General features: G+C 32.9%; 56 protein-coding genes and 1 riboswitch (2 of these 57 cut by a window edge). Of the genes, 34 read left to right on the forward strand and 22 right to left on the reverse strand.

What is annotated here, in order from left to right; all coding sequences use genetic code 11:
- Positions 1-913: the 5' portion of a tartrate dehydrogenase gene (locus LQ673_RS03740; protein ID WP_037587972.1), read on the reverse strand. The gene continues 182 nt to the left of window position 1, outside the view; the window shows 913 of its 1,095 coding nt (coding positions 1-913); its start codon is at positions 911-913; the stop codon falls past the left edge of the window.
- 176 nt (positions 914-1,089) lie between these two features.
- Between LQ673_RS03740 and LQ673_RS03745 the strand changes: the two genes are divergently transcribed.
- Both LQ673_RS03745 and LQ673_RS03750 read left to right on the forward strand, forming a co-directional pair.
- Entirely contained in the window at positions 1,090-2,361 is a 1,272-nt protein-coding gene (locus tag LQ673_RS03745; protein ID WP_037587973.1) for an SLC13 family permease, read from the forward strand.
- A gap of 72 nt (positions 2,362-2,433) precedes the next feature.
- Positions 2,434-3,570 (forward strand): glycerate kinase, encoded by a 1,137-nt coding sequence (locus LQ673_RS03750; protein WP_191835548.1) that lies wholly within the window; start codon positions 2,434-2,436, stop codon positions 3,568-3,570.
- A gap of 32 nt (positions 3,571-3,602) precedes the next feature.
- On the opposite strand, the gene LQ673_RS03755 is transcribed toward LQ673_RS03750, so the two are convergent.
- Complete coding sequence (locus LQ673_RS03755) at positions 3,603-5,117, reverse strand: Na+/H+ antiporter NhaC family protein (RefSeq protein WP_191835549.1); 1,515 nt, start codon at positions 5,115-5,117, stop codon at positions 3,603-3,605.
- 207 nt (positions 5,118-5,324) lie between these two features.
- On the opposite strand from LQ673_RS03755, the gene LQ673_RS03760 reads away from it, so the two are divergent.
- A complete protein-coding gene (locus LQ673_RS03760; protein WP_025905978.1) occupies positions 5,325-5,528 on the forward strand; it encodes a helix-turn-helix transcriptional regulator in 204 nt (67 codons plus the stop codon).
- Entirely contained in the window at positions 5,525-6,250 is a 726-nt protein-coding gene (locus LQ673_RS03765) for a DUF3169 family protein (RefSeq protein ID WP_204171107.1), read from the forward strand. Before LQ673_RS03760 ends, LQ673_RS03765 begins: the two co-directional genes overlap by 4 nt.
- Before the next feature lie 509 nt (positions 6,251-6,759).
- Here LQ673_RS03765 and LQ673_RS03770 read toward each other — a convergent pair.
- Positions 6,760-7,851 (reverse strand): prephenate dehydrogenase, encoded by a 1,092-nt coding sequence (locus LQ673_RS03770; protein ID WP_049318928.1) that lies wholly within the window; start codon positions 7,849-7,851, stop codon positions 6,760-6,762.
- Positions 7,852-7,964: 113 nt separating this feature from the next.
- Between LQ673_RS03770 and LQ673_RS03775 the strand changes: the two genes are divergently transcribed.
- The 11 genes from LQ673_RS03775 to LQ673_RS03825 all read left to right on the forward strand — a co-directional run bounded on the left by LQ673_RS03775 (position 7,965) and on the right by LQ673_RS03825 (position 19,259).
- Complete coding sequence (locus tag LQ673_RS03775; protein WP_191836573.1) at positions 7,965-9,011, forward strand: M42 family metallopeptidase; 1,047 nt, start codon at positions 7,965-7,967, stop codon at positions 9,009-9,011.
- Between the two features lie 506 nt (positions 9,012-9,517).
- Positions 9,518-10,921 carry an anthranilate synthase component I gene (locus LQ673_RS03780; RefSeq protein ID WP_159316275.1) on the forward strand — a complete coding sequence of 468 codons (1,404 nt, stop codon included), beginning with the start codon at positions 9,518-9,520 and terminating at the stop codon, positions 10,919-10,921.
- On the forward strand, positions 10,918-11,514 hold the full coding sequence (locus tag LQ673_RS03785) for an anthranilate synthase component II (RefSeq protein WP_191836574.1): 597 nt from the start codon (positions 10,918-10,920) through the stop codon (positions 11,512-11,514). The genes LQ673_RS03780 and LQ673_RS03785 overlap by 4 nt, the downstream gene beginning before the upstream one ends.
- On the forward strand, positions 11,480-12,496 hold the full coding sequence (trpD, locus tag LQ673_RS03790) for an anthranilate phosphoribosyltransferase (RefSeq protein ID WP_191836575.1): 1,017 nt from the start codon (positions 11,480-11,482) through the stop codon (positions 12,494-12,496). The genes LQ673_RS03785 and trpD overlap by 35 nt, the downstream gene beginning before the upstream one ends.
- A complete protein-coding gene (gene trpC, locus LQ673_RS03795) occupies positions 12,480-13,274 on the forward strand; it encodes an indole-3-glycerol phosphate synthase TrpC (protein ID WP_037587988.1) in 795 nt (264 codons plus the stop codon). The genes trpD and trpC overlap by 17 nt, the downstream gene beginning before the upstream one ends.
- Complete coding sequence (locus tag LQ673_RS03800; RefSeq protein WP_191836576.1) at positions 13,264-13,881, forward strand: phosphoribosylanthranilate isomerase; 618 nt, start codon at positions 13,264-13,266, stop codon at positions 13,879-13,881. Before trpC ends, LQ673_RS03800 begins: the two co-directional genes overlap by 11 nt.
- Positions 13,882-13,886: 5 nt before the next feature.
- Positions 13,887-15,104, forward strand: coding sequence for a tryptophan synthase subunit beta (gene trpB, locus LQ673_RS03805; RefSeq protein WP_103361024.1), 1,218 nt, complete (start codon positions 13,887-13,889; stop codon positions 15,102-15,104).
- Positions 15,097-15,828, forward strand: a complete 732-nt coding sequence (gene trpA, locus LQ673_RS03810) for a tryptophan synthase subunit alpha (RefSeq protein ID WP_126477877.1) — start codon at positions 15,097-15,099, stop codon at positions 15,826-15,828. The genes trpB and trpA overlap by 8 nt, the downstream gene beginning before the upstream one ends.
- Before the next feature lie 80 nt (positions 15,829-15,908).
- Positions 15,909-16,568, forward strand: coding sequence for a type 1 glutamine amidotransferase domain-containing protein (locus LQ673_RS03815; protein WP_037587994.1), 660 nt, complete (start codon positions 15,909-15,911; stop codon positions 16,566-16,568).
- 145 nt (positions 16,569-16,713) lie between these two features.
- The gene (locus tag LQ673_RS03820; protein ID WP_191836578.1) at positions 16,714-17,967 is read left to right on the forward strand and encodes an aminoacyltransferase; all 1,254 of its coding nucleotides are present in this window, start codon (positions 16,714-16,716) and stop codon (positions 17,965-17,967) included.
- Between the two features lie 32 nt (positions 17,968-17,999).
- Entirely contained in the window at positions 18,000-19,259 is a 1,260-nt protein-coding gene (locus LQ673_RS03825) for an aminoacyltransferase (RefSeq protein ID WP_049318918.1), read from the forward strand.
- 161 nt (positions 19,260-19,420) lie between these two features.
- Here the strand turns inward: LQ673_RS03825 and LQ673_RS03830 are convergent, their stop codons facing one another.
- Positions 19,421-19,939, reverse strand: a complete 519-nt coding sequence (locus LQ673_RS03830) for a histidine phosphatase family protein (protein ID WP_191836579.1) — start codon at positions 19,937-19,939, stop codon at positions 19,421-19,423.
- Positions 19,940-20,036: 97 nt separating this feature from the next.
- Positions 20,037-20,786, reverse strand: a complete 750-nt coding sequence (locus LQ673_RS03835; protein WP_037588003.1) for a MerR family transcriptional regulator — start codon at positions 20,784-20,786, stop codon at positions 20,037-20,039.
- Between the two features lie 137 nt (positions 20,787-20,923).
- Here LQ673_RS03835 and LQ673_RS03840 point away from each other — a divergent pair, with 137 nt between their 5' ends.
- On the forward strand, positions 20,924-21,502 hold the full coding sequence (locus tag LQ673_RS03840) for a GNAT family N-acetyltransferase (RefSeq protein ID WP_191836580.1): 579 nt from the start codon (positions 20,924-20,926) through the stop codon (positions 21,500-21,502).
- Between the two features lie 530 nt (positions 21,503-22,032).
- Here the strand turns inward: LQ673_RS03840 and LQ673_RS03845 are convergent.
- The gene (locus LQ673_RS03845; RefSeq protein ID WP_025906054.1) at positions 22,033-22,374 is read right to left on the reverse strand and encodes a hypothetical protein; all 342 of its coding nucleotides are present in this window, start codon (positions 22,372-22,374) and stop codon (positions 22,033-22,035) included.
- Between the two features lie 272 nt (positions 22,375-22,646).
- Here LQ673_RS03845 and pepF point away from each other — a divergent pair, with 272 nt between their 5' ends.
- From pepF to lacD, 6 genes are all read left to right on the forward strand, one after another.
- A complete protein-coding gene (gene pepF / locus LQ673_RS03850; protein ID WP_191836582.1) occupies positions 22,647-24,443 on the forward strand; it encodes an oligoendopeptidase F in 1,797 nt (598 codons plus the stop codon).
- 185 nt (positions 24,444-24,628) lie between these two features.
- Entirely contained in the window at positions 24,629-25,375 is a 747-nt protein-coding gene (locus LQ673_RS03855; protein WP_172965063.1) for a DeoR/GlpR family DNA-binding transcription regulator, read from the forward strand.
- A 141-nt stretch (positions 25,376-25,516) separates the two neighbouring features.
- A complete protein-coding gene (locus LQ673_RS03860; protein ID WP_191836583.1) occupies positions 25,517-25,948 on the forward strand; it encodes an RpiB/LacA/LacB family sugar-phosphate isomerase in 432 nt (143 codons plus the stop codon).
- A 12-nt stretch (positions 25,949-25,960) separates the two neighbouring features.
- Positions 25,961-26,488, forward strand: a complete 528-nt coding sequence (lacB, locus tag LQ673_RS03865; RefSeq protein ID WP_191836584.1) for a galactose-6-phosphate isomerase subunit LacB — start codon at positions 25,961-25,963, stop codon at positions 26,486-26,488.
- On the forward strand, positions 26,485-27,435 hold the full coding sequence (locus LQ673_RS03870) for a 1-phosphofructokinase family hexose kinase (protein ID WP_191836585.1): 951 nt from the start codon (positions 26,485-26,487) through the stop codon (positions 27,433-27,435). Before lacB ends, LQ673_RS03870 begins: the two co-directional genes overlap by 4 nt.
- The gene (gene lacD / locus LQ673_RS03875) at positions 27,436-28,374 is read left to right on the forward strand and encodes a tagatose-bisphosphate aldolase (RefSeq protein ID WP_239704617.1); all 939 of its coding nucleotides are present in this window, start codon (positions 27,436-27,438) and stop codon (positions 28,372-28,374) included.
- Positions 28,375-28,424: 50 nt separating this feature from the next.
- Here lacD and lacG read toward each other — a convergent pair whose 3' ends face one another.
- From lacG to LQ673_RS03900, 5 genes are all read right to left on the reverse strand, one after another.
- Positions 28,425-29,840, reverse strand: coding sequence for a 6-phospho-beta-galactosidase (lacG, locus tag LQ673_RS03880; protein WP_191836587.1), 1,416 nt, complete (start codon positions 29,838-29,840; stop codon positions 28,425-28,427).
- Between the two features lie 17 nt (positions 29,841-29,857).
- Positions 29,858-31,549, reverse strand: a complete 1,692-nt coding sequence (locus LQ673_RS03885; protein WP_204171105.1) for a lactose/cellobiose PTS transporter subunit IIB — start codon at positions 31,547-31,549, stop codon at positions 29,858-29,860.
- 5 nt (positions 31,550-31,554) lie between these two features.
- Positions 31,555-31,887, reverse strand: a complete 333-nt coding sequence (locus LQ673_RS03890) for a PTS lactose/cellobiose transporter subunit IIA (protein ID WP_037588016.1) — start codon at positions 31,885-31,887, stop codon at positions 31,555-31,557.
- Positions 31,880-32,749: a CAT RNA binding domain-containing protein gene (locus tag LQ673_RS03895; protein ID WP_191836588.1), complete on the reverse strand. Its 870-nt coding sequence runs from the start codon at positions 32,747-32,749 to the stop codon at positions 31,880-31,882. The genes LQ673_RS03890 and LQ673_RS03895 overlap by 8 nt, the downstream gene beginning before the upstream one ends.
- 258 nt (positions 32,750-33,007) lie before the next feature.
- A complete protein-coding gene (locus LQ673_RS03900; protein ID WP_037588020.1) occupies positions 33,008-33,910 on the reverse strand; it encodes a CvfB family protein in 903 nt (300 codons plus the stop codon).
- A 143-nt stretch (positions 33,911-34,053) separates the two neighbouring features.
- Between LQ673_RS03900 and LQ673_RS03905 the strand changes: the two genes are divergently transcribed.
- From LQ673_RS03905 to lysA, 9 genes are all read left to right on the forward strand, one after another.
- The gene (locus tag LQ673_RS03905) at positions 34,054-35,655 is read left to right on the forward strand and encodes an ABC-F family ATP-binding cassette domain-containing protein (protein ID WP_191836589.1); all 1,602 of its coding nucleotides are present in this window, start codon (positions 34,054-34,056) and stop codon (positions 35,653-35,655) included.
- Between the two features lie 790 nt (positions 35,656-36,445).
- Positions 36,446-36,622, forward strand: a riboswitch (Lysine riboswitch).
- A gap of 86 nt (positions 36,623-36,708) precedes the next feature.
- Positions 36,709-37,911: an aspartate kinase gene (locus LQ673_RS03910; protein ID WP_126477862.1), complete on the forward strand. Its 1,203-nt coding sequence runs from the start codon at positions 36,709-36,711 to the stop codon at positions 37,909-37,911.
- Between the two features lie 20 nt (positions 37,912-37,931).
- Positions 37,932-38,918, forward strand: coding sequence for an aspartate-semialdehyde dehydrogenase (locus LQ673_RS03915; protein ID WP_191836590.1), 987 nt, complete (start codon positions 37,932-37,934; stop codon positions 38,916-38,918).
- Between the two features lie 15 nt (positions 38,919-38,933).
- Entirely contained in the window at positions 38,934-39,824 is an 891-nt protein-coding gene (gene dapA, locus LQ673_RS03920; RefSeq protein WP_126477860.1) for a 4-hydroxy-tetrahydrodipicolinate synthase, read from the forward strand.
- On the forward strand, positions 39,821-40,558 hold the full coding sequence (dapB, locus tag LQ673_RS03925) for a 4-hydroxy-tetrahydrodipicolinate reductase (protein ID WP_126477859.1): 738 nt from the start codon (positions 39,821-39,823) through the stop codon (positions 40,556-40,558). Before dapA ends, dapB begins: the two co-directional genes overlap by 4 nt.
- A gap of 1 nt (position 40,559) precedes the next feature.
- Positions 40,560-41,279, forward strand: coding sequence for a 2,3,4,5-tetrahydropyridine-2,6-dicarboxylate N-acetyltransferase (gene dapD, locus LQ673_RS03930; RefSeq protein ID WP_037588029.1), 720 nt, complete (start codon positions 40,560-40,562; stop codon positions 41,277-41,279).
- A 98-nt stretch (positions 41,280-41,377) separates the two neighbouring features.
- Positions 41,378-42,526, forward strand: a complete 1,149-nt coding sequence (locus LQ673_RS03935) for a M20 metallopeptidase family protein (protein ID WP_191836591.1) — start codon at positions 41,378-41,380, stop codon at positions 42,524-42,526.
- Positions 42,526-43,596 carry an alanine racemase gene (alr, locus tag LQ673_RS03940; protein ID WP_191836592.1) on the forward strand — a complete coding sequence of 357 codons (1,071 nt, stop codon included), beginning with the start codon at positions 42,526-42,528 and terminating at the stop codon, positions 43,594-43,596. Before LQ673_RS03935 ends, alr begins: the two co-directional genes overlap by 1 nt.
- Positions 43,596-44,861: a diaminopimelate decarboxylase gene (gene lysA / locus LQ673_RS03945; RefSeq protein ID WP_191836593.1), complete on the forward strand. Its 1,266-nt coding sequence runs from the start codon at positions 43,596-43,598 to the stop codon at positions 44,859-44,861. The genes alr and lysA overlap by 1 nt, the downstream gene beginning before the upstream one ends.
- Positions 44,862-44,967: 106 nt before the next feature.
- On the opposite strand, the gene cspA is transcribed toward lysA, so the two are convergent.
- Both cspA and LQ673_RS03955 read right to left on the reverse strand, forming a co-directional pair.
- Positions 44,968-45,168 (reverse strand): cold shock protein CspA, encoded by a 201-nt coding sequence (gene cspA, locus LQ673_RS03950; RefSeq protein WP_016912585.1) that lies wholly within the window; start codon positions 45,166-45,168, stop codon positions 44,968-44,970.
- 168 nt (positions 45,169-45,336) lie between these two features.
- Complete coding sequence (locus tag LQ673_RS03955) at positions 45,337-45,639, reverse strand: DUF1033 family protein (RefSeq protein WP_037588036.1); 303 nt, start codon at positions 45,637-45,639, stop codon at positions 45,337-45,339.
- 147 nt (positions 45,640-45,786) lie between these two features.
- Between LQ673_RS03955 and LQ673_RS03960 the strand changes: the two genes are divergently transcribed.
- From LQ673_RS03960 to LQ673_RS03970, 3 genes are read left to right on the forward strand one after another with little or no spacing between them, the layout of a single operon-like run.
- On the forward strand, positions 45,787-46,056 hold the full coding sequence (locus tag LQ673_RS03960) for an acylphosphatase (protein ID WP_037588038.1): 270 nt from the start codon (positions 45,787-45,789) through the stop codon (positions 46,054-46,056).
- Positions 46,057-46,071: 15 nt separating this feature from the next.
- Entirely contained in the window at positions 46,072-46,785 is a 714-nt protein-coding gene (locus LQ673_RS03965; RefSeq protein ID WP_239704615.1) for a 5-bromo-4-chloroindolyl phosphate hydrolysis family protein, read from the forward strand.
- Positions 46,778-47,980: a toxic anion resistance protein gene (locus tag LQ673_RS03970; RefSeq protein WP_037588041.1), complete on the forward strand. Its 1,203-nt coding sequence runs from the start codon at positions 46,778-46,780 to the stop codon at positions 47,978-47,980. The genes LQ673_RS03965 and LQ673_RS03970 overlap by 8 nt, the downstream gene beginning before the upstream one ends.
- 477 nt (positions 47,981-48,457) lie before the next feature.
- Here LQ673_RS03970 and LQ673_RS03975 read toward each other — a convergent pair whose 3' ends face one another.
- From LQ673_RS03975 to LQ673_RS04015, 9 genes are all read right to left on the reverse strand, one after another.
- Entirely contained in the window at positions 48,458-49,660 is a 1,203-nt protein-coding gene (locus LQ673_RS03975) for a DUF819 family protein (RefSeq protein ID WP_191835554.1), read from the reverse strand.
- 87 nt (positions 49,661-49,747) lie between these two features.
- Positions 49,748-51,085, reverse strand: coding sequence for a branched-chain amino acid transport system II carrier protein (gene brnQ, locus LQ673_RS03980; protein WP_191835555.1), 1,338 nt, complete (start codon positions 51,083-51,085; stop codon positions 49,748-49,750).
- 115 nt (positions 51,086-51,200) lie between these two features.
- Positions 51,201-53,087, reverse strand: coding sequence for a vWA domain-containing protein (locus LQ673_RS03985; protein ID WP_191835556.1), 1,887 nt, complete (start codon positions 53,085-53,087; stop codon positions 51,201-51,203).
- Between the two features lie 10 nt (positions 53,088-53,097).
- Positions 53,098-53,895 (reverse strand): ATP-binding protein, encoded by a 798-nt coding sequence (locus tag LQ673_RS03990; protein ID WP_191835557.1) that lies wholly within the window; start codon positions 53,893-53,895, stop codon positions 53,098-53,100.
- A gap of 78 nt (positions 53,896-53,973) precedes the next feature.
- A complete protein-coding gene (locus LQ673_RS03995) occupies positions 53,974-54,177 on the reverse strand; it encodes a DUF6501 family protein (protein WP_025905040.1) in 204 nt (67 codons plus the stop codon).
- Between the two features lie 15 nt (positions 54,178-54,192).
- Positions 54,193-55,008: a VOC family protein gene (locus LQ673_RS04000; RefSeq protein ID WP_191835558.1), complete on the reverse strand. Its 816-nt coding sequence runs from the start codon at positions 55,006-55,008 to the stop codon at positions 54,193-54,195.
- A gap of 653 nt (positions 55,009-55,661) precedes the next feature.
- A complete protein-coding gene (locus tag LQ673_RS04005; RefSeq protein ID WP_191835559.1) occupies positions 55,662-55,844 on the reverse strand; it encodes a hypothetical protein in 183 nt (60 codons plus the stop codon).
- A 157-nt stretch (positions 55,845-56,001) separates the two neighbouring features.
- The gene (gene odhB / locus LQ673_RS04010; protein WP_037590502.1) at positions 56,002-57,246 is read right to left on the reverse strand and encodes a 2-oxoglutarate dehydrogenase complex dihydrolipoyllysine-residue succinyltransferase; all 1,245 of its coding nucleotides are present in this window, start codon (positions 57,244-57,246) and stop codon (positions 56,002-56,004) included.
- A 13-nt stretch (positions 57,247-57,259) separates the two neighbouring features.
- On the reverse strand, positions 57,260-57,671 hold the end of the coding sequence (locus LQ673_RS04015) for a 2-oxoglutarate dehydrogenase E1 component (RefSeq protein ID WP_191835561.1). The gene runs 2,375 nt beyond the window's last position; 412 of the gene's 2,787 nt are visible here — the last part of the coding sequence; its start codon lies beyond the right edge, outside the window; it ends in the stop codon at positions 57,260-57,262.

Consider the following 57,671-nt stretch of genomic DNA (forward strand, 5'->3'; position numbering starts at 1 on the left):
TAGCTCCAATAGGGTTTGCGATACCTTTACCAGCAATATCTGGTGCAGAACCATGAACTGATTCAAACATACTTGGATAACGACGATCTGGATTTAAGTTTGCACTTGCTGCAATACCTAAACTACCTGCTAATGCACTACCTAAGTCAGATAAAATATCTGCTAATAAGTTAGATGCAACTACGACTTCTAAATCTTCTGGATGTAACACAAAGTGTGCCGCCATAGCATCAACTAACCATTGATCAGTTTCCACATCAGGATATTCTTTGCTCACGCGTTTAAATACATCATCCCATAATACCATCCCATATTGTTGCGCATTACTTTTAGTAACACTTGTTACTTTTTTACGTTTACGCTTTCTTGCAGTTTCAAAAGCATATCTAATAACACGTTCGCAGCCTTTTTCTGTAAATAAAGATGATTGAACGGCTACTTCATTTCCTTCACCTCTACCAGTAAAGTTACGACCACCAACACCTGAATATTCACCTTCAGAATTTTCACGGATGAGTACCCAATTTAAAGATTCAACATCAGGATGATTTAATTTACTTTCAACACCTGGTAAAAATTCAACTGGACGAATATTAGCCCACTGGTCAAATCCTTGGCATATAGCAATTCTCAATCCCCATAAGCTAATGTGGTCGGGAACATTTGGGAACCCAACAGCACCAAAGTATATAGCATCATAGTCTTTTAATGTTTCTAGCCCATCTTCCGCCATCATGCGACCATTTTCTAAATAATACTCACATCCCCAAGGGAAGTAATCAAAATCAAATGAAAATTGATTATTGGATTGCTCTGCTAAATGATCTAATACACGAACCCCTTCGTTAATAACTTCTTTACCAATACCATCACCTGGAATGACAGCAATTTTAAATGTTTTTTGTTGTGACATGATAAATAACCTCCTGTTTCTTTGTGATACATCCATTATTAAATAATGTATACGTTAATGTCAACATATAACTTAAAAAGAAAAATATTTCACTAAATTATTGACTTAATGTATACGTTAATGTACGATGATTGAAATGAAAACGCTATCAAATTTTGGAATAAGGGGTGTTTAGTATGGATAGTTCAATAATTACTTTAATATTTTTAGTGTTTGCAATAGTTATGTTCGCTTGGGAAAAGATACCGTTAGCAGTAACTGCGATGATCGTCGCAATTGGATTAGTCATTACAGGCGTACTTAAACCTGAAGAAGCTTTTGCAGGATTCGTTGATAGTAACGTACTATTATTTATGGCTATGTTTATTGTTGGTGGCGCGTTTTTCGAGACAGGAATGGCTCAAAAAATAGGGGGAATCGTCACAAAATTTGCTAAAACTGAAAGACAATTAATTATTTCTGTAATGTTAATAACTGGTTTAATGTCAGGTGTACTATCTAATACGGGTACTGCAGCAGTTTTAATACCAGTTGTAATTGGTATTGCAGCAAAATCCGGTTTTTCAAGATCTACTTTACTATTACCATTAGTTTTTGCAGCTGCAATGGGTGGTAACTTAAGTTTAATTGGTGCACCTGGTAACATGATTGCACAATCAGCGCTTAAACAAATAGGTGATGGATTTGGATTTTTTGAATATGCAAAAGTAGGATTACCAATTCTGATTATCGGTATATTATATTTCACTTTAATTGGACATAAATTATTACCTAAAAGAGAAGAAGTCGATCTTGAAGAAGATTCAATATATGCACAAGAAGTTGATTATTCAAAGGTTCCAAAATGGAAACAAGTTATGTCTTTAGGCGTATTGATTTTAACTGTTATTGCAATGATTTTTGAACAGCAAATTGGTATTGCGTTGCATGTTTCTGCATGGATCGGTGCTTTAGTATTAATAGCGACAAGAGTTATTCCTGAGAAAAAAGCAATGAGATCAATCGATATGAATACGATACTGTTATTTGTAGGTTCACTTGCTTTAGCAAATGCTATTCAAGTATCTGGTGCAGGAAAGGTGATAGCCAGTTCATTAATGAGTACATTAGGTAAAGACCCGTCTCCGTATGTATTATTATTTGTTATACTCGTGTTATCTGCTACTATGACGAATTTTATGTCTAACACAGCAACAACTGCATTATTAGTTCCGATTAGTATTTCTATAGCAAATGGTATGGGAGCTGATCCTAGCGCTGTATTAATGGCGACTGTAATCGGTGGTTCACTAGCATTTGCAACACCAATTGGTATGCCTGCCAATACAATGGTTTATGGTCTTGGTGGATTTAAGTTTAAAGACTATGCTATAGCGGGTATCCCACTAATTATTTTATCTATCATTGTTTCAATGATTCTATTACCAATATTCTTCCCATTTTATTAATTAAATCTGTTAATTTTATAATTTTTCTGTAACATATAAATAGAACGAAATCTTAAGAAGGTGGCGTTATTCATGAAAGTATTAATTGCACCAGATTCCTTTAAAGGTAGTATAGATGCACTCAGTGCTGCGCAAGCGATAGAACGTGGCATTTTAACAGTAGATCCTGAAACTAAAACGTTTCTTCTTCCAATGGCAGATGGTGGAGAAGGTACGATGATTAATTTAGTGCAAGCAACTAAAGGAACAGTAGTAGAAGTTAATAGTATAGATCCGTTATCAAGACCTTTACAATCAAGTTATGGTATAACTGGCGATGGAAAGACAGCTATTATAGAACTAGCAACAAGTTCAGGGATTGATTTACTAAAACAAGAAGAACTTAATCCTTTACATACGACCACTTATGGAACAGGCTTACTTATTAAAGATGCCATTGAAAAAGGTATTAAACATTTTATTGTATGCTTAGGTGGAAGTGCTACAAATGATGCGGGAATTGGTTTGTTACAAGCATTAGGTTATCAATTTGTAGATGAAAATGGTGTAGATATACCATTAGGTGCAGAACATATTTATAACATTGTTACGATAGATGAATCAAATGTGATGCCACAAATACATGATGTGAAATTTGAAATTGCTTGCGATGTGACGAATCCATTCGTTGGTAAACAAGGGGCGAGTTATATATTTGGTCCTCAAAAAGGTGCAACTCCAGAAATCGTTGAAAGGCTAGATCAATCATTTATTCATTTTGCAGATGTTATTAAGACAATTAAAGGCAAAGTAATAAGCAATATAGAAGGTGCTGGCGCTGCAGGTGGAACAGCAGGTGGCATGTTAGCGTTCTTAAATGCAGAATTAAAAAGAGGTATTGAACTTGTAGTAGATTTTGTGAATTTTAAAGATATTATTAATGAGAATGAAATAGACTTGATTATCACTGGTGAAGGCAAAATAGATGGTCAAACTTCTGGTGGTAAAGTCATATCAGGAATTGCACAAATTGCAAAATCTTATCAAATACCTGTTATCGCAATTGGTGGTACGGTTGAGATGCCATTATCAGCACTTTATGAACAAGGTTTAACTGCGGCATTTAGTATTGCTAATGGTCCTATGACTTTAGAAGATGCTATGAATAATGGTGATAAACTCATTGAACAACAAACTGAACAAATTTTTAGAGCGCTTAAATGGATATAATGAAAAGAGGTGGGAAAAATCCCACCTCTTTTTTAATGATTATACCGATATTTCTGAACTTGATTAATAATGAGGACGCCACAAATCATGAATAAGATAGCTAAAATAAGTGTGAATTTAAAATCAATCATACTTGTAACAAGTAAGGCAATCGTTGTTACAACGCCATTAAATATAGCAATCGGTACTTGGGTCTTGTTGTGATCTTTATGGTCAGCACCAGCACCTGTTGATGATAATATGGTCGTATCTGATATTGGAGAACTATGATCGCCAAAGATACCTCCAGAAATAACGGCTCCTATACAAACTGCTAACGAAATGTCTAAATGATACCCTAATGGAATTGCGAGAGGTAACATAATTGCAAATGTACCCCAAGATGTTCCGTTTGCGAAAGACATACATGCACCAACTAGGAATATTAAAGCAGGTACTATAGCAGGTGGTATCGTGCCATCAATGACTTGAACGATGTAGTTAGCCGTTCCTAATTTGTCTAATACACCGCCTAATGACCAAGCTAATACTAAAATAACTAAAATATCTGTCATGTTTTTCATACCGGAAGTATAAATATTTAATGACTGGCTAATAGTTTTAACTTTATAAAATAACATTAATAAGATAATAGAAATAGCAGCAAAGAAATAAGATAAACTTAAAGCTATTCTGAAATCTTTTCCTTCCACACTCTGGAATGGAAAGCCTTTTGGTGCTAATAATGTAAACAATGAAACAATTAAGATGACGATAGGTAACCAAATTAAAATAGGTTTACTTTTATTTTCAACATCTTTATCGACTTCCACACTTTCTCTTAATGGTTTCGCATTGTCCCAATAAATTTGTCCAGTATTCATTATTCGATCCTCAGCTGCTTTCATAGGTCCGAAATCTAATTTTAATAAAATAATAAGAGGAACGATTAATACCGCAAGGACTGGATAAATAAAGTAGGGTAATGAAACCATAAAGGCATCCCATGAGGACATATCTATACTTATTCGTTTAAATTCTGTATCAATTAAACCCATAATATAAACGCCCCAACCAATAAACGGTACCATTACAGAAACTGGAGATGCTGTTGAATCAATAATCCAAGCTAATTTTTCACGTGATATCTTCGCTTTATCAAATAAACTTTCATAAATTGGACCAACAATTAAAGGTGTGCCCATTTCTGAAAAGAATATTATAATACCACTAAACCAAGCAGCAAGTTGGATTTTGATACGACTTTTCGCACCAGATATAAACCGATTCGCAAATGCTTTTGCACCACCTGAATTTTCAAGCAACGCAACAAAGCCCCCGATAAACACTAATAAAATAAGTATTCCGGCATTATATTCATCAGCAACTGTGCTGTACAAATAATCTCCAAGTAATTTTTTTAAAGAAGAAATTGGATGAAAACTCGTTAACAAGAGTATGCCTGAAAATAATCCTAAAAATAATGAAACAATAACACTTCTTGTAAGTAATACCATAATGATGGCTATAATTGGAGGAATAATCGACCAAAAGCCAAAATGATCCATAAAAATACCCCCCTTCAAAATATTCTGAAATATGTAATTATTTAATTTTCACATATAATTACAAATAAGTAAATATGATTTTAATAAATTAACAAAGATATGCATTCTTATACATAGTAGTTGTGACAATTATATATAACAAAATGACAAGTACAGTTGTCATTTTGACTATAATCATGTATATTGATAAATGTAGGTGGTGGTCAAATGAGAAATAGGGTAAAAGAGTTAAGAGCTCGGGAAGGATTTAACCAAACTGAATTGGCTAAAAGAGCAGGTATTTCAAGACAAACAGTTTCTTTGATAGAACGGAATAACTTTATGCCATCTGTATTGACTGCTGTTAGAATAGCAAGAATACTCAAAGAAAATGTTGAAGATGTTTTCATATTCGAGGAGGATGAATTATGAAAAAGAATAAAATTATGTTAATAGGTAACTTAATATTATATATGTTGATCGGTGGTTTAGTAGGAGGATTACTAACAAGTATTTTTAAAAAAGGACATGACTTTTTAGAAATTGAACTTACGACCTTGCAAACTGATATTACAGCCATTATTCTAGCAATCTCATTAATCAGTTTATTTATCATTTTATTAAACGTTTATAAAAAAGCTGAAAAATATAGAATATATGAAACAAATCCAGAAAATGAAGATGAAATAGAAATACAGTTAGAAAAAACATTAATTTATCCACCCATATTACTTGGTATCATTATGACAATAGCATTAACAATATTAAACATCGTCATTAACTTAACAAAAGAACCAAGTATGATGTCATTGTTAATTGCGATGATTTCATTAATAGCAACAGCACCAATATCATATATGCATTTATCTAAATTGAGAAAATTATACCCAGAGCGAAACTATCCTAAAGCAGGAGATAAAAAATTAAATGAAAAAATGATTGATATGATGGATAGTGGAGAACAATATATTACATTAATTGCACTACAAAAAACTTATACACTGAACCAACAATTAATAATAGGATGTATAGCACTAGCATCAATATTCTCGGTTTCTTCAGATAATAATCAATTCTTTAGTGTGTCACTATTGATTATTTTATATTTAGTCAACACAATGTATTACTCTAAAAAAGTATCAGAAACAATATAAAAAACTGACTAATAGGCAGTTTTTTGTTTGAATATAGGGGGATGTACAATAGAAGGAATCCAAGTCATAGCTTAACGACTGAGTAAAGCCAAGAAATCGTCCAAGTCATGGCTTAATGCCTAACTTAAGCCAAGAGATCGTCCAAGTCATGGCTTAACGTCCTAATTAAGCTAAGAGATCGTCCAAGTCATGGCTTAATGCCTAACTTAAGCCAAGAGATAGCCTAAGTCATGGCTTAACGTCCTAATTAAGCCAAGAGATCGTCCAAGTCATGGCTTAACGTCCTAATTAAGCCAAGAGATAGCCTAAGTCATGGCTTAACGTCCTAATTAAGCCAAGAGATAGCCTAAGTCATGGCTTAATGCCTAACTTAAGCCAAGAGATAGGTCAAGTCATGGCTTAATGCCTAACTTGAGCCAAGAGATCATCCACAGTCATTTCCTCAAATCAAAACAAAGCCAAGAGACCTTAATTCTCTTGGCTTTTTTCCCATTTCTCAATATTCAATATTACAATGTATACGTATCAAATGATTGTAAGGCTTCTATTGCGCGATCTCTGTCTGTGCTTGATTTGAAGCTTAATCTTAATGCACCCATAATATCTTCTCTTACTTCTAATATTCGGATGTTTGTAATAGAGATGTGATTTTGTCCGAGTATTCTTGTTACTTCACTGATCATACCTGGTTTATCTGGGATATCAACATATAAATCGAATGTTGAAGTTAAGGCACCTTGTTCTTTAATAGGGAGTTGGTCTCTATATGTTTTGGCTGATTGATAAAAATCATGAATTAATGCTGGATTTCCTTCTTCAATCATTTCTTTCGTATGTGTCATTTGTTCAATCCAATTTTCCATAAGTGTGACAAGATGTTCTTTATTTTCTAATGTGATGTCACGCCACATATCTGCATTACTACTCGCGATTCGTGTGATGTCACGGAAACCGCCTGCTGCTAGTGTTCTGACATATTCGGATATTTGTGTATTTTCTTCATTCATATGAATTAAACTTGATGCGATGACATGTGGAAAATGACTGACGACACCTGTTACATAGTCATGTTCTTTTGCTGACATTTTGATGAATTTTGCTTTAGTAGGTTCTAGCAAATGTTTAACTTCACTATAAGCCGCTTCATTTTCCGCTTGATCATATATCAATACATAATAAGCATTCTCAAATAAGTGCTTTTTAGAATTTGTGACACCTGACTTATGACTACCTGCCATTGGATGTCCGCCGATTAAATGAATATCCTGTTCTAACAATTGTGATTCAAGTGAACTTAATCCTAATTTCGTACTACCTGTATCGGTAACGATTAATCCTGGTTTAGTATCAATTTCTAATAAGCGCTTACCGTACTCGATAGATTGTTGTACGGGTGTGGCTAATATAATTAAATCTGCTTGACGAGCACTAGAATCAAAGTCCGTTGCGATTTCATCTATAATTTTCATAGATAATGCGATTTCTGAATGTTTTTCAAAATAATCGTAACCTGTTATATGTAAATTGGGATGATAAAATTTAATATTTTGTATTAAACTCCCACCAATTAATCCTAGTCCAACAATAAATACGCGTTGCATAAAATCCCTCCAATACTTTAATAGTTTAAAGTAAGTTAGTGTGTGAAAGCAAGTGTTATTGATTTATTTTTTTAAAAGTATAGAATGATAATAAATGTATAAGGAGTGGTAATATGACAATTAACGTAAAAGAAACGATCGATACAATTAAAGAACTTGTTTACATTAATAGTCCGTCTGGGTTTGCTGATCCAGCAGTTGAATATTGTAGAAAAGTTGCTGAGTCATTAAATTATGATACGAGTGTAACACACAAAGGTGGATTATTTATCAACGTACCAGGAAAAAATGATGATGCACAACGTCTGATTACAGCACACGTAGATACATTAGGTGCAATTGTTAAAGGTATTAAAGAAGATGGTAGATTACAACTAGATTTAATTGGGGGATTTAGTTGGAATGCGATTGAAGGGGAGTATTGTACCATCACTACACAAAGTGGAAAAGAAATAACAGGTACCATTTGTTTACATGAAACAAGTGTCCATGTTTATAAAAATAATACTGAAATTCCACGAAATGCCGAACATATGGAAGTAAGACTTGACGAAAAAACATTTAATCCAGAAGATACAAGAGCATTAGGCATTGAAATTGGAGATGCTGTGAGCTTTGATCCAAGATTTGTACATACAGAATCAGGATTTGTTAAATCTCGTCACCTTGATGATAAAGCAAGTGTTGCGATGATTTTACAATTTTTGAAATACCTTAAAGAAGAAAATGTTGAACTTCCACATACGACACAATTTTATATTTCGAACAATGAGGAAATTGGATATGGTGCAAATTCAAGTATTTCAGATAAAGTTGTAGAATTTATCGCTTTTGATATGGGGGCATTAGGAGATGGACAAGCTTCTGATGAATACACAGTATCTATTTGTGTGAAAGATGCTTCAGGACCTTATCATGTAGGTTTGAGAAATCATTTAGTCAATTTATGTAAAGAAAATGATATTCAATATAAATTAGATATATATCCTTATTATGGTTCTGATGCTTCTGCTGCTCTACATGCTGGTGCTGATATTAGACATGGATTATTCGGTGCAGGTATTGAATCTTCACATGCTTTAGAACGCACACATGAAGATTCTATTCTTGAAAGTGAAAAGTTATTAAGAGCTTATTGTTTATCAGAAATTAAAAACTAATCAGAATTTAAGGGTTGACATTTAAAATTTATTCTCGTATAGTGATATTTAATTAATCCGAAGAAATCATTCGGAATTTGAAAGATGAGTATCTCGTGTTGATAGTAGCAAATAGAAAGCTAATGGTTGATGTAAATTAGCACTACACACAAAGAGAGAATTGGGCTTTCAAATTATCAATTAAATGAAATTTAGAGTGAACATGAAATTCAATGTTAACTAAGGTGGCACCACGGTAACGCGTCCTTACAGATAGCGTATACTGTGGTGTCTTTTTGTATACCTAAATCAGTGGTCATAAGTATAAATTAAATCCTGTAGCAATCAGAAAGTTAGTGGTTGATGTAAACTAACACAGTTTAATTTAGAAATGGGGACCATGTAGAAATAATTAAATATTTAATGAGTGAATAAGTTTTATACTTATTAATGAAGGTGGTACCGCGCATATGCGTCCTGTTTGATTAGGATGTTTATGCGCGGTTTTTTTATTAAGGAGGATTAAGATGATTATTAAATTTAAAAAGTTAAATGCTGATATTACACCAGAGACTTTAGGACAAATAAATCGTAAGAAAATGATTTTAGAAAGTGCCAGTACAGATCAAATGAAAGGTAGATTTTCGATTGTAGCTTTCGATGCAGTTGGAAAAGTGAACTTATATGATGATTATTTACAAATATTCATAAATGAAGATGAACAACTTGTACATGAACATCCATATGAATCACTAGAGGATTTCATCAATAATATGAAAGTTGATGAAGTTCCAGAAGCTTTAACACATTTACCATTTATATCTGGCATGATCGGGTACTGTAGTTTCGATTTAATTAGATATCAAAATAAATTACTTAAACAAATTGAATTGCAATCCGATATTCCAGACGCTTCATTTAATCTCGTTGAATCAGTATATGTATTTGATCATTTTAAAGAAGAATTGTTTGTTATCGCATCAAACTTGTTTAGTCAGAATACGGAAACACAAGTTGAGCAAGAACTTAATAATATGATTGAAACATTAAAAGATATTTCACTATTTCAAAATAAAATTGATCACACATTAAGAGGTGAACTTGAAACAAATATAAGTGAAGAAGATTTCATGCAAGAAGTCGAATATTATAAATCACTGATTAGTAAAGGTGATATGTTCCAAGTCGTACCTTCAAGAATTTATAAATATAAACATTACTTTAACGAACAACATAAAGATACATTGAAACTTCAAATTTATAAAAATTTAAAAAGACAAAACCCAAGTCCATATATGTATTACATTGACGATGAAGAAAGAAGCATCATTGGATCTTCACCAGAAAGTTTCATTAAAAAACAAGGTGACATCATTACAACGAACCCAATAGCTGGTACTAACAAAAGAGGTCAAACAGAAGAAGAAGATAAACAAAATGAAATTGAACTCATTACAGATGAAAAAGAATTAGCTGAACATCGTATGCTTGTCGACCTTGGAAGAAATGATTTGAATATGATTGCTCAAACAGGTTCAGTATATATGCCTAAGTTAATGACTGTTGAAAGATTTGAACATGTTATGCATATCGTCTCAATCGTCGAAGGTAAAATTAGACCAGACATTACACCGCTTCAAATGATTACAGCACTATTACCAGCAGGAACAGTATCAGGTGCACCTAAGACGAGAGCAATCACAAGAATTTATGAAAGCAGAAAAAGAAAACGCGGTATATATGCTGGTGGTGTTGGTTATATCAATTGCAACCATGATTTAGATTTTGCATTAACAATTAGAACGATGGTTGTAGATAACGAATATGTAAATGTAGAAGCTGGCTGTGGTGTTGTATATGATTCAAACCCGCAAAAAGAATTAAAAGAAACGATGATCAAAGCAAAAAGTTTATTGGAGGTTACACCATGATATTAGTAATTGATAATTATGATTCATTCACATATAACTTAGTGGATTTAATTAAGCAACATGATGATGTCGTGATCTATCATCCGGATGAGGCTCCATTCAATTTAAATATTGATGGATTGGTTATATCTCCAGGACCTGGTCATCCTGATGATACAGAAGACTTAAAAAATTTAATAGAAGCATATAAAGAAAAACCGATATTAGGGATTTGTCTAGGTGCTCAAGCATTAACGACATATTACGGTGTAGAAGTTGTCGTTGGGAAAGAAGTTAAGCACGGTAAAGTCGATCAAATTGATATTATCGAAACTTCTAAATTGTATCAAGAATGTGAGCAGCATTTTAATATTATGAGGTATCACTCATTAATTAGTGATGAAAAAACATTTCCGAACACTTTGAAAATTACAGGTAGAACGAAAGATTCCATACAATCATTTGAACATAAAATAAAACCACATTTCGGGATACAATTTCATCCTGAATCATTTGCTTCAGATCATGGAAATGAAATTATAAAAGCTTTTATCGACATAACAAAGGAAGGTGCAAATTATGAACACATTAAAACAACTCATTCAGTATCATGATTTATCGCAACAAGAAATGAAATCATTTGTAGATTTAATGATGGATGAACAAGCAGATGTATCATTGAAGGTTGCACATTTAGTAGCATTAAGTATGAAAGGTGAAACATCAGATGAATTATCGAACTTAAGTCAAAGTTTAATCGAAACAACATATAAAGAAAGACCTTATTTAGAAGATAGTATTTGTGTTTGTGGCACAGGTGGTGACCATTCTGGCAGCTTTAATATTTCAACAACCGCTTCATTTGTTGTTGCGGCAGCTGGCTTAAAAGTTTTGAAACATGGTAATAAAAGTATTACATCTAAAACAGGTAGCATTGATATCTTATCTGCTTTAAATATTCAAACAACACCTATTAAAGATGCGACAGAAAAAGTAAATGCGACAAATTTAGCATTTTTAAGTGCAACCGAAACATACCCGATTATGAAAACTGTACAACCTGTTCGTAAATCAATACCAACACCGACAACATTTAATTTACTTGGACCAATGATTCATCCATATCATTTAGATTATCAAGTGATGGGCGTTTATGATGAAACGAAACTTAAAATTATTGCTGAAGCAATTTATAAATTAGGTAGAAAACGTGCCATTATCGTGCACGGTGCAGGTGGCATGGACGAAGCTACTTTATCTGGTGACAACATTATATATGAAGTGTCTCAAGATGAAGGCATTAAACATTATACTGTAAATGCTGAAGACTACGGATTACAATCAGCGCCAAACGAATCATTAAAAGGTGGAACACCTGAAGAAAATAAAGTTATTACTTTAGATATTTTAACAGGACAAGATCATGGTCCTAAAAGAGATGTCGTTGTATTAAATGCTGCTTTAGCGTTATATGCTGGTCAAAAAGTAGACTCTATCAAAGAGGGAATTACGTTAGCAGAGTCTTTAATAGATGAGAAACATGCATTAAATATATTAGAAGCTGTAGGAGGCAAAGTTTATGACAATATTGGATGAAATCGTAGAATATAAAAAAACATTACTAAATAATCAATATTATGAACAAAAATTAAATACATTGGAAAAAGTGGATGTACAACATAAAACTTCTTTCTTAAGTCGTACACAGCAAGATAATAAGTTAAATATTATTGCTGAATTAAAAGCAAAAAGCCCTACAGTATCAGATATTCCGAAACGAGATATGGCTACTCAAATAAAACTATATGAACAATACGGTGCATCTGCTATATCTATATTAACGGATGAAAAATATTTCGACGGTAGTTACGAAAGGTTACAAAGTTTAACGACAAAGACGACATTACCTGTATTATGTAAAGATTTTATTATTGATAAAAGACAAATTGACTTAGCACATCATGTTGGTGCCTCTATCGTATTATTAATCGTGAATATTTTGTCAAAAGAAGAACTCGAAACATTATACGCATATGCGACAGAAAAAGGTTTAGAAGTACTTGTAGAAGTACATGATAAAGAAGAACTCGATATTGCACATGAAATTGGTGCACAATTAATTGGCGTTAATAATCGTGATTTAAAAAGATTTGTCACAGACGTTAAACATACGAATGAGATTTTAACACAAATTAAACCAGGTGTGACATACATTTCTGAAAGTGGTATTCGTACTTTAGATGATGTGAAAAGTATTATCGGTAGTGGTATAGATGGCGCATTAATTGGGGAGTCGCTAATGAAACATCCACACTTAGATGAATTTCTACCAAGTTTACGACTAGAAAAACAAGGTGAGCAACATGTTTATTAAATGTTGTGGCTTTCAAGATAAAGAGGCTATCGAAACAGCTGTCTTAAATCATGTCGATGCAATTGGATTTATCACGTATCCCAAAAGTAAACGATATGTATCTGTTGAAGAAATAAAGTCATTAAGTAAAGAAATTCCCCAAACGATTGATATCGTAGCTGTTGTTGTGAATTTAACAATGGTAGAAATTGATCAACTTATTCAAGAAACTTCTATTAATACACTTCAATTTCATGGTGATGAATCTGTATCATTTATACAAGAGGTTAAAGAAAAATATCCGCATATTAAGATTTATAAAGCTTTACCCGCTAATGATCAATTACTTGCTAATATAGAAGCTTTTAAAAATGATGTAGATTTATTTTTAATTGATACGCCTTCAAAAGATTATGGTGGTACAGGGGTATCTTATGACTGGTCCATATTAAATGAATTATCCAATATTCCGTATTTAATTGCCGGTGGTATTAATATAGATAAAATTAAACAAATCGAATCATTAAACTTTAATCATAATGGTTATGACATATCAAGTGGAATTGAAACGAACGGTCAAAAAGATAAAGAGAAAATTAAAGCATTACTAACATATGTAAAGGAATGATTGAATTGAATAAAAATATACAATTAGAAGCAGATGAATTAGGATTTTTCGGTGAATTTGGTGGCCAATATGTACCAGAAACATTAATGCCAGCTATACAAGAATTAAACGATACGTATCAACAATTAAAAAATGATCCGGAATTTCATAAAACATTAAATGCTTATTTAAAAGATTATGTAGGTAGAGAGACACCTTTAACATATGCTGAGCGTTATACAGAAGCACTTGGCGGCGCAAAAATATACTTAAAAAGAGAAGATTTAAATCATACTGGTGCTCACAAAATTAATAACGCATTGGGACAAGCACTAATTGCAAAGAAAATGGGTAAAAGGAAGCTCGTTGCTGAAACTGGTGCTGGTCAACATGGTGTAGCGAGTGCAACAATTGCAGCGTTGTTTGATATGGAACTTATAGTATTTATGGGTGAAGAAGATATTGAAAGACAAGCATTAAATGTGTTCAGAATGGAATTGTTAGGCGCTAAAGTTGTACCTGTAACAGACGGACAAGGTACATTATCAGATGCCGTAAATAAAGCATTACAATATTGGGTTTCACATGTTGAAGATACACATTATTTACTTGGATCAGCGCTAGGTCCTCATCCATTCCCAACTATCGTAAGAGATTTACAAAGTGTGATTGGTAAAGAAATTAAGAAACAAATATTAGAAAAAGAATCCCGATTACCAGATGCAGTTGTTGCATGTATAGGTGGCGGTTCAAACGCAATTGGTACATTCTATCCGTTTGTAAATGATGAATCTGTTAAATTATACGGCGTTGAAGCTGCAGGTGAAGGTGTAGATACTACTAAACATGCTTTAGCTATAGAAAAAGGGAAACCTGGCGTGTTGCATGGTTCTAGAATGTATTTAATTCAAGATGAAAATGGACAAGTCGAACTTGCGCACTCAATTTCAGCAGGATTAGATTATCCAGGTGTAGGTCCGGAACATAGTTATTATAACAATATAGGTCGTGTTCAATATCCGAATGCAAGTGATACTGAAGCGATGGATGCGCTTATTAAATTTACACAATTAGAAGGTATTATTCCAGCTATAGAAAGCGCGCATGCATTGAGTTACGTCGAGAAACTAGCGCCAACAATGGATAAAGACGAAATTATTGTTGTGACGGTTTCTGGTAGAGGAGATAAAGACATGGAAACAATTAGAAAGTATATGCAAGAGAAGGGGGATCATCATGCGTAAATTATTTATACCATATGTCATGGGAAACAAAGATTTTATAGATTCAGTCAAACTTATGGACGAAAATGGTGCAGATTATATTGAAATTGGCTTACCTTTCTCAGATCCTGTAGCTGATGGTCCAACGATTATGGCAGCCGGTCAAGAAGCGATTAAGCAAGGTATGTCTGTTAATAAAATCATTGATCAACTAATCGAACATAAAGATGAAATCAATACACCTTACTTATTTATGACTTATTATAATTTAATTGATGCATACGGTGTCGACGCTTTTATAGAACGAATTGCTGAAGCGAATGTTTATGGGTTAATCATTCCAGATTTACCATTTGAACTTGGACAAAGATTTAAAAAACATTTACAGCCTAAAAACATTAAATTAATTTCTTTAATTGCGATGACTTCTAGTGATGAACGAATTAAGCAAATAGCTGAGCACGCGGAAGGATTCATTTACACAGTGACAATGAATGCGACGACTGGTGATGGCAGAGGTTTCCATGAATCTTTAAAAGATAAAATTAAATTTATACAACAACACGCTAATGTACCTGTTGTTTGTGGATTTGGTATTAGAACTGAAGAACATGCTAAAGAAATAAAGTCATTTAGTGACGGCATTGTGATTGGTAGTGAAATTGTTAAAAGATTAAAAAATGATTCAATAGAACAAACTCAAGCATATTTGCAAAGTATTAGAAAAGCTTTAGATGAAGATTAAAAAAGCATAACCCTTAATAGAAGAAAAAGAAACACACTTCATGTATAATCGACATTAACAAATGAAAAGGAGTGTTTCTAATGAGCAAAAAAGTTCTCATAGTTGTTACAAATGCATCTCAATTTAAAGATGGAAAACCAACTGGGTTATGGCTAGAAGAAGCAGCAATTCCTTATAAAGTATTTATTAAAAATGGATTAGAAGTGGATATTGCATCTGTAAAAGGTGGTAGTGTTCCGATAGATCCAAATTCAACTCAAAATGACGAAGCTAAAGAATATCATGACGTATTAGAAAAGTTACAACAAACATATAGTATTAGAGACATCGTGTTTGAGAGTTATGATGGCATATTCTTACCTGGTGGTCACGGAACAGTATTCGACTTCCCAAATAATGAAGACTTGGAAGATATGCTAGCATATTATAGAAATAACGATAAGGTGATTGGTGCAGTTTGCCACGGTCCAAGTGCATTTGTTGGCGCTAAGCTTCCAAATGGGAACTATTTAGTGGATGGTGTTAAATTAACTGCTTTTACTGATAGTGAAGAAAAAGCAATGAATTTAGAGAATGATGTACCATTCTTGCTACAAACACAACTTGAAAAGCAAGGTGCTCGATTCGTTAAAGGTGCTGACTTTGAATCGCATACAGTTGCAGACGGTAAATTTGTCACAGGACAAAATCCAAATTCTAGTGAAGAGGTTGCCGAAAAATTTGTAAATGTATTAAAATAGTTTAGCAATATAAATAAAAACCTGCCATTTGGTAGGTTTTTATTTATGAAATAATGGTATAGTAATGAGTATTATTTTAGAATAAAGACAAAATATTGTATAATTGTAACAAATACATAAAAATGAGATTGGGAGTATTGTATAAATGAAATTTACAAATTTAACAACTGGTGAATTTGAAGCTTTTACAAATAAAATGCCGTACGCGCATTTTACACAAGCAGTAGGTAATTATGAATTAAAAACTTCTGAAGGCACTTCAACACATTTAGTAGGGGTCAAAGATAATCAAGGTGAAGTATTAGCTGCATGCTTGTTAACAAGTGTACCAGTTATGAAGAAGTTTAATTACTTTTACTCAAATAGAGGACCAGTAATGGATTATGACAACAAAGAACTTGTTGACTTTTTCTTTAAAGAAATCGTGAGCTATTTAAAAAGTTATAAAGGATTATTCTTTAGAATCGATCCTTACTTGCCATATCAACTAAGAGATCATGATGGCAATATTAAAAAATCATTCAACCGTGATGGTTTAATTAAACAATTTGAATCATTAGGCTATGAACACCAAGGCTTCACAACTGGTTTTCACCCAATACATCAAATTAGATGGCATTCAGTACTTGATTTAGAAGGTATGGACGAAAAGACACTCATCAAGAACATGGATAGTTTGAGAAAAAGAAATACTAAAAAAGTTCAAAAAAATGGTGTTAAAGTACGATACTTATCTAAAGATGAAATGCCGATATTCCGTCAATTTATGGAAGATACAACAGAGAAGAAAGATTTCAACGATCGTGGCGATGACTTCTATTACAACAGATTAAAATACTTTGAAAATGTAAAGGTTCCTCTAGCTTATATAGACTTTGAAACTTACATTCCACAATTAGAAAAAGACCATGAACAATACAACAAAGATATTGCGAAAGCTGAAAAAGATTTAGAAAAGAAACCAGATAATCAAAAAACAATTAATAAAATAGACAACTTAAAACAACAAAGAGAAGCAAATGAAGCTAAATTAGAAGAAGCACGTCAATTACAACAAGAACATGGTGATACATTACCAATAGCAGCGGGTTTCTTCATTATCAATCCATTTGAAGTTGTATATTATGCAGGTGGTTCATCTAATGAATATCGTCACTTTGCAGGTAGTTATGCAATTCAGTGGGAAATGATTAAATACGCTTTAGATCACAATATTGACCGTTATAACTTCTATGGTATCAGTGGAGACTTCTCAGAAGATGCACCTGATGTTGGCGTTATTAAATTTAAAAAAGGTTACAATGCAGATGTTTATGAATATATTGGTGATTTCGTTAAACCAATTAATAAACCAGCGTACAAAGCATATACAACACTAAAAAAAGTATTAAAAAAATAAATGATTTTCAGTAAGAGAGGAATTTAGATAATATGAAATTTACAGAATTAACGGTTACTGAATATGATGAGTTCGTATCTGATAGTCGATACGAAAGTCACTACTTTCAAGTAAAAGAAAACATCAAGACGAGGGAAAATGATGGTTTTCAAGTTGTATTATTAGGTGTTAAAGATGAGAATAACCAAGTCGTTGCAGCAAGTTTATTCTCTAAAATACCAACATTAGGTAGTTATGTGTATTATTCAAATCGTGGTCCGGTAATGGATTATAGCAATCTAGATTTAGTGACATATTACTTCAAAGCACTTGAAAAGTACTTAAAACAACATCAATGTCTATATGTTAAAGTCGACCCATACTGGATTTACAATATATACGATAAAGATATTAAACAAATTAAAGAAGATGGCGCAAATGACCAAATCGTTGATCTCATTAAATCACTAGGCTATGACCATCACGGCTTTACGACTAAATATGATCCATCAAGCCAAGTAAGGTGGATGGGTGTCTTGAACTTAAAAGATAAAACATTAGCAGAAGTTAAAAAAGGATTCGACAGCCAAAGAAAACGTAACGTCAATAAAGCGCATAATTATGGTGTTAAAGTACGTTTCTTAGAACGCGATGAATTAGATATATTCTTTAAACTATATAGAGAAACAGAAGAAAGAGCTGGCTTTATTTCTAAGACAGATGAATATTTCTTAAACTTTATCGATACATATGGTTCTAAAGCATTAGTACCATTAGCATATATCGATTTAAACGAATATATTCAATCAACTCAAGAGAATTTAAACGAATTAGAAACAAAACGCGATCAAATGATGGCGAAAGAAAACAAATCTGAAAAACAATTAAAGAAAATTGCTGAAACAGATCGTTTAATCGACCATGCACAGAAAGAATTATTAGAAACTAGCGAACTCATTAAAACAGACGGTGAAATCTTAAACTTAGCATCAGGTGTATTCTTTGAAAATGCATATGAAATCAATTATTTCTCAGGTGGCTCAAGTGAAAAATACAATCACTTTATGGGACCATATATGATGCATTGGCATATGATTAATTATTGTTTCGAAAATGGATTCGATAGATACAATTTCTACGGATTATCAGGAGATTTCACTGAAGATAGCGAAGATTATGGTGTATATCGATTTAAACGAGGATTTAACGTTCAAATCGAAGAATTAATCGGAGATTTCTATAAACCAATCAATAAGAAAAAATATTTCTTACACAATGTAATCCAAAAAGTACGATCTAAAATTAAAAAGTAATCAAAAAAGCTGAAATTCATTTTTCAGCTTTTTTTGTGTTAAATATGGGGTTAATAGCATATATCATATTTATTCGATTAATTAGTTTACATAATATATATTATAGGAAGTTAAGTATATTGACTTAGGGGACGCCTATTCTACATATATATCTAACTATTTTATATTGTTACATGTTTAACTTGTAACGCTTCATCAATTGCATATAGATCTGGATTCTTTAAAGCTTTCCATTCTTCAAAGCCAAATTGTTTGTCGAAATGATTTAGTAATAATGACATGATGTTACCATGTGTAACAATTAATGCTTGTTCATTTACTGGTATCGACTTAAATACTTCTAATATTCGCTGTTGAGCTTCTAAACTTGTTTCGCCATTATGTATGCGATAATTAAAGTCACTGAAAGTCATTTTAAGCTCAATTAGCCAATTATCTATTGGTAAGTCACTTAAAATGCGCTCATTTAAACGGCTATCATAAGTTAACGGTGTTTGGTATTTTGTTATATATGGTTTGATTGATTCATAAGTACGATTCATTTCACTGACATATATATGGTCAATATTGAGTTTAGCTAATACAGGTACTAATTGTTGTGCTGACTTAATGCCATCTGTCGTTAAAGCAGCATCAAAGTCTTGTCCAGTAGCTTTGCAATGTCTTAATACATAAATCATTAAATCACTCCAAATAGATTTTAGGAAAGCATATCATACATCAGTATAAATAAAAACCACTATAAATCGAAATAAATACGATTTATAGTGGTTTATGCTATTGATTCATTTTGACATAACTTGCAATTGCTTTACTAGCAAATTGTGCGGTACCGTCACCAAATTTATTAATATTTTTAGTAAATCTTTCATCACTTACATACATATCACCAATACTACCAAAAACTTCTAAACTATACTCGCAATCAATATTAGAATTTAAATACGTGTACCATCTTTGTACAATTGATTGAGCAATTTCTGAGTCTGGAGATTCATTTCTGTTTGCTGCAAATGCTCTAAAGATATCATTCATTTCTTCTTCTTTTGAAGCTTTTTCTTCTTTAGACCAACTATTAATGCGATTGTTCGCTTTATCTACAGTTTTATTCCCCCACTTTTCACGTGCTTCATCTTCATATTCATTCTGATTAAACTCAAAGCCTATAAATTTATCTTCATTCGTCATGTTAATTTCTCCTTTCATATGTTTCGTCGTTTGATCTATCGTTTGAATCATTTGATCAATTCTTGTTCTTTTATTGATGAGCATCTTTTTATGCATATTTAATGCTTCTTCTTTATCAAACGAAGGATCATCAAGAATTTCTTTTATCTTTTTTAGAGGAAAATCAAGCTCTTTAAAAAATAAAATTTGCTGTAATCTGTCTACATTCTCGTCTGAATACAATCGATAACCAGAAGATGATACATTAGACGGATTCAGTAAATTAATTTCATCATAATGGTGAAGCGTGCGCACACTTATACCGACTAATTGAGCAATTTCTTTAACAGTCATTTCCATTTACTTAACCTCCTCATAACCCTACTATAAAGTCTTACGTTACGTTAGAGTCAACTATATAATCAAAAAAATAAATAAAGTCAATTTCGTACATGTTATAATACATATAGAATATCACGTAAGTCAGGAGTTTTATAATGAATAAAGAGATACAACTTGAATTAAAATTAGAAACATCTCGTTTAATACTACTAGCTGGAGAACAAATTTTTTCATACAAAGAAACAATAAAGGACGAAATGCTGAACTCAGTAGATACGTTAAAAGATTGGGTAGCATTCTTCAACTATCAATTTGACGAATATAAAGTGACTGATTTTCTTAATAAATCAACTGACACACAGTATAACAAAGAATATTTTAGATACTTTATCTTTGAAAAAGACACGATGCAATTTGTAGGATCAGTTGTCCTTCAAGATATCGATTTAAGATTACCATCATGTGAAATTGGTTATTGGGCAGTCAATTCAGGTTTAGGCAAAGGTTATATAACAGAAGCTATTCAATATATTACGCAACATGTTATAGAAAATCATGGCTTTGTAAGAATAGAAGCATACATAGATGTTAAAAATACAAGAAGTATTAACACCATTGAAAGATGTGGGTATGAACGAGAAGGAACATTAAAGAACTCAGATCTAAGCGCAAACCAACAAAGTATTATTAACGAAGCACTCTATGCAATCACGACACCTGTATATTTTAAATAGAGAAAGATTGAGCGACTGGGATATATAGAAATATCTCAGTCGTTATTAGCAAGTTTGGTGAGAAGTGCAAATACTTGTGCCGTTATTAGCAAGTTTGATGAGAAGTGCAAATACTAGTGTCGTTATTTGCAGTTTTGGGTGAAGGTGCAAATACTGGTGTTGTTATTAGCAAGTTTGGTGAGAAGTGCAAATACTGGTGTCGTTATTAGCAGATTTGGCAAGAAGTGCAAATACTGGTGTCGTTATTAGCAGATTTGGGTGAAGGTGCAAATAACGAGTGTGTTAGTAACAGTTCAGCCGAGTTTTGTAATTATAGCGGTCCATAGTAACAGTTCAGCCGAGTTTTGTAACTATAGCAGTCCATAGTAACATTTCAGCTGAGTTTTGTAACTAAGACCCTCGTTACGAACAAGTTTGGCGAGAAGTGTTCACAAGACCGTCGTTACGAACAAGTTTGGTCAGAAGTGTTCCTAACGCCCGACTAAGCAATCAAAAAACGACTAAGATATAGAACTATCTTAGTCGTTTCACTATTTATTACGTCTTTTTAATTCATTAAATTGACGTCCATCTTCTATTGTTTCATCTTGACTATGTTTTTCAGCTAATCTTTTTTGATTCTTTCTCATTAAGTACCATGTTAATAAGCATACAAATAAACTTACGATTGCCATAAATGCGGCATAGCCTAATAATGGTTCGTATGTAATATCATAAAAATTAGGTAATATAAATGCGATCATACCTAATACGACAAATGTCAAAATTGCACTGATGACGTGTTTTTTAAGTATTAATGATGATAATACAGAAAAAACAATAACGACGACAAATGAAATCCATAAGTAGTTTGGGAAATCAAAAATATTCAAGATGCACGCCTCCTTTATCTAGTTGTACTGGTCTATACCCCTTTTATTTATGTTTAATTACGATATAGATAGAAATTTGATTTATTTATATAAATTTAATTGTACATTTGCAATTTTGTTTAAATTTTACGGACATAAGCGCACAAATGTGACCATGATGCGCGAGATGAATTGTTCGAATAGTGCGTTGTATCATATGACGTAGAAGATGTTTATATGTATAATATGTACATAAGTACATAAATAAGTAAATTTTAAAAAAGGGTGATTTGATGGGACAATTATTAAGAAGTGAAGTTCCTGTTCAAGAAACATGGGATCTTTCAAGTTTGTATCAAGACAATGATGCATTTTATAGTGCATTAAAAGAATTAGTTGAGAACGTTACAGCATTTAATGAAAAATATGTGAATCAGTTAAATGAAATATCAACGATTGAATCTGCTTTACGTGAACAAGCTGATCTTATTGTAAGTATTATTCACTTAAGTACATATGCAGAATTACTTTATTCGACTGATACGACAGATGAACAAAGTCAAAAAGTAGTTGCACAATTTTCTACTACATATGGAAAAGTTGCTGGTTTATTATCATTTGTAGAGTCAGAAATTTTGCAACTAGATGATGAAGCATTCAATGCTTTAATTAAACAATCTGAGTATCCTAAATATTTAACGTTGTTAAAACGTCAAAAAGAACATACATTACATCCTGAAGTAGAAAAAGCGTTAGCAACCTTCTCACCTACTTTTGGTGCGCCATATGAATTATATGGTATTACGAAAATGTTAGATATTGAGTTTGGTACTTTTGAAGCGAACGGAGAAGAAATACCTTTAGATTATGTATCATTTGAAGGTGATTACGAAGTTGACTCTAATACAGAAGTTAGACGAAATGCATTCAAGAAATTTAGTGATGCGTTACGCCGTTATGAAAATACAACTGCAGCAACATACAACGCTCATGTTCAAAAAGAAAAAATTGAATCTGAATTACGTGGTTACGATTCTGTAATTGATTTCTTATTAGAATCACAAGATGTAACAAGAGAAATGTATGATCGTCAAATTGATGTTATTTCAGAAGAATTAGCACCACATATGAGAAGATATGCGCAATTACTTAAACGTACAAATAATCTAGATAAATTGAAATTTGAAGATTTACGTATATCATTAGACCCTACTTATGAACCAGATGTATCAATTGAAGGCTCTAAAGAATATATTAAAGAAGCATTAAGTGTACTTGGTGAAGATTATATGCAAATGGTCAATGATAGTTATGATAAACGCTGGATTGACTTCCCTCAAAACAAAGGGAAACAAACAGGTGCTTATTGTGCAAGCCCATACGGTGTTAATCCATTCATATTTATTTCATGGACAAGTAAAATGACTGAAGTATTTGTATTAGCACATGAACTTGGTCATGCAGGACACTTTAATTTAGCAAATGCACATCAAAATGTATATCAAGCTGATTGTTCAATGTACTTTGTTGAAGCACCATCAACAATGAACGAAATGTTAATGGCTAATAGTTTATTGAAAAAATCAGATGATCCGAAATTTAAACGTTGGGTTATTAGTTCAATTATTTCAAGAACGTATTATCATAATATGGTGACACATTTATTAGAAGCTAAATATCAAAGAGAAGTTTATAGACACGTTGATAAAGGTGAAGCACTCACTGCCCCACTTTTAAATAGTATTAAGAAACAAGTTATTTCTGATTTCTGGGGAGACGAAGTTGAAATAACTGAAGGTGCAGAATTAACATGGATGCGCCAACCGCATTATTATATGGGCTTATATCCTTATACGTATTCAGCAGGTTTAACAATCGGAACTGCTATGAGTCAAAGAATTGAAAAAGAAGGACAACCTGCTGTTGAAGATTGGTTAAATGTCTTAAAAGCTGGTGGCTCTAAATCTCCTGTTGAACTTGCTCAAATGGCAGGAATTGATATTACGACAGATAAACCACTTAAAGAAACAATCGCGTATATCGGTCACTTAATCGACGAGCTTGAATCACTAACAAACGAAATTGAATAATATCTTATCTAATATTAATGTAGAGACTGGTACATCTTATGGTGTGTGAGTCTCTATATTTTTATATAAACATACCTTATTAAATAACCGCATTATATATTATTCTAATTTTAATATTATTTGTGTTACAATATAATCAAACAAATTCGAACTTATTAAAAAGTTAATATATAGGAGGATCACAAGTGAAATTAAAAGTTGATAGGCACCGTTTTATAATGGATGAACTTAAAAATAATATGTCTGTGAAAGTATCTTCCCTTTCAGAGAAGATGAACGTTGCTGAAATGACAATTAGAAGAGATTTACAAGAACTAGAAAACAATGGTTTGTTAAATAGAATTCATGGTGGCGCTAAATTAATTGAAGATAATTTATATAATGAAAAGTCACATAAAGAAAAGCAAACTATTAATGTATCTAATAAAATGAAAATTGCTCAAAAGTGTGGAGAACTCATTCATAATGAAGATATTATATTTATCGGTTCAGGTTCTACAAATGAACTTATATTTGATTTTATAAAAGACAAGAACTTAAGCATATTTACGAATTCGCTTGATATATTCTTACAATATAAAGATTTATCAAACATTGATGTATTACTCGTAGGTGGTCGATTCAGATCTAAAACGGGTACATTTATCGGACACTTTGCGAATAAAATGATGGAAGACTTTCATGTAGCAAAAGCATTTGTCGGAGTTAACGGTATATATGGTCAAAAATTAACAACTGCTAATGAAGAAGAAGGTAAAGGTATTCATATCATTTTAGAAAATGCAAAGCTTAAATATATCACAGCAGACAGCACTAAATTCGGTGTTCAAGCATTATATAACTTCTATAATATTAACGATGTCGATGCTGTTATATCAGATGATGATGTAAGTGAAGAAATATTAAACACATATCCAAACAAGATTAAATAGTTATCAAAATGAATATTAAAAGAAACGCAATATAGAATAGCATATCGCTATTTTATATTGCGTTTTTTATTGACAGAAAGTATGTTTGATTTTATATTATAATTAACAAAAACGAACAATTACAAACATAGGAGGAAGTATATGAAAGTTTTTATTAATTGTATTCGTAAATCTAGCCCTTTAAAAGACAAGATTATTCAGGAACTATCTCATTCTAACATTGAATGGATCGATTTGTATGATGAAACACTTGAAGATGATGTGTTTGCAGTAACTGTAAATACTATAGAAAAAGTTAAAAATAATGAAGATGCTAAAGCTTTAATCATTGATGATTATGGCATTGCACCATTCATTATTGCGAACAAACATAAAAATATAATCGCTGCTTCAGTTTCAGATGACCGTTCTGCTTATATGACAGCACGTCACAACAATACAAAAATTATGATTCTTGCTTCTGAAATCGTTGGCCCTACTCTAGCGGTTAATTGCGCTAAAGCATTTGGAGAATCATCTTATGATGCTGGCCGACATCAAATCAGAATAGATATGTTAAATAGTTTGTGTTAAGGAGGAAGTTAAATGAAGATAGCTATTGGATGCGATCATATCGTTACGGATGAAAAAATCAAAGTATCAGATTTTATTAAAAGTATTGGTCATGAAGTGATAGATGTTGGAACTTATGATCATCAAAGAACACACTACCCTATTTATGGTGTAAATGTCGCAAAAGCTGTTACAGAAGGAAAAGCTGCCTTAGGTGTTGTACTTTGTGGTACAGGTGTAGGTATTAGTGTTTCAGCAAATAAAGTGCCTAATGCGAGAGTTGCACTCGTACGAGACATTACAAGTGCTCGTTTAGCGAAAGAGAAATATAATTGCAATATTATTGGTGTTGGTGGAACAATTTCAGGCATTGATTTAATAACTGATATCGTTGAAACCTTTATAAATGCTGAGTATATCCAAACAACGGAATCAGATCAATTAATAGAACGCATGAATCAATTGTTAACAGACGACCAAGCTCATTATGATTCCAATCAGTTTAACAAATATATTGATAAATGGAATAAAGGAGAATATGTGGATGAGGTGAAACATTGAAATTATTAACAATTACATTAAATACTTCAGTGGATATCGCCTATCAACTAGATTATTTTGAATTGAACCAAACGAACCGGGTTAAAAATGTTATTAAAACAGCTGGTGGCAAAGGATTGAATGTTACGAGAGTGGCAAACATTTTAGGTATTGATCATTTAGCTACTGGCATTATCGGCGGAACTACGGGCACTTTTATTAAGCGTGATTTAGATAAAGATCATATTAAACATGATTTTTATGAAACAAATATTGAATCGAGACAGTGTATAGCGATTTTAAATGGAGCACATCAAACAGAATTACTTGAACCAGGAGATCCAATTACGCAAGAAGATATTCAGGCATTTATTCAACATGTGACTGAACTTATTCAAGCGCACGACATTATTGCGATATCAGGTAGTGCTTTACCAGGCATGAATGTTGAAACTTATCAAATGCTTATTGATATTGCTGCTAGATACGGTAAGAAAGTATTGTTGGATGTTAATGGTCATACTTTAAAAGATTTACTAAATCATGAAGGTCAAAGCTTACCTTATTTAATTAAACCTAATATCGAGGAACTAAATCAGCTATTTAATGTGAAAGATCATGATAATCATCAAGAGATTATCGAAGCATTGAAATCCCCTCTTTTAAGCCAAATTCCATGTGTGATGATTTCACTTGGTTCTAATGGTGCACTTTATAAATATCAGCATCAAATTTATAAAGTAAATATTCCTAAAATTAAAGCTGTTAACGCAGTTGGTTCTGGTGATAGTTCTATAGCAGGCTTTAGTTATGGACTCATACATAAACAAGATGTTCACTATGCTGTTAAATCAGCCATGGCTGCTGGAATTGCGAATGCTTTAGAACAGAAAACAGGATTCTTAACGAAAGAGAATTTTGAGTATTATTTATCAAAAATAAAAATTGAACAATTGGAGTGTTTTTAAATGGTTAAAAATTTATCAAAGCTCACAAACGATTTAGGACAAATTGCTGCACTTGCCATTGATCAACGCGGTGCATTAAAGAAAATGCTTGGTGAAAATGTAGCATCAGAAACGATAGAAGATTTTAAAGTCCAAATTTCTAAGACATTAACGAAATTTTCTTCAAGTATATTATTAGATCCTGAGTATGGATTACCCGCTTCAAAAGAAAGACATCCTAACTGCGGTTTAATCTTAGCTTACGAAAAGACAGGCTATGATAAAGCAACACCAGGTCGATTACCTGATTTATTAAATACATGGTCTGTACACGCACTGAAAGAACAAGGTGCAGACGCCATTAAATTACTCGTATATTTTGATATTGATGAATCACAAGAAATCAATTCACAAAAAGAAGCCTTTGTAGAAAGAGTCGGTGCTGAGTGTGTCGCATTGGATATTCCATTTTTCTTAGAAATCGTGTCATATGACGCAACAAATGATGATAATTTAAGCGAAGCATACGCAAAAGTTAAACCTCATAAAGTTATTGAAGCGATGAAATTATTCTCAGAAGATCGATTTAAAGTAGATGTATTAAAAGTGGAAGTGCCAGTTAATATGAATTTTGTAGAAGGATTTGGCGATCATCCAGTATATACGAAAGCACAAGCTAGGCAGTTTTTCTTAGAACAATCAGATGCAACACATTTACCATTTATCTTTTTAAGTGCAGGCGTATCACCTACTTTATTCCAAGAAACGTTGAAATTTGCTTATGAATCAGAATCTAAATTTAACGGTGTATTATGTGGAAGAGCAACATGGGCAGGCGCTACTCAAGCATTTGTTAAAGATGGCGAACAAGGATGCAAAGCTTGGTTAAATGATGAAGGTATTAGTAATATACAAAATTTAAATAAAGTGATTGAACAATATGCAACAGCTATAAATTAATTATAAATACCCCGCTTCTATATATTCTAGAAGCGGGGTTTAGTTTGCTTTTATTCTGCTTTATTCTCTAATGAATCAGATAGTGCTTTATACCATAGTGCACTTTTCTTGATATACCTTTTCTGAGTTTCAAAGTCGATATAGAATAATCCGTATCGCTTATTATAACCATTAGACCAACTAAACATATCTTGCAATGACCAAACAAAATAACCTGTTACATTAGCACCATCTTTAATCGCATCACTAATGCTTTCTAAATGTGTAGCTATATAGTCTATACGTGGTTGATCATCGATGATTGTTTGTTCATCTATAAATTGATCTTTATACCCTAGTCCATTCTCAGTGATTAGCAGCTTTTTATAATTTGGATAGTCTGCTTTAATACGCATAATCATATCATATAAACCTTTAGGATAAATATACCAATCCCAGTCAGTCGTTGGAACGTCATGGTTTTTAACAATTTCAGCTATTTGTTTAAGTCTAAAAATCGAACTACCTTTGTCCCCTGTACCATTATGATGTATTAAGCTATCCGCTTCGTTTGCTTTCACCCAATTACTTTGATAATAATTGATGCCTAAGAAATCTTGTAATTGACTAGCTTCTTTAATGATTGCCATTTCCTCTTCCGGCATATCTAATGAACCATCATATTTATTAAGTAAATGATTAATTACATCCATTTTCTCACTAGAATATGCTCCTAAAAATGTACCATCTAATAAAAATCCGTTGATAAATGTATCTTGTACTTTAGCAGCGTTCACATTTTCAGGTTGTTGATCAATTGGATAAATTTGAGTTAAAGCATGTATAATACCGATTTCTCCGTCATAACCTTTCTCTTTATAGAGTTTAACTACTTTACTATGCGCAACAATAAGATTATGTTGAGCTTGGAGACATTTGACGACTTGATATTGTTCACCAGGTGGAAACGCACCTGTTACATATTGACCTAAAGTATATGCGATAGGTTCATTAATCGTCATCCAATATTGAACATCATCTTTAAATGTCTCAAAGCAATATGCTGCATAGTTCACAAAATGCGTGATGTTCTCCTTACATAACCAATCCCCTTGTTTGAATAGTTCTTCAGGCGTATCAAAATGATGTAATGTCACATATGGTTCAATATTATATTTTCGACACGTCGCAAATACATTTTTATAATATGTTACCCCTTTTTGATTAACATCCCCATACCCTTTTGGAAATATGCGAGACCAAGCAATAGAAATTCTTAACGCTTTAATACCATGTTCTGAAGCTAATTTAATATCTTCTTCATATCGATTGTAAAAATCGCTTGCTGGATCTGGGCTGAATCTTCCTTGTTTCTCTAAAAATTCATCCCAAAGCACACGTCCCTTTCCATCTACTTTGCTTGACCCTTCTACTTGATATGCTGCAGTTGCAGCGCCTAGTACAAAAGTTTTTGGTAATTCTAACATGCCTATACTCCTTTAGTTTATTTTTCTTCTGATAGTAGTTTGTATATCTTCTCTATTGCCGCTTCTCCATCTCTTGTAAGTGCAATATATTCTTTACCTGTTGTTGTCATAAGAAGAGCATTATGTTGGTCAGTATATTTCTTCATTTCGTTTTTCATTGAATCCATTTGAGGGGCTAATATAACAATGTTCATATCTTTAATTAAATCCATATCTTGACCATATGCTCTCGCAGTAGCATTTAAATGAATGTTTTGTTCTTTAGCAGCTTTGTTTAACGAATTAGCGAGTATACCACTTGTACCACCACCAGCACATACGACTAATACATTGACGTGATCCTTAATGTCATATTGAATTTTAGTATCAGTAGTTTCTACCTGACTATTTTCGTTTGACTCTACGTTTGATTGAGGCTGTACAATATTTTGACTTTCAATCGTACCGCGTTCTTCACTCACTTTAATGCGATCATATGCTTTAATAAATGGCATCCAAATCACAAAGTCGAGTATCATGATAACGGCAATTAATAATAATGATAATGGCGCGAAGTTAGATGCCATATAAATACCTATAGGTCCTGGTGTCGGCCACGGTAAGAAGTGCATGAAACCATTCATGCCTAAATTCTCTACGAAGAATTTCAATACCCATGAATTAAGAATTGGTGTAACAATAAACGGTATCATGAATACTGGATTTAAAATAATTGGTGCACCAAATAGTAAAGGTTCATTTACAGCAAACGTTGTAGGAATAAATGATGCTTTACCAACAGCTTTTAGTTCTTTAGACTTACACAAGAATATAAATATATATGGAACTAAGAATGTGGCACCAGTACCTCCAATCAGTGCTACAAAGTCTTGCGTACTTTGTGTTAATGCAATATGTGCATGTTGACCTTCTCTAAATAATCTTAAGTTTTCAACTTGGTTGTTATACATAATCGCAATAACAGCAGGACCTACTACAGATGGTCCATGTACACCTATAAACCAGAAGAATGCAATAAATCCGAATATAATCGCAAACCCTAAGTAACCATTTGCAGCAGTAAATAGTGGTGACAGTAGAATTGTTGCCAATTCTGCTAAGTTACCATTAGCAATATGACGAATCACGATATCGATAATCCAGAATAAACCGACAGAAACGGCAAACGGGATCATATCTTTAAACGCTTGTGCGATATTACCTGGTACTTGAGGTGGCATTTTGATTGTGATATTTCGACCTATAAAGAATTTATAAATATTTGGTATTACAAATGCCACGATAAATGATGCGATAAGTCCTTTAGTACCAAGCATATCAATGTTTATCCCGTCTTTAACGGGGTTCATCGCTACAATTAGTAATGAAGATTCAGCAGCTACGAATGTTGAAATGACATTGATTTGGTTCGTTTTAGGTAATTTTAAGTTTTTATTGTCAGTTAATGATTTCGTAACGGTTCCTGCCATATAAAGTGCTAACATACCCATCGTGAATTGATAAACTTTCATAATGGTTGTTTCGATATTTTTAGGCCAATGGAATCCCCACACGTTCGGTACGTAAGCAACTAAAATAAATAATGATGAAAATAAAATAACTGGCATTAATGCAACGAAGCCATCTCTAATTGCTGTTAAGTATGGATTAGAAGCCACTTTTTCAAAAAATGGTTTCATCTTTTCAATAAATTTAATTATCTTATTCACATGTATCACCCATTTTGTTTTAAAGTTTGAAGTTGTTCATAAATATCAATGATGTAATTTACAGAATCACGTAGTGCCATCGTTGTCATTAAGTGATCTTGACCGTGTACCATAATAAAACTTAATTCAGATGATTCACCACTTGCTTCTTGAGCTAAACATTGGGTTTGTTCTTTATGTGCTTCCGTTATATATGTATTTGCACTTTCAATATGACTACGCGCTTCTTCGAATAGTCCATTTTTAGCTTTTTCCATAGCCGCCATAACTTCTCTTCTTGCATCCCCAGCTATCGCAACAATAGTGAAACCTACCATCATATTTTCTTCTCTACTCATCTCTTGTTGTGCCTCCTTTTTGTGATGATAATATGCGTTCTATATGCAATTGAAAATAGAACAAGTGATGTTGATTAATAACAATATTGAACTTTCTTGATATGGCATGATATAAGTCTTTTGCGTACAAATAAGAATTTGGATAGTGTGTTTTTAAATGCTGTTGGAATGATATATCAACTTGTTGAGATAAGTCTTCAGAATAATCAAGAATGTGTTCTGTTAAATACTTTAAGTGCTGGATGAATCTATCATAATAATATTCATTGGACTTATTCCGAGTGATACCTATTTGATTTAAGCAATTGATTAAATCGTTCAGTTGAATATTTTTATTCTTATAAGCCGTTTGATTTTCGATACCCTCAGGCTGCTCAGCATTGATAAAGTGTAATGCTAGATTATTTGCTTCATATGCTGGGAAAGAAATATTTAAATTTCGTTTAATAATCGTCAATGCGTATAAACTAGATTCAAATGCACGAGGATGAATGCTTTTAACATCAATAGAAAATGTCTGTATCTTTTGATTGTTTTGATGAATGTTGACAGCGTGATGTAAATGGTGTGTTAACGTGACATAAATATAATCTTGAAACGTAAAATCAAATTTATGATGAACATCATTTATGATTTCACAACATGTCGTAATAATAGGTACGGGTACATCATTAACTAAAGACTGTAAATGAAATCTCACTTCTTGATTATCGAGTCTAAAGATTTTCTCGGGTGTTTGATGAGATAAGAAATCACCTTTCTTTTTTGAGAACACAATTCCTTTCCCCATAGCGATAACTTCTTCACCATTTTCAGTGATGGCAATAGCAACATTATTGTTAAGGACTTGTTTGATTATCATAGGCAGCAATACCTCCAATCATTTGAAATAAAAAATACCACAAGACTTAGAGGTGATTGATGCACCTCAAGAATTGTGGTTTTCGCCTAATTGAATAGTCACGATCCAAATATTTAATTGTTTATTAATGTTCGATATTGTTACATTTATAATTTACAACGCTTTTTAAATTATGTCAATATTGTAATTAAATGGAATATAATCGTAATAAAAAAACCAAACTTAACTTCATTTAGAAGTGTCAGTTTGGTATTATAATTAGTCTTCTTTTTTAACTTGAGCCCAACCTTTTTTAGTGATGGTAATTTTACCAGTCTCGATTGTGATCAATTTTTGTTTATATAATCTACCGATAGCACGTTTGAAACTTGCTTTACTCATATTAAAGACTTCTTTAATCGCTTCTGGGTTTGATTTATCCCAGAATGGTAATTCTCCGTCATATTCTACAAGTAAATCAAATATTACTTGACCATCTTCATCAAGTCTTTCATGTGCCAATGGTAAGAATGACCCATTTAATTCACCGTTTTCTTTTACGCCGATGATTCTAACGTCCATTTCTTCACCTAGTCTTGGTTCATGTTTACGTTCTGATTCGTGTACAAATATTTTATAACCTTCTTCAGATAATAGGAAAGTACCTACTCTTAATAAGCGATATGGTCTTGCTGTTACATGTTGATGTAATAAAGATTCTTCAGCAGTTTTGTACATTGTGTCGACGATTGTTTCTGTTGCTAATCTCGCAAACATTTGACTATTACTATCTATTCTAAGTGTACAGAATATCATGTCACCGTTTTGTGGCCATAGTTCTTTAACTTTAGGTAGATCTTCCCATGGAATGAGTACTTCTCTAGGTAATCCTACATCAACTGCAGCACCATCACGGTCTACTCTCAATACTTTTACCCAATCATAACGGTCTTTTGTAATCGTTGGCATGTTTTGTGTAGCAAATAATTCTCCAGATCGGCTTGGATATACAAAGAAACTATAATCTTCACCGATTTCTAATTGATCGTCATCTTCGACTTCTGAAGCATTCATTTTAATAGGTTCGCTATTTGGTCCAAGTAAATGATAAGTTGAACCTTCCAATCTATCCACTTTTAAAAAGTCTATGCGACCTACAAGCGTATCTTTTTCGTGTGCCATGTCATTCTCCATTCATTTGTTTTTCGTTTATTCATTATAACATGCATTTTGCTTCGTGTAACGACTGTTCAAACTCTTGCCCATTTTTGTTTCATTTATGATATAATTCATCGGTAGAAGTATTAATGAAAAGGAGTCATTTAATGTTACAAGTTACGAATGTAAGTTTACGTTTCGGTGATCGTAAGCTTTTTGAAGATGTAAATATTAAGTTCACACCAGGTAACTGTTACGGACTTATCGGTGCTAATGGAGCTGGGAAATCAACGTTCTTAAAAGTATTATCAGGCGAATTAGATTCTCAATCAGGTCACGTTTCACTTGGTAAAGATGAACGTTTAGCAGTATTAAAACAGGATCACTTTGCGCACGAAGATGAAAAAGTGATTGATGTTGTATTAAAAGGTCATGAAAAATTATGGCAAGTTATGACTGAGAAAAACGAAATTTATATGAAACCAGATTTCTCAGATGAAGATGGTATGCGTGCAGCAGAACTTGAAGGTGAGTTTGCTGAAATGAACGGATGGAATGCAGAAGCGGATGCATCTGTATTACTTTCAGGTTTAGGTATTAAAGACGAATTACATGACAAAATGATGTCTGAATTAGAAAACAACCAAAAAGTAAAAGTACTTCTTGCTCAAAGTTTATTCGGTGAGCCAGATGTTCTATTACTCGATGAGCCTACAAACGGTTTAGATATTAAAGCGATTGCTTGGTTAGAAGATTTCTTAATTAATTTTGAGAATACAGTTATCGTCGTATCACATGATAGACATTTCTTAAACAATGTATGTACACATATAGCAGACTTAGACTACGGCAAAATCAAACTATTTGTCGGAAACTATGACTTCTGGTATCAATCAAGTCAACTTGCTACTCAAATGGCTCAAGATCAAAACAAGAAAAAAGAAGAACGTATTAAAGAATTACAAGACTTTATCGCAAGATTTAGTGCGAATGCTTCTAAATCTAAACAAGCAACAAGCCGTAAGAAAATGCTTGAAAAAATTGAACTCGATGATATTCAACCATCATCAAGACGTTATCCATTTGTTAATTTCACGATTGAAAGAGAAATCGGTAACGACTTATTACAAGTTCAAGGTGTTTCAAAAACAATTGACGGTCAAAAAGTATTAAATAACGTTTCATTTACAATGAACCCAAATGATAAAGCTGTATTAATCGGAGAAAGTGAGATTGCTAAAACTACCCTACTTCGTATTTTAGCTGGTGAAATTGAACCAGATGAAGGAACAGTTAAATGGGGTGTTACAACAACACAATCATACTTACCAAAAGATAACTCAGATTATTTCGAAGGTATAGAAATGAACTTAGTTGACTGGTTAAGACAGTATGCACCACCAGAAGAACAAACAGAAACATTCTTAAGAGGATTCCTTGGACGTATGTTATTTAGTGGTGAAGAAGTTAAGAAAAATGCAAGTGTCCTTTCAGGTGGAGAAAAAGTAAGATGTATGTTAAGTAAAATGATGTTATCAAACTCTAACGTATTATTACTAGATGAACCAACAAACCACTTAGACTTAGAAAGTATCACTGCAGTCAATGATGGCTTGAAGAATTTCAAAGGATCATTAATCTTTACTTCATATGACTTTGAATTTATCAATACAATCGCTAACCGCGTAATTGAAATCAAAGAAGACGGCGCAATTTCTAAAGAAATCAGTTATGAAGAGTACTTGAGAGATCAAGGTGTTTATAACTAATTAGCATATATGGAACTGAGACATGAGGACATGTCTCATTTTTTTTGTTTTTGGGGAAAATGAGGGGGTGATGAGTTGTTTTTGGTGTTCAATGTTGCAAGTGAGCGTCAACTAGCAATGTTCAGGCGTTCAATGTTGCAAGTGAGGTTTGACTAGCAATGTTCAGGCGTTCAATGTTGCAAGTGAGGTTTGACTAGCAATGTTCAGGTGTTCAATGTTGCAAGTGAGGGCCGACTAGCAATGTTCAGGTGTTCAATGTTGCTAGTGAGCGCCGACTAGCAATGTTCGAGAGTTCAATGTTGCAAGACAGAGCAAACAAGCAACATAGATATCCTCTATTTATCAAGACATGCCAAACAAGATAAATACTGCCTCTCTATTTATCAAGACTGACCAAACAAGATAAATACACCCCCTCTATTTATCAAGACTGACCAAACAAGATAAATACAGCCCTTCTATTTATCAAGACATGCCAAACAAGATAAATCCAGCCTCTCTATTTATCAAGACATGCCAAACAAGATAAATACACCCCCTCTATTTATCAAGACTGACCAAACAAGATAAATTCATCTCCACTTTTTATAAATACACCACCCATTTCTTACAAACCTCCTCCATTCCTAAAAACTCTCTCCATCTCCTCCACACTCATCTAAAATGAATATGAATGAATATTAATATTCTAAAAGGATCATCCAAATAGTAAGAACTTTTTGAAATTATCAGTTTTCTCTCTTTACATCAATATTCTTTGTATGTATAATGAATGCATACCAATTGAATATGTTTTTGATGAGGCGCATCAATCATTAGTAACTCCCCCTATTGGACTGCAATCTTAAAGGAGTGAAAGGGTGCGATGCCGAAACATTATATTTTTGCAGAAATATGGTGTTGGACATTTAGGTTAAGAGCTAGTTGTCTGTCATTATCTTAAGAATAATGGAGTGCATCACTTGTATATATAAATTAAAACAAGTTCGAATGCCGAACTTGTTTTTTTATTTATATTACAGCGTTCGTCTCCGATTTATAGGAGGAATTATTTTGAGTCAGAGTGTTTTAAAATTTGGCGGTACGTCCGTTGGTGATTTTGACAAAATTAAAAATATCGCACATATGTTGAAATCACGTGTTGATAATGGAGAACAATTAGTAGTGGTTGTAAGTGCTATGGGTAAGACAACAGATTCTTTACTAGAAAATATTAGCTCACTTACGACGCAACCTAAAGATGAGCATTTAGCGATGCTTTTAACGACGGGTGAACAACAAACCATTTCATACTTATCAATGGTATTGAATGATATTGGTGTTCAAACGAAAGCAATGACAGGTTATCAAGCTGGTATTAAGACGATTGGTCATCATCTGAAAAGTAAAATTGCAGAAATTGATGCACTACGTTTTGAAGAAGCTTTTGAAACAAATGACATTCTTGTCGTTGCAGGATTTCAAGGTGTAAATGATCATCTGGAAATTACAACTTTAGGACGCGGCGGTTCTGATACAACTGCAGTAGCCATTGCAGCAAGTATAGATACATCTTGTGAAATATATACAGATGTTGATGGTGTATATGGAACAGACCCTAGAATTTATAAAGAAGCAAAGTTACTCAATGAAGTTTCATATGAAGAAATGATGGAAATGAGTGCTTTAGGTGCTGGCGTATTAGAATCTAGAAGTGTCGAAATTGCAAAAAATTATAACATACCATTATATCTTGGTAGAACATTATCAAACGTGAAAGGAACATGGATTATGCCACAAACAGAGATATTAGAGAAAAAAGCAGTTACAGGAGTCGCACTTGATACACATATGATTCATGTTACTTTAACTTATCCGATGCAAAATTTTGCATTATTACAGAAATTATTTGATTCATTAGAAGAACAATCAATGAATGTTGATATGATATCTCAAATTGAAAATCAACAAGGATTACAGCTTTCGTTTACGATTAAAGATTCAGACGTATATCAAATCGAACAAATCATTGAACAACTTACTGAGGAATACCCTCACTTACGTTACAAAATGAGAGATAACTACGCTAAACTTTCAGTAATCGGAACTGGCATGAGAGATATGTCAGGAATAGCTTCAAAAGCATTCCGTACTTTAATTAGTCATGACATCAACTTCTATCAAACAACAACTTCTGAAATTAGTATTTCTTACGTTGTTGATCGTGAATTAGGAGAAACTGCCGTTCGAACTTTAAGTGAAGCATTTAATATATAATGAATGATGGAGTGAACAAAATGACAAAATTAGCAGTTGTAGGCGCAACAGGTTTAGTAGGAGAAAAAGTATTAGAAGTATTAGATAGAAGAAATGTACCATTTGATGAACTTGTATTATTTTCATCACCTAGATCAGCAGGTAAACAAATCGAATTCCAAGGGAAAACTTATACTGTTGAAGCATTGACAGAAGAAAAAACAGATGGCAATTTCGATTACGTTATTATGAGTGCTGGTGGCGGTACAAGCGAGAAATTCGCCCCACTATTTGAAAAACATGGTGCAATTGTAATCGATAATTCAAGTCAATGGCGTATGCATGAAGATATTGATTTAATCGTTCCGGAAGTGAATGTACCTAAATTAAATCGAAAAATTATTGCAAACCCTAACTGTTCAACAATTCAATCCGTTGTACCTTTAAAACCTTTATTAGATCAATTTGGATTGAAACGTGTTGCTTATACAACATATCAAGCTGTATCAGGATCTGGTTTAGCAGGTCGTGAAGATTTAGCTAATGGTGAAAAAGGAGAAGCACCAAAGAACTACCCTCACCCAATTTATAATAATGTGTTACCACATATAGATGTATTTTTAGAAGATGGTTATACAAAAGAAGAACAAAAAATGATCGACGAAACTAGAAAAATCTTAGATCAACCTTCTTTAAATGTAACAGCAACTTGTGTGCGTGTACCTGTTCAAGACAGCCACAGTGTGCATATAAACGTAACTTTAGATAAAGAAGCGACTGTTGAAGATATTCGTAACTTATTTAATGAAGATGACCGTGTTGTCTTAGTAGATAACGTAGAAAATAATGAATATCCATTAGCGATTCATTCTACTGGTAAAGATGAAGTTTTCGTTGGAAGAATTCGTAAAGATGATTCTTTAGACAATACATTCCACATCTGGTGTACTTCAGATAATTTATTAAAAGGTGCAAGTTTAAATGCCGTTCAAGTGCTAGAACAAGTATTAGAATTAAATAAAAAATAACGAGGAGTGTTCAGTATGTCACATATTTTTAACGGTGTGGGCGTTGCCCTTACAACACCTTTTACAAATGAGGATGTAGACTACGAAGCCTTTGAAAATCATATAGAATTTTTAATAGATAATGGTGTTAAAAGTATTATTATTAACGGAACAACAGCAGAAAATCCTACCCTTACAACAGAAGAAAGAAATACATTATTAGAATGTGGGATTAAAAAAGTAAATGGTCGTGTTCCAGTTATAGCAGGTACAGGTACAAACAATACGCAAGCTTCTATCGATGCTTCCATAAAAGCTAAAGAATTAGGTGCTGATGCGATTATGTTAATCACACCTTATTACAACAAGACGAGTCAACGTGGATTAATCGCGCATTTTACAAAAATTGCGGATGAAGTTGCATTACCTGTAGTACTTTATAATGTCCCATCAAGAACAAATATGACGATAGATATTGAAACGGTGCTTAAACTAAGTGAAAATCCATACATCGTGGCTTTAAAAGATGCGACTGGAGATTTAGAATATGCAAAAACTTTAAAACAACAATTGCCAAGTGACTTTGCATTATATAGTGGTAATGATGACAATATGTTGGATTACTATCAATTAGGCGGAGCAGGATTAATTTCAGTTGTAGCAAATGCTATACCACAAGAAACACAACAATTATATGATTATGTCGTTAATGATCAATTAGAACAAGCAAACACTTTAAATGGTGAAATTACAGAATTACTTGATCACTTAAGTGTAGATGTTAATCCAGTGCCAATTAAATTATTAACGTCTGAACTAGGTTTCGGTCGTTATGAAGTAAGATTACCGCTTGTTACATTGGAAGAACAAGAAAGAAACGTTTTAAGTGAAGCATTTACTAAGTTTAAAGATGGTGTAAAACAATGAAGATATTATTAATCGGATATGGCGCAATGAATGAACGCGTCGCAAGATTAGCAGAAGAAAGAGACAACGAAATTGTTGGTGTTATCGTGAAGGATTCAACGAAATCATATCCCTACCCTGCTTTCGAATCTATTTCTGAAGCGCCAGAAGCGGATGTGGCAATAGATTTTTCAAATCCTGAATTATTATTGCCATTATTAGAAGAAGACTTCACATTACCTTTAGTTATCGCAACGACTGGTGAAAAAGAACAAATCATAGAAAAGTTAAAAGAAAAATCTCAGAACATGCCTGTATTTTTCAGCGCAAATATGAGCTATGGCGTGCATATACTCAAAGAAATTATTCAATATGCAGTACCATTATTGGAAGACTTTGATATTGAAATGTTAGAAAAGCATCATAATAAGAAAGTCGATGCACCAAGTGGTACACTCGTTCAACTATATGACGCGATTAAAGAAAAAAGAGCACAATCTGTACCAGTTTATGATAGACATGAATCAACTACTAAACGTGAACCTGCAGAAATTGGCATTAGTTCACAACGTGGTGGTACAATTGTTGGAGAACATCAAGTATTATTTGCTGGCCATGACGAAACGATTGAAATCACACACCGTGCGCAGTCTAAAGATATCTTCGCTAATGGGGCAATTAATGTAGCAGATGTTCTAGTCAATAAAGAAAACGGATATTACACATACAATAATTTAAATGAGGAGAGAATTTAACATGGTTAAAGATTTTACGGCAGAAGAAATTATACAATATATTAGTGAGGCAGAGAAAGTAACGCCTTTAAAGGTTTATGTAAACGGCACATTTGAAAATGTTGAATTCCCAGAGTCATTTAAAGTATTTGGTTCTGAAACATCTAAAACAATTTTCTGTGATGCTAAAGATTGGAAGAGTTTTTATGAAGCGAATCAATCAGCTATTACAGATTTAGAAATTGAACATGATCGTCGCAATTCAGCAATTCCATTAAAAGATTTAACAAATACAAATGCAAGAATCGAACCAGGTGCTTTCATTAGAGAACATGCAGTTATTGAAGACGGTGCTGTTGTGATGATGGGTGCTACAATCAATATCGGTGCTGTTGTTGGAGAAGGTACAATGGTAGACATGAACGCTACTTTAGGTGGACGTGCAACAACTGGTAAAAATGTACACGTTGGTGCTGGATCAGTATTAGCGGGTGTTATCGAACCACCAAGTGCATCACCTGTTGTGATTGAAGATGACGTATTAATCGGTGCAAATGCTGTTATCCTTGAAGGTGTTAGAGTCGGCAAAGGTGCAATCGTTGCAGCTGGCGCTATCGTAACTAAAGATGTTCCGGCTGGTGCAGTGGTAGCTGGTACACCTGCTAAAGTTATTAAACAATCAGCAGATGTTCAAGATGGTAAAAAAGAAATTGTATCTGCTTTACGTAATTTAAATCAATAATATCATTTTAGTCGGGGCGGGACTGCGATATCATTTTCCTTAAATGAAATTTCTATCCCGCTCCCTCTTTCTATACATAATACAAAGGACTGAGTTAAATGTCTGAATTAGAATTTGTGAAAAATACAAGAAGATACTTACATCAACACCCAGAGTTAAGTATGCAAGAATATGAAACAACAGCGTATATTGAAGACTTCTTAAAACAATTAAATATTCCATACGAACGCCCTATTCAAACAGGTGTCATTGGTTATTTAGAAGGCAATTCGAATCATACAATTGCGTATAGAGCGGATATCGATGCCTTACCTATTCAAGAAGTAAACGATGTACCTTATAAAAGTACGGTTGATCAAGTTATGCATGCATGTGGACATGATGGTCATACGACAGCGTTAATGCTTTTTACACAACGTTGTAAAGCTTTATTTGATAAAGGTGAATTACCACATAATGTCGTGTTTATATTCCAACCTTCAGAAGAAACTGAAGCTGGTGCGAATCAATTAATCCAATCAAACGTGTTTGATAAATATAATATAGAGAAAATTTATGGCGTACACATTATGCCATTTGAAGATGTCGGCACAGTAGCTTTTAAAAATGATGAAATTACAGCTAGTGCAACAGAGTATCGATTTTACTTAAAAGGTAGCTCGAGTCATGTTGCCAGCAAAGAAGATGGTAAAGCAGCATCAGAAGCGATGATGCATGTACTATCTCAAGTTACACAAATTCAGCAATTTCATTTAAATGGTTTAAATCGCAATATTGTTCATGTTGGACAATTCAATGTTGGTGAAGCCATTAATACCGTGCCAGAGAATGGATACTTAGAAGGTACGATTCGCACATATGATACAAATGATCTTGAAATTGTTAAAAATCAAATGCAAAAAGTCGCAGAAAGTGTTGAATTGTTATTTGGTGTTACATGTACAGTTGATTTTGCAGAAGGGTATCCACCTACTACAAATGATGCACAATTATATGATGGCGTTAAAGAAGCTTTAACGAGCCTCGACTTAACATTACATGAACTTGAAAAGCCTTATTTATTTGGCGAAGACTTTAGTTTCTATCGTCAATTAGCACCAAGTTATTTTGTCTTTTTTGGAACACGTAATGTTGAAAAAGATTATATTTATGGTCTACATACAAATAGACTCAATTTCGATGAAGAAGTATTGATCAGTGTCGCTGATTACTATACAGCACTATTAAATCAAGGAGCGGACAAATAATGGTAGCACGTATTACGATTGATGAACAAAATTTTATAAAAAATGCTAAAAATGTTATTAAAGATAACAAAGTTATGGCTGTCGTGAAAAACGATGCTTATCATTTTGGATTAGAATTCGCAGTTAAATCCTTTATTCAGGCTGGTATTCAATCATTCAGTACGACATCACTTCATGAAGCGGTAAGAATTCGTGAAATAGATAAACAAGTGAATATCTTTTTGATGAATCCTTCAATCGAATTTGAAACATTAAAGGCACATAACATTGCGATGACGCTACCTTCATTGACGTTCTATCATGAACATTTAGAAGATTTAGCAGGCGTTAAATTACATTTAGAACTTGAAAATCTACTACACCGTTCTGGTTTGAAAGATCAAGATGAAATGTTGCAAGTACTTAAACATAATGAAAACTTACCTATTGCAGAGCAAGCGATTATCGAAGGTATTTGGACACATTTTGGATATGCAGATGAATTTGGTGGCGATGAATATGAAACAGAAAGACAAGCTTGGATTGATTGCTTATCATTTATATTAGACCATGGTTATGCCTTCAAATTTATTCACGCACAAAATAGTGCAAGTTATGTAAGAGAAGACGGATTGTTTAATCAACATACACATGCGCGTCTTGGTATTATACTTTATGGGTCAAGACCTTATAGTACCCTCCCTACTACACTTACTGAACAAAACTTTACAGTCACAGCTAATGTGATACAAGTTCGCCCTATTAAAAAAGGAGAAACTTGTGGTTATAGTTTCCAATATACAGCTGATAAAGATTGTAACATTGCTGTAGTTGATATTGGCTATGGAGACGGTATACTTAAGACAAGAGCGAAACATGATGCGCTTATTAATCAAAAGCGCTATCCAATTAGAGGATTGATGATGAGTCACATGTTCGTTGAAGTAGATGATACAATCCAAAGTGGTGATCAAGTCGTGATGTATAGTAACGATATAAGGATTGATGAATTTACATTTAAAGGTGTTGGTGCAAATTCTGAGCAAATCAGTGCATTAAACCATCATTCATTAATAAAGGAGATTAGATAATGACAGTTAAATATAATGACCAAGGTGTTCTTACAATGGGCAATGTATCATTACAAACGATAGCTGCAAGTTTTGGTACCCCTACTATCGTATATGATGAGGAACAAATTAGAACACAATGTAGAAGATTCCATGAAGCATTTAAAGAAAGTGGCTTATCATATAATATCTCTTATGCTTCTAAAGCATTTAGTAGTATTCAATTGTTTAAATTGATGGCAGAAGAAGATATGGGGCTAGATGTTGTATCTGAAGGTGAATTATATACAGCTTTAGCAAGTGGATTTGATCCAAGTAAAATTCATTTTCATGGTAACAATAAGACGAATGAAGAAATTGAATATGCGATTGAAAGCGGCGTTGAATATTTCGTCATTGATTCATTAGATGAAATCACACGTATTAATAGATTAGCTTCTAAGCCTATTAAAGCTGTATTAAGAGTTAATCCTGGTGTTGAAGCACATACACATGAATTTATCCAAACAGGTCAAGAAGATAGTAAATTTGGCTTGTCTATTAAACATGGTACCGCACTTGAAGGCGTTCGTGCTTTGCAAGCATCAGATAAAATAGACTTTAAAGGTATTCACTTCCATATTGGATCACAAATTTTTGAAGCAGATGGTACTATCAACACAATCCAAATCGTATTTGAATGGTTAAAGGAAAATGATATTGAGATTGAAATATTAAATCTAGGTGGCGGTTTTAGTATTAAATATACTGAAGCGGATAAAAGTTACCCTATTGAAGATGGTATTAAATTGATTACAGATGCCATTAAAGAAAATAGTCAAAAATATGATATGGCTATTCCAGAGATTTCTATAGAGCCAGGACGTTCAATTGTTGGTGAAGCGGGCGTTACGTTGTATCAAGTAGGAACGATTAAAGAGATTCCAAATGTTAATACGTATGTATCGATTGATGGTGGTATGAGTGATCATATTAGAACGGCACTTTATGATGCACAATATGAAGCGTTGTTAGTGAATAGAAATGATGAAGATACACATGAAGTCACAATTGCTGGTAAGTTATGTGAATCAGGTGACTTAATTGGTAGAGATATGAAACTTCCTAAATCTACAAAAATCGGTGATTATATAGCTGTTTTATCTACAGGTGCTTACCACTACTCTATGAGTTCAAATTATAATCAAATGCTTAAACCTTCAGTTCTATTTGTGAAAGATGGAAAAGCAAGAGAAGTTATTAAGAGACAAACATTAAAACAATTGATTATGAACGACGTAAAATAATCAGCTGAAATTATGAAATTTATTATTAAATAATAACAATATGATAACGCAAAAAGAAACCCTAACATCGTTAGGGTTTCTTTTTAGTCGTTCAAATTCATATATATTATAGTTTTACAACGTTTGCAGCTTGTGGGCCACGGTCGCCTTCAACTACTTCGAATTCTACTGCTTGACCTTCTTCTAAAGATTTGTAACCTTCTTGGTTAATTGCTGAGAAATGTACGAATACGTCATTTTCTCCTTCAATTTCGATGAAGCCAAATCCTTTTTCTGCGTTAAACCATTTAACTGTACCTTGTTTCATAATTGTGAAACCTCCAAGACTAAAATTCAATATGCGATATTCGCATATTACAAAAAACACAATTAATTAATAATGTTATTTGCAATATGGAATAACGATATTGCTATTTCTTATTATACGTCACAGAATATTCAAATGCAATACCATTTAAGATATTTTCAGAATTTATTATTTTGGTAATGGCGTATAAATTGAATTGTCATTTAATATAAGAATACTATAAAATATTTGCATATCTTCTTCGCAGTCTTCGCAATACGAAAGATCACAATTATTATAGAATGCATGTATATTATGTTTACCTACGAGTTCATTCGTAAACTTCGTTTGATATTGATTAAGTAGATTATGATATTGGCTAACCATTTCTTCATAGTCCTGACATTCAATTTCTTTAATGATATAGTCTTTCCAATCGTCAAACAGCCACCATCCCTCATAATCTGTTCGGATTGTTACGATTTTATACATCTTAAAATCTCCCCTATTTAGAAAATTGCCCTAGAGTTAATTTAAATCTTATTGAATATTAAATCAAGAAAATAGCTTGTGGATTTGTTTCTAATTATTAGTTTTTTTACACTGAACCCTTTATAATAAAGATATGAGGTGATAAATATGAACGGAAAACATATTAAAGTTTTTGGACGTGTACAAGGTGTTGGGTTTCGATTTTTCACTGCTCAACTCGCTAAGAAACATAAAATAGTTGGTACCGTTGAAAATGTCAGCGATTATGTAGAAATATACGCAAGTGGTGAAGAAGATCAATTAGAACAATTTATTAATGGTGTTATCCAGGGAGTAGCGCCAGCTTCAGTTGTAGAAAATTATACAATCGAAGATACCACTTTAGACGAAAAAACTAAGCATTTCAAAACGTTATAAATTAGGAAGATGACAATGAAATATAATTTATCATATGTATTAGGTGCGTTATTAGCAGTACCTATATCATTTATTGCTTTTTTATTTAGTGTTTTTCAATTAGATTTAAATTTTCTTATAGATATGGCTGTATTTGCAGGTACTTACATTATTAGCTTTTTACCCATACAATGGTATAGTTCAAGACGTTATTTAAAAGAAATGGGTTTAACGCGCCGAGAATTCCATTTTATTAGAAAGCAATTAAACGAAGCGCAGCCTAAATTGAAAAGACTTTATAAAAATTATATGCGAATAAGATCATATAAAGAATTCAAGAACTTAAACGAAGTTGCTAAATTGGCACGTACAATTTATAACGCGGTTAAACAGTCACCTGAGAAATTTTATAAAGTAGAAAGCTTCTTCTACTCTCACTTAGATAATACTGTGAATTTAATTGATAATTACACGCTATTACAACGTATGCCAAATAAATCTAAAGAAGAAAAAGCTAAACTTAAACAAACAAAGCTCACGATTGATGAAAATAAACGAACACTCGTTGCCGATTTAAAAGAGTTAAATGAATCAAGTTATCATCAATTAGATATTGAAATGGAACTTGCTGATATTGCTAAACAAAGAAATAGCTATAGAAAAGGCATTCCAGAATCAACGAAAGAAAAAGTGAATTTAACAAAAACTCATAAAAAATATGAATATGAAATGGAGCGTAACAATGACTGAAACCAATAAGAACTTATTTGACGACCTTATTGATGACCCATTTAAAGATTCATCAGAAGCGTTAACACCACAAACTTCAGAAATTACAGAACAGCAAACCCCTTCTGATGTCACATCAACTTACGAAAAGACATTCTCAGATGAAGATCAACGAAGAATTGACGAAATTGCTAAGCAGATTAAGCCATTAGATAATGATGGTCTTCTACTCTACGGTCAACAAGCTCAAAATAAATTATCACAGTTCTCACATCAAATGCTGACACAAGTACAATCTAAAGATGTAGGTCCTATTGGTAATTCTTTAAGAAATTTAATGAATAAATTAAAAGAAGTAAATCCAGATGAATTACAAAAACAAAATCAATCTAGATTGAAACGTATTTTTAGAAGAGCTGAACGTTCTGTAAATGAAATGTTTAGTAAATATCAATCTGTTGGTGCACAAGTCGATCGTATATCTGTAGAATTGCAGAAATCACAAAATATGCTGATGAAAGATGTTGGCTTATTAGATCAATTATATGAAGAAAATAAAGCTTACTTTGATGCATTAAATATTTATATCGCCGCAGCAGAAAAGAAACGCGACGAGTTGAAGCAACATAATCTTGTAGAATTAGAACAAAAAGTTAAAGCATCAAATAACCAAATGGATGTGCAGGAACTGGCAGATTTACAACAATATATTAATAGACTAGAAAAAAGAATTTATGACTTACAACTTTCTAGACAAATCACATTACAATCTGCCCCACAAATCAGAATGATACAAAATATTAATCAAACTTTAGCAGAAAAAATTCAAAGTTCTATTTTAACGAGTATCCCATTATGGAAAAACCAAATGGCAATCGCGTTAACACTTTTAAGACAACAAGGTGCTTCAGAAGCTCAGAAAAAAGTAACAGATACAACTAATGAATTATTGCTGAAGAACTCTGAAATGTTGAAACAGAATGCGATAAGAACAGCTGAAGAAAATGAACGAGGCATTGTTGATATCGAAACATTGAAGACGACTCAAACTAATATAGTTGATACAATTCAAGAAACATTACGCATACAAGAAGACGGCACACGTAAACGTCAGCAAGCAGAACAAGAATTACAAAGCTTAGAACAAGACTTAAAAACAAAATTATTACAACTCAAAGACGAACAGCAGCAATTGAGAAACACATTTAAATCATAAATAATAGACCCCACCAACAAACATTGCATTTGTTGGTGGGATTTTTGTGTGGATGTGAGTTATGGTTGAGTGAATGGATTACTGAAGTCATGGCTTAAGTGTTGAATAAAGCCAAGAGATGAGCGAAGTCATGGCTTAAGTGTTGAATAAAGCCAAGAGATGAGCGAAGTCATGGCTTAAGTACTGAATAAAGCCAAGAGATGGACCAAGTCATGGCTTAAGTATTGAATAAAGCCAAGAGATGGACCAAGTCATGGCTTAAGTATTGAATAAAGCCAAGAGATGGACCAAGTCATAGCTTAAGTGTTGAATAAACCCAAGAGATTGTTCAAGTCATGGCTTAAGTACTGAATAAAGCCAAGAGATTGCATATGTCGTGGCTTAAGTATTGAATAAAGCCATGACTTGGTTATTAATCTGAGTTCCTCCCAAACAAACTCACACCTCCTACACACCCTACTCATCCATACACCCCTCTTACATAAATTGGCCTAAGAAATACCCCATTAATGTTCCGACGTAATTTCCGATTACATAACCTAATGTACCGATAATTAAAATGGGTCCGACTAATCCTTGCCAACCTTTTGATATTGCTAAAGCAGCTGCTGTTGTTGGTCCTCCGGCATTAGCGTTACTAGCTAGTAACATTTCCTCTATATTGAATTTGAACAATTTTCCAAAGAATAGTGTTATAGATAAATTGAAAATCAAAATAACGGCAACGAAAATAAATAATAATGGTGCTGTTTTGATAATGATTGGTATAGATGCTGGTACACCTATTACCACAAAGAAAATATATATTAAAAATGTACCGAGTTCATCAGAAGCGTTTAAATTCTCAAAGAATTTACTAAACATAGCTACTGTAACAAGTGTTAATGTTGTTAATAATAAAAATTGGTCCCCTATAATACTCACTAATATTTCCATAAAATGATTGTTTTTAGGAATGTATTCATTAACGAGTTCTGAAATTTTAAAACTTATCGCAACTAACGCAAATGCTATAGAAATTGAATAAGCAATATCTTTTAAACTTATTTCATTTCGTTTCCAATATGCTTCTGCTTGATTACTGCTCGTATCATCATTTGACGTATAAAGTCTTTTAAAATATTTTTTAACAAATTTCATATTCGGTAGTGTAATCAATACAATGAAGTAGAACGCCATTACACTATTATCGGCTACAACTGTTGCGGAAACTAATTCTCCTGGTGTTTGGAATTTCGTACTAAGTGCTGCAAAATTCACACCACCACCTATGTAACTACCTGTCATCATAGCACCGATTTTATCTAGTTGAGGTATAAATTGGTGAAGTAATAAAAATCCTACTGCAACACCTACTACAGTACCTACAGAACTGATTAGGAATATAAATAAAAGTCTTCTACTTTCTTTCCATATTTTAAATATGTTTGATCTAAATAAAAGTAAAGGAATTGCTAACGGAATAACATATTCCCATACTTGATCATAAACTGGCGATTCAATCGGAATGATATTGAGATTGGAGAATATCATCGCACCAATTAATGCAATGATAGCGCCTGTTAGTTTTGCTGCAAATTGATACCTTTGTTCTAAAAAGATACTAAGCGCTGCAATACCTACTAGAATTGCCCACAATAGCCATGTTTCATCTTTGTTTATAAATGCATTTAATATCATGAAAACCAACCCCTTTTTATCTTGTTATCAATATGATGACATAAAAAATAAGAATCTTCAAAATTATTTTGAAGATTCTTATACAACTTACGAATATGTGATTGGTGCTTGATTCTTAACTTTACCAATTATAAATCCAATAATGAATCCAACGATTGCAAATGGAATCCATTCCATTTGGTAAGTTGATAATGGTAATTGTTGAATGAATCCGATTTTAGCCCAACCCATTTGGTTTACAACTGATATTAATGAAATAATTGTTACAAGTGCTACTGATAATTGCTGTGCGATTCGTGGTGTACCAACGTATTTAGCAAGAACAATTAATAATACAGCTGTAATTGCGATTGGATATAACACTAATAATACTGGTAGTGAACCTTTAATTACTGTAGTTAAACCTTGGTTTGAAAGGATGAAACTAACTAATGTAAAGATTGTTACAAACCATTTGTAAGAAATTTTAGGTATAATTTCATGGAAGAATTCACTCACTGATACGATTAAACCTGTAGCTGTTGTTAAACAAGCTAATGCAACGATAATACCGATTAAATATTTACCAAACTCACCGAATGCTAATTGAGCGGCTGTTGTTAAGAGATAAGTACCGATATTTTGACCGTTATCGTTTAATTCTTTAAGTGTCTCAGCTGAAACGTTCATGTGATTTCCTATCCAACCTAATGAGATGTAAATAAATCCAAGTGCAAGTGCTGCAATAACACCTGCATAAATTGTTTGTTTGAATAATCCTGTTTCTCTCGTTACACCTTTACTCTTAATTGCTGTAATAACAATTAGTGAGAAAGCAATAGCTGCGATAGCATCCATTGTTAAGTAACCTTCAACGAAACCTTTACCAAAGCTTGTTCCAGCACTACTATATACTGCAGTATCACCTGCAACAGGTGCTTCTCCACCTAATGAGAAGAATGCTTTAATAATTAATGCTGTAATTGAAATTAATAATAATGGTGTTAAAATCGCACCGACTTTATCGACCATTTTACTTGAGTTGAAACTTAAGTAAAAGACAATGACAAAGTAAATCAGTGAGAAAATAAATAAAGCCATTGAACTATTTGTATCAAAAATTGGTGTAATACCCATTTCGAAAGATGTTGCTGCTGTACGTGGTATTGCGAATAATGGTCCTATTGTTAAAGAAATTGCAACTAATAATACAATTGCAAAGACTGGATGAATTTTACTTAATGAAACTCTGTATCCCTTTTCCTCAATTGAACCTGCGATTACACCAATAAGTGGCAAACCGATTCCCGTAATGACAAAACCAAATATTGCTGGCCAGAAGAAATGACCGCTCGATAATCCTAATGCTGGTGGAAAAATTAAGTTCCCGGCACCAAAGAATATCGCAAATAACATAAACCCTACTACAAAAATATTCTTGTTCATATATTTTACTCCTTTTACGTCTTACAATAATTAATATTCTATCATTGGAGTTAGTTTTCGTCTATATGAAATTTCTGAAAATTTAAAAAAGAATGTTTTTATTTAAGTTTGTTAATTATATAGATTGCAACAATAATTTTTTCAATAACGGTGCCAACTGGTATGGTAAATTTTCAACACCTTCTACAAATAAACTTTGTTTACCATAGATGTTATGAACAGTCTTTTTCGTTGCTTCATCAATCACGTCTTGATTAAGGAATACATTAAAGACATAAATCCCTTGTTTATCTGCTTCTATTACTGCTTCATGAGTATCTATAATGCCATCTTCTGCATAATCAAATGCTGAAGGTTCACCGTCAGAAAATACAATTAAGAATTTTTGAGACTCAGATCTTTGAAGTAAATGTTGAGTTGCAACTCTTAAAGCGACACCATCTCTATTATCATCTTGAGGTTCTAGCGTCATAATTCTTGCGTCATTCTGTTTAAGTGTTGATTCATTATATAAGATAAGTTCTTCAATAGTATTAGGTTGATTTAATTTATCAGCTTCAAAAGCATCTTCACTAAAACCAAGAATTTCATGTTTTATATCTAAATTTTTCAGTGTTTCATGGAATAAGACGACACCTTTTTTAGTTTCTTCCATTTTGTCGTGCATACTTGCTGATGCATCAACTAATAATGTGAATGTTGCATCTAATTTTCTACTAAATGCGTCTTTTTTGAAGAATAGTTTATATTGATCATCGATAAACCAATTTAGAAGATTTTTTTGTAAGCGACCTTTAGTTAAGTTTTCTCTTATATCACTATATTGATGATTCATAGATTTTTGGATTATGCTTGTTAAATCTTTTATTTCAAACTGAACACTATCGACAGCTTCTTTATATGCTTCCATATGTGTTGGTAAAATATCTGGTCGATTGAAAGTAAGAGAAACATTTTGGTTAATACCTTTAAGTTGATATTGCTGATTAAGACCTTGTGCGCCGCCCTCTTCATCATCTAAAGTATTGTTAGAGCCCTTACCTTTTTTCTCCATCATATCCGTCATATCATCGCCAGCGTCACCTTCTCTATCATTATCTGTCAAAATGTCGCTATTTTCACCTTCGTGAAGTTCCATTTCTAAATAAGATTTGCTGTCAGTTTGACTATCGTTCGTCTTTGTTTCAGCATCTGCAGATTCAATGTCGTCTGGATCATGATCTTGTTCATGACTTTGATCAGTGTTAGCCGCATCTTGACGTTTTAAATCTTCTAAAGTCCACTCTTCTTCATAAGAACGATAAATACGCTCTGGAATATGATAATACTGGTTAAGCATATCTTCTTTTAATAAATAATCTACTAAAATCATAATACTTACAGCTAAATCATAACTGTCTTCTGATGATTGCAAGTTGAATATTTGCGTTAATCGATTAAACACTTGTACGAGTGCATCATCAAAATCATCATTTATTGAAATATTGTTGATGAAATTTTCATTTAAAATAGCATGTTCTATTGCTAAAAATAATAAGTCTGTATAAGTTGTCTTCGTTTGATAAACATGAATTTGACTATTATTTTGTTTGATTTTGACGGTCAATCTATGCTTAAACAACTTTTTAGTGACTGGACGTTTAGACATAATCAAATTTGATAGACGGTATTCTTCAATAAGCATAAATAATTGTTTGAAAAAGCTCATATGATCAAATGATTCATCTAATACTTCTTTATAAATAGCTGGATCTGTATGCTTAAATCCTAAAGTATCTAACATGATGTCGGATTTTAACCCTGCATTTATAATGTGTTCAGGTCGGTGTAACCATGTGAAACTTACATTACATGTATTGTTGATAGGATCATAGTGTTGGAATTTTTGGAAAGAAACTTTAACGTTTGGATCTTCAAGTAATAATTTTGCTAAATCAGTTAACATCATTATTTGTTGTGCATCGATTTGTTCGTCATTAAATAATATAAAACGATCACTCATGATATTCTCCTTACTCGAAAATTAATTCAATTGCATTTTGTATAGCTTGTTGTTCTCTTTCGTCGTCTATTTTGTCTATAATAGCGCGTTTAATTGCACGTCTTACTGGAATGACAGTTGCTAAATCAGCTAAGTCAATCAATGCTCTTATACTCGCTGACTCTTCTGAAATTTGACCTTGGCTCGACATAATGCGTAAATCCTTATTAAATTGAACGATTGAATCGATGATTTCATCATCTTGTAATGCACTTTGTTCTTTAATAATCATTTTTAATGTTTCGCCATCTATATAATCAATATCCAAGACAACGAATCTGTTTTTTAATGCTTCGTTCATTGGTAATGTTCCGATATAGCCTACATTGATTGCGGCAATAACTGAAAATCCTTCTTTAGCTTGTACGACTTCACCAGTAAATGGATTCGTTAATGCTCTTCTAAAGTCTAATACACCATTTAAAATAGGTAACGTTTCTGGTTTCGCCATATTGATTTCATCGATATATAAAATGTCGCCATTCTTCATCGCTTTAATAACAGGTCCATCGATAAATACGATTTGTTGATGACCTTGTTCGTTTGTTTCAATTGTTTTGAAACCTAATAAACTTTCGGCATCTAAATCTACAGAACAGTTTACAGAATGCATCGGTTTGTTTAAATCTCTCGCAAGTGTTTCAGCAAGTTTCGTTTTTCCTGAACCAGTCGGTCCTTTTAAAAGTATATTCTTATTAAGCTTTATCATAGACAAAGCGTCATCATATATTGTTTCATCGTTGTTTAAATATTTATTAAAATTAGCCATTGTGTTCTCCTTTAGTACATTTTATAAACTTAAAAAAGAGTCCGGAACATATAGATGTATCAGACTCTTATCGTATATTTATACTTCTTTAAAGTATGTTTTGTAGTAGCCGCCAACATGACCAGAATTATCAATGATTTGATAATATTCTTCTGTTTCATTAACGACATCATATGTTTTACCTACTGTTAACATATCAGATACTTTAAATTTTTGTGCATCTGTATGTGTAACTTCTACTTGTTTAATAACGTGATTTTCTTTCCAAGTTTCATGTAACATAAATAAACCGCTCCTTTAATTCACTGTGTCATATGTAATTGTAATGATGATGCCAGTTAAGTCACGCACATATAACGAAATTAAGCCGGCTTCATGTTGAATAATATGATGTTCCATTTCAATTCCTTTAACGTGATTAACAATTTTTTCAAAATGATCGATATCATCAATGGAGATTGCTACTCTTTCGATAGGTGGATTCAATGACTCAATCGCATCTGGATAATCAATCAAATGTAACTCTCCGCCATTTCCACCAGCACCGACTTTAAATACGATAGCTGACTCATCATCTATTGTCTTGTATTCAGCAAACAATTGCAACTCAAAAATATTATTTAATAATGAGCCAGTTGCTTGAGTCTCAGGTGATTTAACCATGACCGGCCCTATTCCTTGAATTTGATGAATAGGACTAATTGGACCACCATCATATGCAGTTCCAAGTGGTACACCAGAATTTTGTTCATCAGAAATTAGATGTAACGCATGTCCATTATTATCATAAAATTTAAATAGATGCTTGCCATTTAATTGTTGTACAGACTCATATTTAACTTGATGATCATCAAATTGTTGTTTATATTCATATAATGCGTAATCAGTCGGTACACGTAAAGCAATCCCGTGAAAATGCGTATCTAGTTCTTCTGAATCACCAGAATATTGCTTGAAAATCAGTCTCGTACCAGGAGCAAGATTTGCATCACCAATATGTAAGATATTCTTTTCATGGTTCATCAAGGTATTAAGCCCTAAAATATCTTTATAAAATGACTCTGTTTCTTTAATATCAAAAGTCCATAATGTAACACTTCTTAGTCCATTCATGAATATCTCTCCTATATATGAATTCCTATAAATTATATCAAATAAATTCAAAGTATGACAAATCAATCAAATTGAGAATAATGAAAAATATATTTTTGGGTTGTATGGGTGTCGTTACGAACAAGTTTGGCTGAAAGTGTTCATAAGATCCGCGTTACGAACAAGTTTAGTCGAAAGTGTTCATAAGAGCCCTAGTATTTACACTTCTTACGAGTTTTGTAAATAAAGACCCCGTTATTAGCAGTTCTGGCCCAAAGTGCAAATACTGATACTGTTATTAGCAGTTCTGGCCCAAAGTGCAAATACTGATACTGTTATTAGCAGTTCTGGCTCAAAGTGCAAATACTGATACCGTTATTAGCAGTTCTAGCTCAAAGTGCAAATACTAGTATCGTTATTAGCAGTTCTGGCCCAAGGTGCAAATACTGCCCCCATTATTAGCAGTTCTAGCCCAAGGTGCAAATACTGATGTCGTTATTAGCAGTTCTGGCCCAAGGTGCAAATACTGCCCCATTATTAGCAGTTCTAGCTCAAAGTGTAAATACTGCCCGCGTTATTAGCAGTTCTGGCTAAAAGTGCAAATAACCTCAATCCATATTAACTTTTATATAATAAAAGCCACCAATCCCCCATGAAATTGGTGGCAAAATCCTTTATCTATTTTTCTTACTCAATCGTTCTTCCATTTGTTTAATTTTATCCTGATTGACTTTCAAGTTTGCTTTGATTTGTTCCATTTTCTTCTTTGCTCGTTCCCTGCTGCCCTCATCTTCTGCAGCACGTTTTTCATAGTAATACGCGTCTTCTTTCCAACGTTCATGTATCGATTTACCCATATTATCCCCCATTTAAAATTATTGTTTTAATTAAATACTTTCTTTATAGTAAGCCATTTTTAACTAAAAATAAAACCCCAACTCAGAATTGAGATGATTCATAAAACGAAAAAATACAACGACGATTTCCGTCGTTGTATTTTCCCTTAATCCGATATTAAGATTCCAATAATAAATCTTCTGGATTTTCAATTAAATCTTTAATTGTTTTTAAGAATCCTACTGCTTGTTTTCCATCAATAATTCTGTGGTCATAGCTTAACGCGATGTACATCATCGGTCTATTTTCCATACGATCTTTATCAATTGCAATTGGTCTTGTAACAATTGAGTGCATACCTAAAATAGCAGCTTGTGTACCATTGATAATTGGTGTAGACATTAATGAACCAAATACACCACCATTAGTTATAGTGAATGATCCACCCATCATGTCATCTAAGCCTAATTTTTTGTCTTTAGCTTTAACAGCTAAGTCTACGATATCTTGTTCGATTTCAGCGAAGTTTTTCTTGTCACAATCTTTAACGATTGGTACTACTAAACCTTCTTCTGTAGAAACGGCAATACCGATATCATAGAATTGTTTAAGTACTAAATCAGTACCATCAATTTCAGCATTTACATCAGGATATTTCTTCAATGCTGCTACTGCTGCTTTAGTGAAGAATGACATGAATCCTAAACGTGTACCGTTATGGTCTTCTTGGAATTTTTCTTTCTTACGTTTACGTAATTCCATTACGTTAGTCATATCAACTTCATTAAATGTTGTTAACATAGCTGTATTATTAGATACTTCTAATAATTTCTTAGCTATTGTTTGACGTCTACGTGATAATTTCTCACGAACAACAGGTTTAGAAGGATTGTCATTAGATTTAGCTTGTGCTGGTTGGCTTTTCTCAGCTGGTTTAGCTTGTGGTTGAGGTTTAGCTGCACTTTCAACGTCTTCTGGACGAATAACGTCGCCTGCTTGTGTCTTAACCTTGCTTAAGTCGATACCTTTTTCACGTGCTAAACGACGTGCTGATGGTGTTGCTTGAATTCTTTCATTTGAAGATGCTGTTTCTTCTTTAGTTTCTGTAGCTTCTGGTTTACCTGCATCTTCTTTAGATGGTTCTTCTTGCTTTTCAGGTTTAGCATCGTTTGAAGCTGGTTGTGCTTCTCCATCTGAAACAACTGCAATGACTGAACCTACTTCAACAGTATCGCCTTCTTCAGCTTTGATTTCAGTTAGAACACCTGCAACTTCTGAAATGACTTCAACATTTACTTTGTCAGTTTCAAGTTCGACGATATTTTCGCCTTTTTCAACTTGGTCACCAACTGATTTGAGCCATTCTGAAATTGTTCCTTCTGTAATTGATTCTGCTAATTCTGGTACTTTTACCTCTGACATGATTCTTTTCCCCCTAATTATGTTTTAAAGCTTCTTGGATTACTTTACTTTGTATAAGTTTGTATATTTCGCCGTCGCCTTCTGCAGTTGAAGAACGTACTTTACGACCGTGATATTCAAGCTCTACTTTGCGATCTTCTAGAATGTCTTGAAGTTTTAAGCTAACGAATGACCAAGCACCTTGGTTTTTCGCTTCTTCTTGAACCCAGCGAACTGTTTCTAGATTTCTGAATTCAGAAAGAACGTTCTTTATCTCTTCTTTAGGGAATGGATAAAGTTGTTCAAGTGCAATTAGACAAAGTTCATCGTTAGGATTTTTTTGTAATTCAGTTTTTAAGTCAATAAACATTTTTCCTGATGAAATAATAACTTTCTTAACTTTAGTCTTCTTATATGGTTCAACTAAAATTGGTTCAAATTGTCCT

The organism is Mammaliicoccus sp. O-M54 (assembly GCF_022386035.1).
Lineage (GTDB): Bacteria > Bacillota > Bacilli > Staphylococcales > Staphylococcaceae > Mammaliicoccus > Mammaliicoccus sciuri_A.

Coding starts and splice junctions, on each gene's coding strand:
- LQ673_RS03745 (WP_037587973.1), top strand. CDS start 1,090: ATGGATAGTTCAATAATTACTTTAATATTTTTAGTGTTTGCAATAGTT.
- LQ673_RS03750 (WP_191835548.1), top strand. CDS start 2,434: ATGAAAGTATTAATTGCACCAGATTCCTTTAAAGGTAGTATAGATGCA.
- LQ673_RS03755 (WP_191835549.1), bottom strand. CDS start 5,117: ATGGATCATTTTGGCTTTTGGTCGATTATTCCTCCAATTATAGCCATC.
- LQ673_RS03760 (WP_025905978.1), top strand. CDS start 5,325: ATGAGAAATAGGGTAAAAGAGTTAAGAGCTCGGGAAGGATTTAACCAA.
- LQ673_RS03765 (WP_204171107.1), top strand. CDS start 5,525: ATGAAAAAGAATAAAATTATGTTAATAGGTAACTTAATATTATATATG.
- LQ673_RS03770 (WP_049318928.1), bottom strand. CDS start 7,851: ATGCAACGCGTATTTATTGTTGGACTAGGATTAATTGGTGGGAGTTTA.
- LQ673_RS03775 (WP_191836573.1), top strand. CDS start 7,965: ATGACAATTAACGTAAAAGAAACGATCGATACAATTAAAGAACTTGTT.
- LQ673_RS03780 (WP_159316275.1), top strand. CDS start 9,518: ATGATTATTAAATTTAAAAAGTTAAATGCTGATATTACACCAGAGACT.
- LQ673_RS03785 (WP_191836574.1), top strand. CDS start 10,918: ATGATATTAGTAATTGATAATTATGATTCATTCACATATAACTTAGTG.
- trpD (WP_191836575.1), top strand. CDS start 11,480: ATGAACACATTAAAACAACTCATTCAGTATCATGATTTATCGCAACAA.
- trpC (WP_037587988.1), top strand. CDS start 12,480: ATGACAATATTGGATGAAATCGTAGAATATAAAAAAACATTACTAAAT.
- LQ673_RS03800 (WP_191836576.1), top strand. CDS start 13,264: ATGTTTATTAAATGTTGTGGCTTTCAAGATAAAGAGGCTATCGAAACA.
- trpA (WP_126477877.1), top strand. CDS start 15,097: ATGCGTAAATTATTTATACCATATGTCATGGGAAACAAAGATTTTATA.
- LQ673_RS03815 (WP_037587994.1), top strand. CDS start 15,909: ATGAGCAAAAAAGTTCTCATAGTTGTTACAAATGCATCTCAATTTAAA.
- LQ673_RS03820 (WP_191836578.1), top strand. CDS start 16,714: ATGAAATTTACAAATTTAACAACTGGTGAATTTGAAGCTTTTACAAAT.
- LQ673_RS03825 (WP_049318918.1), top strand. CDS start 18,000: ATGAAATTTACAGAATTAACGGTTACTGAATATGATGAGTTCGTATCT.
- LQ673_RS03830 (WP_191836579.1), bottom strand. CDS start 19,939: ATGATTTATGTATTAAGACATTGCAAAGCTACTGGACAAGACTTTGAT.
- LQ673_RS03835 (WP_037588003.1), bottom strand. CDS start 20,786: ATGGAAATGACTGTTAAAGAAATTGCTCAATTAGTCGGTATAAGTGTG.
- LQ673_RS03840 (WP_191836580.1), top strand. CDS start 20,924: ATGAATAAAGAGATACAACTTGAATTAAAATTAGAAACATCTCGTTTA.
- pepF (WP_191836582.1), top strand. CDS start 22,647: ATGGGACAATTATTAAGAAGTGAAGTTCCTGTTCAAGAAACATGGGAT.
- LQ673_RS03860 (WP_191836583.1), top strand. CDS start 25,517: ATGAAAGTTTTTATTAATTGTATTCGTAAATCTAGCCCTTTAAAAGAC.
- lacB (WP_191836584.1), top strand. CDS start 25,961: ATGAAGATAGCTATTGGATGCGATCATATCGTTACGGATGAAAAAATC.
- lacD (WP_239704617.1), top strand. CDS start 27,436: ATGGTTAAAAATTTATCAAAGCTCACAAACGATTTAGGACAAATTGCT.
- lacG (WP_191836587.1), bottom strand. CDS start 29,840: ATGTTAGAATTACCAAAAACTTTTGTACTAGGCGCTGCAACTGCAGCA.
- LQ673_RS03890 (WP_037588016.1), bottom strand. CDS start 31,887: ATGAGTAGAGAAGAAAATATGATGGTAGGTTTCACTATTGTTGCGATA.
- LQ673_RS03895 (WP_191836588.1), bottom strand. CDS start 32,749: ATGATAATCAAACAAGTCCTTAACAATAATGTTGCTATTGCCATCACT.
- LQ673_RS03900 (WP_037588020.1), bottom strand. CDS start 33,910: ATGGCACACGAAAAAGATACGCTTGTAGGTCGCATAGACTTTTTAAAA.
- LQ673_RS03905 (WP_191836589.1), top strand. CDS start 34,054: ATGTTACAAGTTACGAATGTAAGTTTACGTTTCGGTGATCGTAAGCTT.
- LQ673_RS03915 (WP_191836590.1), top strand. CDS start 37,932: ATGACAAAATTAGCAGTTGTAGGCGCAACAGGTTTAGTAGGAGAAAAA.
- dapA (WP_126477860.1), top strand. CDS start 38,934: ATGTCACATATTTTTAACGGTGTGGGCGTTGCCCTTACAACACCTTTT.
- dapB (WP_126477859.1), top strand. CDS start 39,821: ATGAAGATATTATTAATCGGATATGGCGCAATGAATGAACGCGTCGCA.
- dapD (WP_037588029.1), top strand. CDS start 40,560: ATGGTTAAAGATTTTACGGCAGAAGAAATTATACAATATATTAGTGAG.
- LQ673_RS03935 (WP_191836591.1), top strand. CDS start 41,378: ATGTCTGAATTAGAATTTGTGAAAAATACAAGAAGATACTTACATCAA.
- alr (WP_191836592.1), top strand. CDS start 42,526: ATGGTAGCACGTATTACGATTGATGAACAAAATTTTATAAAAAATGCT.
- lysA (WP_191836593.1), top strand. CDS start 43,596: ATGACAGTTAAATATAATGACCAAGGTGTTCTTACAATGGGCAATGTA.
- cspA (WP_016912585.1), bottom strand. CDS start 45,168: ATGAAACAAGGTACAGTTAAATGGTTTAACGCAGAAAAAGGATTTGGC.
- LQ673_RS03955 (WP_037588036.1), bottom strand. CDS start 45,639: ATGTATAAAATCGTAACAATCCGAACAGATTATGAGGGATGGTGGCTG.
- LQ673_RS03960 (WP_037588038.1), top strand. CDS start 45,787: ATGAACGGAAAACATATTAAAGTTTTTGGACGTGTACAAGGTGTTGGG.
- LQ673_RS03965 (WP_239704615.1), top strand. CDS start 46,072: ATGAAATATAATTTATCATATGTATTAGGTGCGTTATTAGCAGTACCT.
- LQ673_RS03970 (WP_037588041.1), top strand. CDS start 46,778: ATGACTGAAACCAATAAGAACTTATTTGACGACCTTATTGATGACCCA.
- LQ673_RS03975 (WP_191835554.1), bottom strand. CDS start 49,660: ATGATATTAAATGCATTTATAAACAAAGATGAAACATGGCTATTGTGG.
- brnQ (WP_191835555.1), bottom strand. CDS start 51,085: ATGAACAAGAATATTTTTGTAGTAGGGTTTATGTTATTTGCGATATTC.
- LQ673_RS03985 (WP_191835556.1), bottom strand. CDS start 53,087: ATGAGTGATCGTTTTATATTATTTAATGACGAACAAATCGATGCACAA.
- LQ673_RS03990 (WP_191835557.1), bottom strand. CDS start 53,895: ATGGCTAATTTTAATAAATATTTAAACAACGATGAAACAATATATGAT.
- LQ673_RS03995 (WP_025905040.1), bottom strand. CDS start 54,177: ATGTTACATGAAACTTGGAAAGAAAATCACGTTATTAAACAAGTAGAA.
- LQ673_RS04000 (WP_191835558.1), bottom strand. CDS start 55,008: ATGAATGGACTAAGAAGTGTTACATTATGGACTTTTGATATTAAAGAA.
- LQ673_RS04005 (WP_191835559.1), bottom strand. CDS start 55,844: ATGGGTAAATCGATACATGAACGTTGGAAAGAAGACGCGTATTACTAT.
- odhB (WP_037590502.1), bottom strand. CDS start 57,246: ATGTCAGAGGTAAAAGTACCAGAATTAGCAGAATCAATTACAGAAGGA.